This is a genomic window from Acinetobacter sp. YH12155 (assembly GCF_013418255.1).
Classification (GTDB): Bacteria; Pseudomonadota; Gammaproteobacteria; order Pseudomonadales; family Moraxellaceae; genus Acinetobacter; species Acinetobacter indicus.
Genome location: NZ_VPCK01000007.1, coordinates 1 through 57,671, shown reverse-complemented (window position 1 = coordinate 57,671; position 57,671 = coordinate 1). Strand labels below are relative to the sequence as shown.

General features: G+C 45.4%; 54 protein-coding genes and 1 pseudogene (1 of these 55 running past the window's edge). 18 read left to right on the top strand and 37 right to left on the bottom strand.

Features of this window, described 5'->3' with window-relative positions:
- From FTU86_RS06745 to FTU86_RS06730, 4 genes are all read left to right on the top strand, one after another.
- A protein-coding gene (locus FTU86_RS06745) for a ParA family protein (protein ID WP_180048354.1) crosses the window boundary here: on the top strand, positions 1–94 show its 3' end. The gene continues 551 nt to the left of window position 1, outside the view; 94 of the gene's 645 nt are visible here — the last part of the coding sequence; the start codon falls outside the window, past its left edge; the stop codon is at positions 92–94.
- A 136-nt stretch (positions 95–230) separates the two neighbouring features.
- Complete coding sequence (locus FTU86_RS06740; protein ID WP_162182848.1) at positions 231–1,358, top strand: AI-2E family transporter; 1,128 nt, start codon at positions 231–233, stop codon at positions 1,356–1,358.
- A gap of 105 nt (positions 1,359–1,463) precedes the next feature.
- Positions 1,464–2,009, top strand: a complete 546-nt coding sequence (gene sodC, locus FTU86_RS06735) for a superoxide dismutase family protein (RefSeq protein WP_104489504.1) — start codon at positions 1,464–1,466, stop codon at positions 2,007–2,009.
- Positions 2,010–2,295: 286 nt separating this feature from the next.
- Entirely contained in the window at positions 2,296–2,595 is a 300-nt protein-coding gene (locus FTU86_RS06730) for a DUF3817 domain-containing protein (protein ID WP_045795347.1), read from the top strand.
- 112 nt (positions 2,596–2,707) lie between these two features.
- Here FTU86_RS06730 and FTU86_RS06725 read toward each other — a convergent pair whose 3' ends face one another.
- The 3 genes from FTU86_RS06725 to FTU86_RS06715 all read right to left on the bottom strand — a co-directional run bounded on the left by FTU86_RS06725 (position 2,708) and on the right by FTU86_RS06715 (position 6,103).
- Complete coding sequence (locus tag FTU86_RS06725; RefSeq protein WP_180048355.1) at positions 2,708–3,937, bottom strand: MFS transporter; 1,230 nt, start codon at positions 3,935–3,937, stop codon at positions 2,708–2,710.
- A gap of 232 nt (positions 3,938–4,169) precedes the next feature.
- Entirely contained in the window at positions 4,170–4,541 is a 372-nt protein-coding gene (locus FTU86_RS06720; RefSeq protein WP_180048356.1) for a hypothetical protein, read from the bottom strand.
- 152 nt (positions 4,542–4,693) lie between these two features.
- The gene (locus FTU86_RS06715; RefSeq protein ID WP_045795292.1) at positions 4,694–6,103 is read right to left on the bottom strand and encodes an FAD-binding oxidoreductase; all 1,410 of its coding nucleotides are present in this window, start codon (positions 6,101–6,103) and stop codon (positions 4,694–4,696) included.
- 354 nt (positions 6,104–6,457) lie between these two features.
- On the opposite strand from FTU86_RS06715, the gene serA reads away from it, so the two are divergent.
- From serA to FTU86_RS06700, 3 genes are all read left to right on the top strand, one after another.
- Positions 6,458–7,690: a phosphoglycerate dehydrogenase gene (serA, locus tag FTU86_RS06710; RefSeq protein ID WP_005180397.1), complete on the top strand. Its 1,233-nt coding sequence runs from the start codon at positions 6,458–6,460 to the stop codon at positions 7,688–7,690.
- Between the two features lie 237 nt (positions 7,691–7,927).
- Positions 7,928–8,803 (top strand): DMT family transporter, encoded by an 876-nt coding sequence (locus FTU86_RS06705; protein ID WP_005180400.1) that lies wholly within the window; start codon positions 7,928–7,930, stop codon positions 8,801–8,803.
- 146 nt (positions 8,804–8,949) lie between these two features.
- Positions 8,950–9,822 (top strand): DMT family transporter, encoded by an 873-nt coding sequence (locus tag FTU86_RS06700; RefSeq protein WP_034598244.1) that lies wholly within the window; start codon positions 8,950–8,952, stop codon positions 9,820–9,822.
- Positions 9,823–9,891: 69 nt separating this feature from the next.
- Here the strand turns inward: FTU86_RS06700 and FTU86_RS06695 are convergent, their stop codons facing one another.
- The 3 genes from FTU86_RS06695 to truB form a co-directional block, all read right to left on the bottom strand.
- Complete coding sequence (locus FTU86_RS06695; protein ID WP_075168265.1) at positions 9,892–10,350, bottom strand: hemerythrin domain-containing protein; 459 nt, start codon at positions 10,348–10,350, stop codon at positions 9,892–9,894.
- 159 nt (positions 10,351–10,509) lie between these two features.
- Positions 10,510–11,277 carry a TSUP family transporter gene (locus FTU86_RS06690; protein ID WP_180048357.1) on the bottom strand — a complete coding sequence of 256 codons (768 nt, stop codon included), beginning with the start codon at positions 11,275–11,277 and terminating at the stop codon, positions 10,510–10,512.
- A gap of 36 nt (positions 11,278–11,313) precedes the next feature.
- Positions 11,314–12,219: a tRNA pseudouridine(55) synthase TruB gene (truB, locus tag FTU86_RS06685; RefSeq protein WP_180048358.1), complete on the bottom strand. Its 906-nt coding sequence runs from the start codon at positions 12,217–12,219 to the stop codon at positions 11,314–11,316.
- Between the two features lie 149 nt (positions 12,220–12,368).
- Between truB and FTU86_RS06680 the strand changes: the two genes are divergently transcribed.
- The 4 genes from FTU86_RS06680 (at position 12,369) to FTU86_RS06665 (ending at position 16,913) form a co-directional block, all read left to right on the top strand.
- Complete coding sequence (locus FTU86_RS06680; protein WP_180048359.1) at positions 12,369–13,397, top strand: lipase secretion chaperone; 1,029 nt, start codon at positions 12,369–12,371, stop codon at positions 13,395–13,397.
- Positions 13,398–13,809: 412 nt separating this feature from the next.
- A complete protein-coding gene (locus FTU86_RS06675; RefSeq protein WP_180048360.1) occupies positions 13,810–14,796 on the top strand; it encodes a triacylglycerol lipase in 987 nt (328 codons plus the stop codon).
- Between the two features lie 87 nt (positions 14,797–14,883).
- Complete coding sequence (locus FTU86_RS06670; RefSeq protein ID WP_104488271.1) at positions 14,884–15,858, top strand: triacylglycerol lipase; 975 nt, start codon at positions 14,884–14,886, stop codon at positions 15,856–15,858.
- 71 nt (positions 15,859–15,929) lie between these two features.
- On the top strand, positions 15,930–16,913 hold the full coding sequence (locus tag FTU86_RS06665) for a triacylglycerol lipase (protein ID WP_180048361.1): 984 nt from the start codon (positions 15,930–15,932) through the stop codon (positions 16,911–16,913).
- Between the two features lie 62 nt (positions 16,914–16,975).
- On the opposite strand, the gene rplS is transcribed toward FTU86_RS06665, so the two are convergent.
- The 12 genes from rplS to ispH form a co-directional block, all read right to left on the bottom strand.
- The gene (gene rplS, locus FTU86_RS06660; protein ID WP_168406100.1) at positions 16,976–17,350 is read right to left on the bottom strand and encodes a 50S ribosomal protein L19; all 375 of its coding nucleotides are present in this window, start codon (positions 17,348–17,350) and stop codon (positions 16,976–16,978) included.
- 173 nt (positions 17,351–17,523) lie between these two features.
- Complete coding sequence (trmD, locus tag FTU86_RS06655; protein WP_180048362.1) at positions 17,524–18,273, bottom strand: tRNA (guanosine(37)-N1)-methyltransferase TrmD; 750 nt, start codon at positions 18,271–18,273, stop codon at positions 17,524–17,526.
- 26 nt (positions 18,274–18,299) lie between these two features.
- Positions 18,300–18,848, bottom strand: coding sequence for a ribosome maturation factor RimM (gene rimM / locus FTU86_RS06650; protein ID WP_016658481.1), 549 nt, complete (start codon positions 18,846–18,848; stop codon positions 18,300–18,302).
- Positions 18,849–18,876: 28 nt separating this feature from the next.
- Positions 18,877–19,134 (bottom strand): 30S ribosomal protein S16, encoded by a 258-nt coding sequence (gene rpsP, locus FTU86_RS06645; RefSeq protein WP_004809941.1) that lies wholly within the window; start codon positions 19,132–19,134, stop codon positions 18,877–18,879.
- A gap of 142 nt (positions 19,135–19,276) precedes the next feature.
- The gene (locus FTU86_RS06640) at positions 19,277–19,759 is read right to left on the bottom strand and encodes a type IV pilin protein (RefSeq protein WP_180048363.1); all 483 of its coding nucleotides are present in this window, start codon (positions 19,757–19,759) and stop codon (positions 19,277–19,279) included.
- Complete coding sequence (locus FTU86_RS06635; RefSeq protein ID WP_180048364.1) at positions 19,747–20,211, bottom strand: type IV pilin protein; 465 nt, start codon at positions 20,209–20,211, stop codon at positions 19,747–19,749. Before FTU86_RS06635 ends, FTU86_RS06640 begins: the two co-directional genes overlap by 13 nt.
- Positions 20,212–20,220: 9 nt before the next feature.
- Complete coding sequence (locus FTU86_RS06630) at positions 20,221–23,964, bottom strand: PilC/PilY family type IV pilus protein (RefSeq protein ID WP_180048365.1); 3,744 nt, start codon at positions 23,962–23,964, stop codon at positions 20,221–20,223.
- A gap of 16 nt (positions 23,965–23,980) precedes the next feature.
- Positions 23,981–24,808, bottom strand: coding sequence for a pilus assembly protein PilX (locus tag FTU86_RS06625; protein WP_180048366.1), 828 nt, complete (start codon positions 24,806–24,808; stop codon positions 23,981–23,983).
- Positions 24,808–25,752 carry a PilW family protein gene (locus FTU86_RS06620; RefSeq protein ID WP_180048367.1) on the bottom strand — a complete coding sequence of 315 codons (945 nt, stop codon included), beginning with the start codon at positions 25,750–25,752 and terminating at the stop codon, positions 24,808–24,810. The genes FTU86_RS06625 and FTU86_RS06620 overlap by 1 nt, the downstream gene beginning before the upstream one ends.
- Entirely contained in the window at positions 25,752–26,273 is a 522-nt protein-coding gene (gene pilV / locus FTU86_RS06615; protein ID WP_180048368.1) for a type IV pilus modification protein PilV, read from the bottom strand. The genes FTU86_RS06620 and pilV overlap by 1 nt, the downstream gene beginning before the upstream one ends.
- Positions 26,270–26,704, bottom strand: coding sequence for a Tfp pilus assembly protein FimT/FimU (locus FTU86_RS06610; RefSeq protein WP_180048369.1), 435 nt, complete (start codon positions 26,702–26,704; stop codon positions 26,270–26,272). Before FTU86_RS06610 ends, pilV begins: the two co-directional genes overlap by 4 nt.
- A 163-nt stretch (positions 26,705–26,867) precedes the next feature.
- Positions 26,868–27,818 (bottom strand): 4-hydroxy-3-methylbut-2-enyl diphosphate reductase, encoded by a 951-nt coding sequence (ispH, locus tag FTU86_RS06605; protein WP_180048385.1) that lies wholly within the window; start codon positions 27,816–27,818, stop codon positions 26,868–26,870.
- Positions 27,819–27,953: 135 nt separating this feature from the next.
- On the opposite strand from ispH, the gene gmk reads away from it, so the two are divergent.
- The 6 genes from gmk (at position 27,954) to bfr (ending at position 32,753) form a co-directional block, all read left to right on the top strand.
- The gene (gene gmk / locus FTU86_RS06600) at positions 27,954–28,577 is read left to right on the top strand and encodes a guanylate kinase (RefSeq protein WP_045795273.1); all 624 of its coding nucleotides are present in this window, start codon (positions 27,954–27,956) and stop codon (positions 28,575–28,577) included.
- Between the two features lie 76 nt (positions 28,578–28,653).
- The gene (gene rpoZ / locus FTU86_RS06595; RefSeq protein ID WP_005013174.1) at positions 28,654–28,935 is read left to right on the top strand and encodes a DNA-directed RNA polymerase subunit omega; all 282 of its coding nucleotides are present in this window, start codon (positions 28,654–28,656) and stop codon (positions 28,933–28,935) included.
- 223 nt (positions 28,936–29,158) lie between these two features.
- Positions 29,159–31,258 carry a bifunctional (p)ppGpp synthetase/guanosine-3',5'-bis(diphosphate) 3'-pyrophosphohydrolase gene (locus FTU86_RS06590; RefSeq protein ID WP_104498093.1) on the top strand — a complete coding sequence of 700 codons (2,100 nt, stop codon included), beginning with the start codon at positions 29,159–29,161 and terminating at the stop codon, positions 31,256–31,258.
- 71 nt (positions 31,259–31,329) lie between these two features.
- On the top strand, positions 31,330–31,713 hold the full coding sequence (locus FTU86_RS06585; RefSeq protein ID WP_005180461.1) for a RidA family protein: 384 nt from the start codon (positions 31,330–31,332) through the stop codon (positions 31,711–31,713).
- Between the two features lie 154 nt (positions 31,714–31,867).
- Positions 31,868–32,062 carry a bacterioferritin-associated ferredoxin gene (locus FTU86_RS06580; RefSeq protein ID WP_034597991.1) on the top strand — a complete coding sequence of 65 codons (195 nt, stop codon included), beginning with the start codon at positions 31,868–31,870 and terminating at the stop codon, positions 32,060–32,062.
- Between the two features lie 226 nt (positions 32,063–32,288).
- Positions 32,289–32,753, top strand: a complete 465-nt coding sequence (gene bfr / locus FTU86_RS06575; protein ID WP_180048370.1) for a bacterioferritin — start codon at positions 32,289–32,291, stop codon at positions 32,751–32,753.
- Between the two features lie 55 nt (positions 32,754–32,808).
- Here bfr and FTU86_RS06570 read toward each other — a convergent pair whose 3' ends face one another.
- The 18 genes from FTU86_RS06570 to FTU86_RS06485 all read right to left on the bottom strand — a co-directional run bounded on the left by FTU86_RS06570 (position 32,809) and on the right by FTU86_RS06485 (position 54,681).
- A complete protein-coding gene (locus FTU86_RS06570; protein WP_180048371.1) occupies positions 32,809–34,446 on the bottom strand; it encodes a PglL family O-oligosaccharyltransferase in 1,638 nt (545 codons plus the stop codon).
- Positions 34,447–34,530: 84 nt separating this feature from the next.
- Positions 34,531–35,235 (bottom strand): TfpX/TfpZ family type IV pilin accessory protein, encoded by a 705-nt coding sequence (tfpZ, locus tag FTU86_RS06565; protein WP_180048372.1) that lies wholly within the window; start codon positions 35,233–35,235, stop codon positions 34,531–34,533.
- Between the two features lie 31 nt (positions 35,236–35,266).
- Positions 35,267–36,394, bottom strand: coding sequence for a serine hydrolase (locus FTU86_RS06560; RefSeq protein ID WP_180048373.1), 1,128 nt, complete (start codon positions 36,392–36,394; stop codon positions 35,267–35,269).
- Positions 36,395–36,458: 64 nt separating this feature from the next.
- Complete coding sequence (locus FTU86_RS06555) at positions 36,459–36,989, bottom strand: pilin (protein ID WP_180048374.1); 531 nt, start codon at positions 36,987–36,989, stop codon at positions 36,459–36,461.
- A 211-nt stretch (positions 36,990–37,200) separates the two neighbouring features.
- Complete coding sequence (locus tag FTU86_RS06550; protein ID WP_180048375.1) at positions 37,201–37,761, bottom strand: TPM domain-containing protein; 561 nt, start codon at positions 37,759–37,761, stop codon at positions 37,201–37,203.
- Positions 37,755–38,801, bottom strand: coding sequence for a YgcG family protein (locus tag FTU86_RS06545; RefSeq protein ID WP_180048376.1), 1,047 nt, complete (start codon positions 38,799–38,801; stop codon positions 37,755–37,757). The genes FTU86_RS06550 and FTU86_RS06545 overlap by 7 nt, the downstream gene beginning before the upstream one ends.
- 26 nt (positions 38,802–38,827) lie before the next feature.
- A complete protein-coding gene (locus FTU86_RS06540) occupies positions 38,828–39,418 on the bottom strand; it encodes a LemA family protein (RefSeq protein ID WP_005180484.1) in 591 nt (196 codons plus the stop codon).
- A gap of 165 nt (positions 39,419–39,583) precedes the next feature.
- Positions 39,584–40,483 carry a metal-dependent hydrolase gene (locus FTU86_RS06535; RefSeq protein ID WP_180048377.1) on the bottom strand — a complete coding sequence of 300 codons (900 nt, stop codon included), beginning with the start codon at positions 40,481–40,483 and terminating at the stop codon, positions 39,584–39,586.
- 240 nt (positions 40,484–40,723) lie between these two features.
- Positions 40,724–42,145, bottom strand: a complete 1,422-nt coding sequence (locus FTU86_RS06530) for an FAD-dependent oxidoreductase (protein WP_180048378.1) — start codon at positions 42,143–42,145, stop codon at positions 40,724–40,726.
- A 73-nt stretch (positions 42,146–42,218) separates the two neighbouring features.
- Positions 42,219–46,694 carry a glutamate synthase large subunit gene (gltB, locus tag FTU86_RS06525; RefSeq protein ID WP_104473465.1) on the bottom strand — a complete coding sequence of 1,492 codons (4,476 nt, stop codon included), beginning with the start codon at positions 46,692–46,694 and terminating at the stop codon, positions 42,219–42,221.
- Between the two features lie 438 nt (positions 46,695–47,132).
- Entirely contained in the window at positions 47,133–47,969 is an 837-nt protein-coding gene (locus FTU86_RS06520; protein WP_104495046.1) for a hypothetical protein, read from the bottom strand.
- Positions 47,970–47,981: 12 nt separating this feature from the next.
- Complete coding sequence (gene aroB, locus FTU86_RS06515; RefSeq protein WP_180048379.1) at positions 47,982–49,064, bottom strand: 3-dehydroquinate synthase; 1,083 nt, start codon at positions 49,062–49,064, stop codon at positions 47,982–47,984.
- A 22-nt stretch (positions 49,065–49,086) separates the two neighbouring features.
- A complete protein-coding gene (aroK, locus tag FTU86_RS06510; protein ID WP_180048380.1) occupies positions 49,087–49,629 on the bottom strand; it encodes a shikimate kinase AroK in 543 nt (180 codons plus the stop codon).
- Positions 49,630–49,665: 36 nt separating this feature from the next.
- Positions 49,666–51,729, bottom strand: coding sequence for a type IV pilus secretin PilQ (locus FTU86_RS06505; RefSeq protein WP_180048381.1), 2,064 nt, complete (start codon positions 51,727–51,729; stop codon positions 49,666–49,668).
- 15 nt (positions 51,730–51,744) lie between these two features.
- Complete coding sequence (locus tag FTU86_RS06500) at positions 51,745–52,272, bottom strand: pilus assembly protein PilP (protein ID WP_045795346.1); 528 nt, start codon at positions 52,270–52,272, stop codon at positions 51,745–51,747.
- Complete coding sequence (locus FTU86_RS06495; protein ID WP_168407514.1) at positions 52,272–52,991, bottom strand: type 4a pilus biogenesis protein PilO; 720 nt, start codon at positions 52,989–52,991, stop codon at positions 52,272–52,274. The genes FTU86_RS06500 and FTU86_RS06495 overlap by 1 nt, the downstream gene beginning before the upstream one ends.
- Complete coding sequence (locus FTU86_RS06490; RefSeq protein ID WP_005180516.1) at positions 52,988–53,623, bottom strand: PilN domain-containing protein; 636 nt, start codon at positions 53,621–53,623, stop codon at positions 52,988–52,990. Before FTU86_RS06490 ends, FTU86_RS06495 begins: the two co-directional genes overlap by 4 nt.
- The gene (locus tag FTU86_RS06485) at positions 53,623–54,681 is read right to left on the bottom strand and encodes a pilus assembly protein PilM (RefSeq protein WP_075174946.1); all 1,059 of its coding nucleotides are present in this window, start codon (positions 54,679–54,681) and stop codon (positions 53,623–53,625) included. The genes FTU86_RS06490 and FTU86_RS06485 overlap by 1 nt, the downstream gene beginning before the upstream one ends.
- Positions 54,682–54,852: 171 nt before the next feature.
- Here FTU86_RS06485 and ponA point away from each other — a divergent pair, with 171 nt between their 5' ends.
- On the top strand, positions 54,853–57,429 hold the full coding sequence (ponA, locus tag FTU86_RS06480; RefSeq protein ID WP_180048382.1) for a penicillin-binding protein PBP1a: 2,577 nt from the start codon (positions 54,853–54,855) through the stop codon (positions 57,427–57,429).
- Positions 57,430–57,469: 40 nt separating this feature from the next.
- Here the strand turns inward: ponA and FTU86_RS13735 are convergent.
- Positions 57,470–57,671: pseudogene (locus FTU86_RS13735) on the bottom strand (DDE transposase); the annotation flags it as partial.

Sequence of the window (57,671 nt, the reverse complement as noted above, 5' to 3'; positions counted from 1 at the left end):
GTTTGATAAAACCCAGAAAAATTACCTGACCATTCAAAATCAGTGGCAACCTGTCCTGAATGCGATTATTGATGATCCGGCCCAATGGTTCTAAGCGCCTAAGCGATTAAACGGCTTTTGCCTTTCCACTCCCGCTTCAATATTTAACAGAACTTACGCAGCGTTCATTTGCGAGCGCTGGGTTTTCAGTTAATATGCTTCAAGACCTTAGGAATGAGCCAGTGAACTCAGTGCAACAATACGCGCCCACTTTACAAAAAGTCTTGCTATTTGGACTATTTTTTGTCCTGATTTTTTTGAGCTTTCATGTCCTCAAATACTTTATTGTTCCTGTAGTTTGGGCCACTATTATTGCCTATATGACTTGGCCGCTGTATCAGTCGGTACAGCGCATGTGCGGTCCACGGCCGACCTTAAGTGCCACAATTATGATGATTCTGGTGACACTGGTAGTCGGTATTCCGTTGACCTTTGCGATTTTTATCTTGCAGCACGAAGGTCGTAACCTGTATTACGAATTACAGAAACAGGTCTTTTCCGGACATTTGAATGTGCCGGATTTTATCCGCGATCTGCCCTTTGTCGGTAAAGAAATTAGCCGTTCCTTACGTGAAATTAATGAAGATCCGAACAGCATCATTAATTCGATTTCAGTCTGGATTCAGGGCCATCTGAATTATGGCCGTTTCCTGCTCAGTGAAATTAGCCGCAATTTAATTAAACTCGGCTTTGCCATGCTGTCGCTGTTCTTCTTCTATCGTGATGGCCAGACCATTTTAAATCAGGTCAGTAAAGCGCTGGAAATGGTGATCGGACCACGTGTACACCATTATTTAGATACCATTTCTGAAACCACCCGTGCGGTGGTTTACGGGGTTGGCTTGACTGCAATTGCCCAGGCACTTTTGGCCGGGGTCAGCTACTTTGTGGCCGGGGTGCCAAACCCGATGGTATTGACCATTGTCACTTTCCTGTTTGCCCTGATTCCGTTTGGCCCACCGCTGGCCTATGGCTCGGTGGCACTGTGGCTGTTCTCGCAGGGGCAAACCATTGAAGCAATTGGGGTGATGGCCTGGGGCGTGTGTGTGGTTAGTACCGCAGATAACGTGATTCGCCCGCTGGTGATTTCTGGCGCCACCCAGATTCCATTCCTGCTGATCATGTTCGGGGTTCTAGGCGGCATTGCCAGCTTTGGCCTGATTGGCCTGTTTATTGGTCCGGTGATTCTGGCGGTCTTGCTGGCAATCTGGCGTGAATGGCTGCATGAAACCAATGAAGCCGAAGCTATGATGATGCCAAAAACCACCATGGCCTATGACCTGCCCGATGATCAGGGACCGGCTGCACCAAAAGGCTAAATTTCATTAAGAAACTTATACACGCCTGTACGCAAACTGCATTGTGTTGCCTCCTGAGCCTTGTTTGAATGAAGCCACATATTCGAATAAGACAGGATGCAAACCATGACCCCACTTTTTAAACTTGGTGCTTTATGTGCGTTTACCGCGCTGGTCGGAGTCGGCTGTACCACCACACCCGATACCGTGATTGGCGCCAGTAAAAACGTTGCCGTTAATGCGGTCTCTGCCCAAGGCATTGGCGCCCAGCTCGGTGAAGTCCAACTGACCGATAGTGCTGCAGGTCTGGTTATCCGTACCAATCTGACCCAGTTACCACCGGGTCCACATGGTTTCCATATTCATGAAAACGGCTCCTGCGCCCCAGCAGAAAAAGACGGTAAAATGCAGGCTGCACTGGCCGCAGGTGGCCACTTTAACCCGAATCAGGCACCTAACCATGGCAATCCATTAAGCGGCCATCTTGGTGATTTACCGGTCCTGAATGTGGCAGCCAATGGCACGGCACGTGTCACCCTACTGGCGCCGCGTTTGAAATTACAGGATGTACAAGGTCTGGCGCTCATGATTCATGCCGGTGGCGATAACTATGCCGATACGCCAAAACCGTTAGGCGGTGGCGGTGACCGGATCGCCTGTGGCGTGATCTAAACCCTGTGCGGATAAATCCCGACTTATCCACAGTTTTCTGATTTTTAAGGCACTTATCCATAGCGGTGAGTGCCTTTTTCTATGCCTAGATTAAACAGCAATCTAAAGTTTTAAAGTTAAATTTCTGGCTTTTATTTCAACATCAACAGCTTAGCAAAAACCAAGCACGATAGTCTGATTTATATTAAAAAACAAAAACTTAAAACCGGGCTGTGCACTAAAAAGCATGGCCCTCTGCGCCAATATTCGCTACACTGCAACTAGATCTATGGGGAAATTGCAGAGTATGAACATCCAAAGCTTGCGTGTGGTAGGTTTTTTAGAAGGTTTATCTTTTCTGGCCTTGCTGTTTATTGCCATGCCGCTGAAATATATATGGGGTAACCCGATTCTGGTGAAATACGTCGGCATGGGTCACGGCGTGCTGTTTATTGCCTTTCTGGTGGTGCTGTTTGTGGTCTGTGAAAAACAGAAATGGTCAATTCAGGTATTTTTAATGGGTGTGATTGCCTCGATTTTACCGTTTGGCCCGTTTATTTTTGATGCCAAACTGAAGAAAATGGCACAACCGCAGGTCGAAGTGTAACTTCTGACGGATCTGTGAATCAGGCATCCACCAGACCACTGTCTGCTGGATGCCTTTTATTTTGGCCTTTTAGCCACGTTATCTTATTTAAGATGCCAGATGATCAGCCCGCTTAAAACTGACCGCTTTCGGCACGTTCACGCATAATCTGTTTTAAGCCTAGCCGTGGATAAGCAAACCACAAGGCAATTAGGGCAAAACAGGACAGGCTATAAGCCCACAGTTCAAAATGACTGTAGAGCATGCGCACCAGTTCAATCACCACAAAAAAGCTCAGCATCATTAGCACAGAAGCAGTTGCGGCCACGGTCCCTTTCGATACCTCGGACGACATCAGGGCAAAACGGTAAATAATTGAAAAGCTGATGCCCTCGCCAAAGCTGATGAAAGTCATGCCCAGAATCAGACACCAGATTAAATAGTCCGGTATGAGCAGACCAAGAATTAACAGCAAGGTACCGACCAACATGAGTGGCAAGCCCATCAGCACAGTCTGTCCCAAAGCAAAACGGTCAATGATTTTCAGCAGCAATAGATTCCCGGCAATCAGCCCGCCCAACACCGGAAATTGGGCCAGACCATATTGCAGACTGCTCAGATTGAGCTGCTCCACCAGCATCACCGGCGACAAGGCAATCCATAACATCAGCGGCATACTTAAGAGCGGCAAGGCAAAGGTCATGGTCAGAAAACGGCGGTTTTTCAGTACCTGTTTAAAATCATCCCAGATATAGCCAATCGGCTGTTTTGGAATACTAAGCTGCTGCTCCGGCATTTTGGCTTTTAGTCCGAGCCAGCTTAAAGCCGCCAAAGCCGCAATCCCGATAAAGCCCCAATGCCAGGACACATGCTCAATCATAAAGGCACCCAACACCGGCCCGAGTAGCGGCGCCAGCAGCGATACATTGGCCATGAGTGCCATGACTTTAATTGCATCGCGTTCGGCAAAACTTTCCTGAATGGCGGCATAGCCCACTGCGGTAATCACCGACAGGCCAAAGCCCTGCAAAAAACGCAGCAATAAAAAGCTTTCGATGTTCTGGGTCAATAAAATCAGCAGGCAGGTCACCACAAAGAACAGTACCCCGCCCAGCAAGACTTTTTTACGGCCTAAACGGTCTGACAAAGGGCCTAAAATAGCCGCGACACAGGCACCGCCGAGCAGATAAAACGACATGGAAGATGCTGCCCAGGAACTGCTGACGCCAAAATCCTGGGTAATGGCGAGCATGGCCGGCTGTACCAGATCATTGCCGATATAGACTGAAAATTCGAACAGCACCAAAGCCAGCGGAAACATTAAGGTGGCGCGGGAGAGCGTTGTAGTTGGAGTGGTTTGCATAGCGCTCAAAAGCCTGCCAGATCAGCAGGCTGCAATCATAACAATGGGCGCAGTGTAGCAGAGTTTATTTTTAAAATCTGTGACTTTTCTGATGGGGAAATGCTGAACTTCCGGCAGCAACACTTAGCTAAAGCAGCTGAACGAAACCAGTATAAATCCCCGGTTTTAAAAACAGAAAAGCGTAGGGATTAGCTACGCTTTTCAATCACAATCATTAAAAGATTCAAGCGGATTAAGGACATACAGCCTTCTGGAAAGTCTTGGTATTTTTGCCGCGCAGACATTGATAGCTCTTTTCAGTTTTCACTTTTTCCCAGTCGCCATCGACCAGTTTAAAACTGTAAATGGTGCGAATCGAGCGTACCGAATCATCCATTAAACCGGTTTCAGTCACTTTAACCTGGGCCGCGGTCGGTGATTCGACATTATTAAAGAATTGACGCAGCTCGACTGTCGCCAGCTGTTTACGTAAATCTGGACGCTCTTTTAACACCTGTGCCAACGGTGTTTCGGCAGACGGTGTCACTTTAGACACAATATTCTGGGTGGTGGTACATCCTGTAACAGCAATCGCCAGTCCTGCCATTGCAGCGAAACGAAACATAACTCTATCCAAACTGATTCAACACTGTAAAAATGATGCCGGCTTTTTGCGCTTAACACTATGCACAGAATGTAATTTGAGCGAGAGTGCACATGATAAGTGCCATAAAAAAAGCGCATCCGGAGATGCGCTTTTTCATACTGTTGGCCTGATTACAGGTCGAATAATTTACCCGGGTTCATAATCCCATTCGGGTCAAAGACCTGTTTCAAGGCTTTCATATATTCGATTTCTTCAGCAGAACGCGAGTATTCCAGATATGGCTTTTTGGTCATGCCAACACCGTGCTCTGCAGAAATTGAACCGTCATATTTTTTCACGGTATCAAACACATACTTGTTCACCACCTGACATTTGGCAAAGAATTCATCTTTGCTTAAATCGGCAGGTTTCAGGATGTTCAGGTGCAGGTTACCGTCACCAATATGACCGAACCAGCAGATTTCAAAGTCCGGATAGTTCTCGGCCACAATCGCATCGATTTCTTTAATGAATGCCGGCACGTGGGTAATCAGCACTGAAATATCGTTTTTGTATGGAATAAACGGCGCAATCGATTCCGAAATATCTTCACGTAAACGCCATAAGCTTTCGACCTGATCCAGGCTTTGGCTGAGTACGCCGTCCAGCACCCAGCCCTGTTCCATACAGTGCTCAAAAATTTCCATTGCCTTGTCCATAATCGGTTCAAATGGCGCTTCAAATTCAAGCAATACATAGAATGGACATTCAGTTTCAAACGGACGCTGTACATGACCATTGGCCAGTACTTTCTGCATTGCCAGTTCACCAAAGAACTCAAATGCAGTTAAATCAATTTTGGCCTGGAAAGCGTGCAGCACAGGCATCACTGCATCAAAATCCGGTACACCCAGCACCATCACTTGCAGGTCTTGCGGTTGACGTTCCAGCTTGATTTCCGCTTCAGTGACGAGGCCTAAAGTCCCTTCACCACCAATGAATAAGTGTTGCAGTGCATAACCGGTGGCGTTTTTGATCATGCCTTTGTTTAAACGCAGCACATCCCCTTTACCGGTCACCACGGTTAAGCCCAGCACCCAGTTACGGGTCATGCCGTATTTAATGACTTTAATACCACCAGCGTTAGTACCAATGTTACCGCCAATTTGTGATGAACCGGCAGAGGCGAAATCGACCGGATAATACATCCCTTGCTCTTCGGCATAGTTTTGCAGCTGTTCAGTCACCACACCAGCCTGTACCCGTACCATGCGGTCTGCCGGGAAGAATTCCAGAATCTGGTTCATCTTGTCCATGCTGACCACGATTTCACCGTTGGCCGCTACCGCACCCGCAGAAAGACCGGTACGACCGCCCGATGGCGTGACTGCCACATTGAACTGATTGGCAAGTTTCACAATCGCTTGCACCTGCTCAGTGCTCGATGGAAAAACGATGACGGATGGGTTTGGATCAAAGTGCTTGGTATGATCTCGACCCCAATTCTGGAGGCTGTCCGCATCAGTTTTAATACGGTTTTCACCTACAATTGCAGTCAATTGGGTCAATAACTCTGGGGTTAAAGCGACTGGAGCATTCATCGTTTGCAGACCTGGCAAGAATTAAACAAGAAGAGATTTATCCGGACTGGCGCTGTACATTTTAAAGTCATGCCAAAGCACAGTAAAAGATAAAAAACGGGCAAGAAACCAACAGCCTGAGGCCGGTTTTTGCCGTCTGGGGCTATTATAAGCGATTTTTCTGTAAAACCTGAGAAAAACCATCATTTTGATAATATAGCTTTGAAAATACAGAGTTAATTCAACCAAAAATGAATCCTGCGTTTATATTTTCTACAGAAATAGCAGACCGATCAGCCATAAATGGAATGTATCTCCTGCCCGCTCCTATGATATGATACTGCCACTAAATTTGGCCTTTGTAGCGGAGCCGTAATGAGCCAACATCTTTCACTACCTAAAGATAAAATTCGTTTCCTGTTGTTAGAGGGCGTTCACCAAAATGCCATCGACACGTTAAATGCTGCCGGATATACCAACATCGACTACCGTAAAACTGCACTTGAGGGTGAAGCGCTGAAAGAAGCGGTCAAAGATGCACACTTCATTGGTATTCGTTCACGTACGCAATTAACTGAAGAAATCTTTGAAGCTGCGAACAAGCTGATCGCGGTTGGCTGTTTCTGTATCGGAACCAACCAAGTCGATTTAAATGCAGCCATGGTACGTGGTATTCCAGTATTTAACGCACCATATTCAAATACCCGTTCTGTTGCGGAACTGGTCCTTGCTGAACTGATTCTGCTGCTTCGTGGCGTACCAGCCAAATCGGCATCATGTCACCGCGGTGGCTGGGAAAAATCTGCAGCGGGTTCTTTTGAAACACGCGGTAAGACTTTAGGTATTGTGGGTTACGGTTCAATTGGTTCGCAACTGTCTGTGCTTGCTGAAAGCCTGGGTATGCATGTGATCTATTATGATGCAGTGACCAAACTGCCAATGGGTAATGCACGCCAGGTCGGTTCTTTGGCTGAATTGCTGGCCAATGCAGACGTGGTATCGCTACACGTGCCAGACGTTCCATCAACCCGTAACTTTATGGGCAAAGAACAGTTTGCACAAATGAAAGAAGGCGCGATCTTCCTGAATGCGGCACGTGGTACCTGTGTCATTATTGAAGATCTGGCAGATGCAATTAAATCAGGTCATCTGGCTGGTGCTGCGGTTGACGTATTCCCGAAAGAGCCGAAAGCCAATGGTGAAGAATTCGTTTCTCCACTGCGCGGTCTGGACAATGTGATCCTGACTCCACACGTGGGCGGTTCAACCATGGAAGCGCAAGCCAACATTGGTCTGGAAGTGGCTGAGAAATTTGTGGCTTATTCTGACAAGGGTATGACCCTGTCTGCAGTGAACTTCCCTGAAATTGCCTTACCATTGACTGAAGGTAAACACCGTTTACTGCACATTCATAAAAACATTCCAGGCGTATTGTCTAAAATCAACAACCTGTTTGCTGAGCAAGGCATCAACATTTCGGGGCAATCTTTAATGACCAAAGGTGATGTCGGTTATCTGGTGATGGATGTGGATGCAACTGCATCTCAAGAAGCACTGGATATGCTGCATGATGTTGAAGGCACTATCCGTGTACGTGTTCTGTTCTAATTTCAATTAGACAGTAACACCCAAAACCACAGCCCTTGCGCTGTGGTTTTTTATTTCCCGCTTCTAAAACAATACGCAATCCTTATTTCATGTTCTTTTGAAATCGTGAATGAGCCTTGTTTTATCTGCTGGCCACTTACGCAGCCACGACATGGAAGCGTCATCTGTTCATGCTATGCTAGCAGCTATTGATCTGTTGATGATCGCCCCTACTCTCCCAACCAGCCCATTCCAGTTATGTCGATACTTCAAAATGCGCCGCATCTCCGCGCTGTGCTGTTGTTGCTGATTGCCATGCTCAGCCTGCAAAGCAGCGGCTCGATGGCCAAACTGCTGTTTGATCAGTTCCCGATTCTGACCGTTTCTGCCATGCGGCTGCTGCTGAGCGCGCTGGTGCTGATGCTGATTTTTCAGCTCTGGAACATTCAGCCCAAAGCCATACGCTGGCCAGCGATTTTCAGCTACGGCGCAGCACTGGCCGGCATGAACATGCTGTTTTATCTGGCAATTGACCGCCTGCCACTGGGGATTGCGGTATCGTTTGAGTTTATCGGGCCATTAAGCGTGGCGCTGTTTTATGCCCGGCGCAAATTCGACTTTATTTGGGTCGGCCTCGCCATTGTTGGGCTGGTGCTGTTGTTTCCTTTTGATCAGACCGCGCAGCCGCTCGATGGTCTGGGCGTGTTGTTTGCCTTAGGCGCCGGTGCCTGCTGGGCCTTATATATTGTGGCCGGACAGAAACCATCGGGTGTATCCGGGAATCATACGGTCTGTCTGGGTATGCTAGTCGGTACCCTGATTTTATTACCCATTGCCTTATGGGATGGTCTGCCTGTTAGCGTATTTGAACCAGGCAATTTCATCTATTTTATTGCCTTGGCAGTTCTGGCCAGCGCCTTGCCCTTTAGTCTGGAAATGATTGCACTTCGCAACCTGACTGCACTCAGTTTCGGTACACTGATGAGCATGGAACCGGCCATTGCCGCGCTCTCCGGTTTTGTCTTTTTGGGCGAACAGTTACTCTGGAATCAATGGCTGGCCTTAAGCACCATTATTGCCGCCTCTATTGGCTGTACCTATACCGTACAGCAGCGTAAACAGCAGTCCAGTTAAGTAGAGTGGATCTGGCCAGACTGAGCCTCCTGCTGTGTAGTGCTGGAATTTATTTTGACCGGCTACTCATCAAAATTTAAGCAAATTGCTATAATCAGCAGCATCTCCCCAATATGCTGACACCTTCCGGTGTTGGTGGTGCGCTTATGCAAAATGCTCAACTGCTGTCGGTACTGTTCATGGTGCTGTCCATGACTTCGTACCAGATTAGTGCCTCCTTTGCCAAACAACTGTTTGAGGTGCTCGATCCGCTTACCGTGACCATTTTACGGTTGTGCTTTGCCGCCATTATTATCTGCCTGATGTTCCGTTCCTGGAAGATTATTTCCCGGCTGTCCTTTTTAAAATGGCGTGATCTGCTCTGCTATAGCGCGGCCCTGTGTCTGATGAATGTGCTGTTCTATATGTCGCTGGGCAAATTGCCGCAAGGGATTGCGGTTGGTCTGGAATTTATTGGCCCACTGGGACTGGCCCTGCTCTCGATTAAACAGCGTAGTGATTATATCTGGGTGCTTTTAGCCATTTTGGGAATTGCGCTGATGGTGCCCTGGGGACAGGCCAACAGTGACAATTTCTCAGTCTTTGGTGCCCTCTGTGCGCTGGGCGCCGGCTTTTGCTGGGCCCTCTATATTTATTTCGGGCAGCGCGTGGTACAGCAGAATATTGGCATGCATGCCCTCACCATTGCCATTAGTCTGGCTGCGCTGACCCTGTTACCCATTGGTCTGTATCACAATGCCGCGGCCCTGGTCGATACCCAATACTGGGGCAAAGCCATCGCCATTGCCATTTTGGCCACCGCCATTCCGTATGCACTGGACCTGAAAGCCTTACAGCATTTAAGCAAGCTCAGTTATGGCACCCTGTCCAGTTTATCGCCGGCACTGGCCGCGCTAACCGGTCTGGTGTTACTCGGTGAACAGATCAGCCTGTTGCAATGGGTCGCTTTATTCTGCGTGATGCTGGCCTCCGTGGGCGTGACTCTAAGAGCCAGCCGTAAGAAAGCTGTCAGCCCTTAAGCAAAAAGAGAGATCAAACAAGATGAATAAAAAGATGGCCAAGAGAGCCATCTTTTTTAAGTCCTGAATTTAGACCAGACTGTCTTTTTGAATGGCTTTATATTTGCCGTATTCATTTAAATACTGTTTGGCCAGCTCGGTTTTCTGGCGTTCTTCCAAAATTTTCCCAGCCTGCTGGAAAAAGCCATGTTCTTCTTCCTGCAAATGATGATGCACTTTTTCAGACAGCTGCTTGGCAATCGCCAGCCAGCCCGGATTGCTAAATTCGGTTTCGGTCAGTTTTTCCAGCAGCTCATCCATTTCATGATGTTCTGCCAGCGCATGCCGGGTAATGTTCAGCCCGGAATCGGTCATCATTAGTGGAATATAAAAATAACGGTCTTCGGCCACAGCATGGGCGAATAATTCATTTTTCAGTTGATCAAACAGCTCGCGGCGTTCTGGTGTATCCCCCGAGGTCTGGATTAAACGCTCGGCCAGATCACGCTGTATTTCATGGCTTTCACGTAGTGCTTCAAAAATATTCATGTTGTGATTACCCTTTCAAATGCCAAAATTTAAACACCCGACAACGGGTTGCATCATTATTGTTAAGCAGACAGGTTAGGCTAAGCATTCACTATACGCCAAGCTCGTGCGACGGTTCCTGCAGCAATTTGTATGGGAAATTTTAATAATGAGAATGATTTACAACCAGAACATCTGATAGGCCATACGTATAATCAGCACACTGACCAGGATCAGAAATACAATACGAATAAAGCCGCTGCCATATTTAAAGGCCAGACGCACCCCGACCAGAGAACCGGTAATATTGGCCAGCGCCATCATCGCCCCAACCATAAACAGCACATGACCAGTGGGAATAAAGAAACTTAATGCCGCCAGATTAGTCATAAAATTGGCAATTTTCGACAAGGCCGAGGCATGCAAAAAATCGACCTGTAAATAACGAATAAAATAGAAAATAAAAAAGCTGCCCGTGCCGGGGCCAAAAATACCATCATAAAAACCAATCAGCACACTGCCCAACGCCGCCAGGAGCAACATTTTGCGGTTTAAAGTCTGCTGCACATGCAGCTGGCCAAACTGCTTTTTCATGAAGGTGTAGATGGCAATCACGATCAGCATCAGCAGCACAAAGGGCCGCAAAATATCGGTCGGAATCATTGACACGCAGGCTGCGCCAACGAAAGAGCTGAGAAAGGCACATAGCCCGATCACGCCCAGCAATTTCCAGGACAGCTGCACTTTGCGTAAAAAAGAAAAGGCCGCCGAAGCAGTGCCACAAATGGAAGCCAGTTTGTTGGTGCCAAACACCGTGGCCGGCGCCAGTTGCGGCATTGCGCCCATAATCGCCGGAATCTGGATCAGGCCGCCACCACCAACCGCGGCATCAATTGCACCGGCACAGAAGGCAAAAATCACGAGGCTGATGACGATTTCAATATCCATATCGGGGCAATCCTGTGGCCTCAGTGCAAATGAAAATTAGAGATTCAGGACCCGTTTTGGTACCAGACGTTTTTTATCGGTAATTTCCGCCAGCCCTAAACATTTCTCGCCCTCAAATACCAATACCTGAGTTGCCGCCGCATGGTCAATATTACTTTCCATGCCGCGACAAAAATATTCGGCCCGGCCTTCTGGCACCTGTACCTGTGGAAAATGCTCAATCGGGGCATAAACCGGCAGCAACAGCGCTTCACGTTCGGCTTCGCTCAGGCTTTCCAGATAGTCCAGAGTGTAGCTTGGAATCAGATCAAAATGCCCGGTCTGAATACGGTGCAAATAGGTCAGATGCCCATAGCTGCCGAGCGCCTTGGCAATATCTTCACCGAGTACACGAATATAGGTGCCTTTGGAACAGGTCACATCCAAGGTGATACTATTGTCAGTAAACCCTAGCAGCTCCAGCGCATAAATGCTGATGGGGCGTGCATCCCGTTCAATTTCAATACCTTTACGGGCCAGCTCGTATAAGGGACGGCCTTCTTTTTTTAGCGCAGAATACATCGGTGGCACCTGCTGAATATCGCCAGTAAATTGCGCCAGGACGGTTAAAATGTTTTCTTCATTCAATGTCGGTACCGCAGCCTCTAACAGCACTTCACCTTCAACATCACCGGTGGTGGTGCTATGTCCCAATTGAATGGTGGTCTGGTAACGCTTGGTTGAATCCAGAAGAAAATGCGAAAACTTGGTCGCCTCGCCCAGACAGATTGGTAATAAACCAGAGGCCAACGGATCTAAAGCACCGGTATGTCCGGCTTTTTGCGCACGATACAGCCAGCGCACCTTTTGCAGTGCAGCATTCGAGCTGATACCCAGGGGTTTATTCAATAAAAATACGCCATGCACAGGACGACGCTGAATTTTAGGAGAAGATGCTTTCATGGCAAAAATCGGACAATTCTAAACTGCGCCATGGTAGCAATCTGAGCACAAGCTTTACAACTTTTCTATAAAACAATGTCATTTTTATGGCATATTGAGGCCGAACTGAAAACCTAAAATAAATACAATGGAAAAACAGGTGCATAGGAATGCAAAAACATAAATTATGGCTCTGGTTGGGCCTGATTACCGTGGCAGTGATGGGCATTATTTACTGGTTAATTCCCCATTCACCACCATCCCCCGGTCATGCACAGGCCGCCACAGCGCGTACATCTGCAACCTCGTCTCTACCCGTGAGCAGTCCAAACAGCTCTGCAACCCTGTCCTTTTTAAGTCCCAGTCAGCAGGATACTGAAATTAACTGCCAGTTACAGCTCGACTCAGGTAACCGGCTGATGGTCAATGAACAGACCCGCAACTGTTTTGAATATTTTATTACCCAATACGGCGAGAAAACCCTGGAGCAGATCCGTCAGGATTTTCAGCGTTATATCGCCCAGACTCATCAGGAACCGGCCTTGGGACAAATTCTGGATTTATGGCAGCGCTATCTGGATTATCGGGAGCGTTTGGGGGAATTGCAGCCGCCGCAACTGGATCCGGACAGTCCGCAATATTACCGCAGCATTTTTACTAGCATGAAAAACCTGCGTCAGCAGTTTTTCTCGGCCTATGAAATTGAGGGTCTGTTTGGGGTGGAAGATGTTTATCATGACTATACCCTGGAGCGCCTGAGTGTGATGGACAATAAACAGCTGTCCGAAGCAGAAAAAGCCCAGAAGTTAAAAGCCCTGTTTGAGCAGCTGCCGGAAGACTGGCAGGCCAATCTGGAACAGCTCAACAAGCTGGAAGATTTAAGAGTACTGACCGCAGAAATTAAAGCCCGTGGTGGCTCCAGTGCAGAACTGCGCCAGATGCGCCTGAATCTGGTCGGGCCTGAAGCCACGCAGCGTCTGGAACAGCTGGATGTCGAGCGCAGCCACTGGAAAACCCGTGTCACTCAATATTTAAATCAACGCGATCAGATTCTCAGTGCTGGCCTGAATGATGCCGCCAAACAGCAGGCGGTCGCAGAATTACGCCAGCAGTATTTTAACAATCCACAAGAACAGCTGCGGCTGGATACCTTTGAATCGGTGCACGATCAGGGCGGTAAACTGCCTTTTGCCGAATAACATCCTCTAAAGATGACTCATCCATCATTGCGGTAGATGGGTCTAGGTTTAACGTTCTGTTAAGCACCACCCCCCTCATTTTTTATCAATATCTCTGCCATTTCACGTGCACTTCATCGACCAGTTATCGGCAACTACAAAAAATAACCGAATGGCTAATGACGATTTCAAGAAAACTGTTTATTTATGCTAAACAATGGATTTTAAAATTACTAAGCCCTTATAAAAACAGTAATTTTTGATAAATTTTGGCCTGAAATGACATATTTGCAGGCAGGTTGCCTGGATGAGTAGTCATCATTCCATATAAATCGAAGACATCATCACATTTTTATGCAAAGCACGACAAAGGAGGAATTTTTGACAGGTGGTACTGCATCAATAAAACAAAAAATGAAATGAAGGATCAGTCATGCATCATTTAAAACAAAAAACCACATGGGGTTCAGCCCTGTTACTTGCGACAGCCCTGTTTGGCTTAAGCACACCCGTACAGGCCGAACCGGGCGTCTTGCAGGTTCAGGAACGCGCCATCAGCCATTATGCCCAAACCCGATATCCAATTGTCATGACCCACGGCTGGCTTGGCTGGTCGCGAATTGGCAATGAAACTTTCAATATGGATTACTGGTACCAGATTTTGCCCGATCTGGCGCGTCACGGCGCCACTGTGTTTGCCGCACAGCTATCTCCGGCACATCAGACCGAATTTCGTGGTGAACAGCTGATTCACCAGGTGGAAGATGTGCTGGCCATTACGGGCAAAAATAAGGTCAATCTGATTGGTCACTCGCATGGCGGCCCGACTGTACGTTATGTGGCGGCGGTCAAACCTGAATATGTGGCCTCGGTCACTGGTATTGGTGGTACGTTCCGTGGCTCTAAAGTGGCCGATGATATTCAAAACAGTACGGCACTGCGCACTGTCTTCAATCTGGTCGGTGACTATATGATCGCCCCGCTCATCAGTTATGCCCAGTTACAGCCGGATATGCCCATCAACTTTGATGCCTCGATGAAATCCCTGACCGAAACCGGTTCTGCTGATTTTAACCGCCGTTTCCCGACCACGGCACTGGCAGCAAACTGTTCTCAGGCCGGCGCTGAAGTTGATCGTGGCATCCGCTACTACTCCTGGACCGGCACTGCACAAGCCACCAATCTGCTGGATATCGACACCATTCTGATGCAACTCGGGCCGCTGTCGTATGGCAACAGGGACAATGACGGCATGGTGGCACGTTGCAGCTCGCATATTGGCAAGGTAATTCGTGACAACTACAACCTGAACCATACCGATCTGGCCAATATGATGTTCGGACTGACCGGCCGCTTTGCCCCGGATCCGGTGGCACTGTTCCGTCAGCATGCCAATCGCCTGAAACAGCAGCAGCTCTAGACTTTTAAATTGCCTTGGTGACAAGGCTGAACACCGTACAGATCGTGAGCGGTCTGTACTCACAAGAACAAGACTGAGGATTTAACAATGAAATATGGATATCTCATCGCCGGTCTGGCCGCTACCGTATTGAGCGGCACCACACAGCTGCACGCCTCAAACAGCACCCAGGTCAAAGCACCTTTTGTTAGCTCGCAGTATGCCAAAACCAAATATCCGATTGTATTTAGTCATGGTATGAGTGGCTTTATTACCCTGGGGACCGACAATTTTGGCCTGGATTACTGGTATCAGATTCTGCCAGATCTGGCGCGCCACGGCAGCAATGTCTGGGCCACCCGGGTATCGCCATTTAACTCCAGTGAGGTTCGTGGCGAGCAGCTGGCACAGCAAGTCGAGGAAATTCTCGCTGTGACCGGTGCGGGCAAAGTCAACCTGATTGGCCATTCGCATGGCGGACCAACCATTCGTTATGTGGCCGGGGTAATGCCAGACCAGGTAGCATCTTTAACTGCGGTGGGTGCACCGAATAAAGGCTCGCCGGTGGCCGACCTGATTTTAAAAGCCGAAGGCACACCGGTTGAAGGGCCATTGGTTGGTGCAGTCAATCTGGTGTCCAAAGCCATTACCTGGGCGCAAGGTTTGGACCCGAACAGCTTCCCGCATGATTCTCTTGCTGGCGGCAGCAGTCTGACCCTGGCCGGCTCGGCCAAGTTTAACCAGAAATTCCCGCTAGGGATGCCAACCACGGCCTGCGGTGAAGGTGCCTATAAACAGAATGGGGTTGTGAATTATTCCTTTACCGGTATTGGTACGGTCACCAATATTCTGGACCCCGACTCTGCCCTGAAAATCACCAGCTTGCTGATTGATGGCGGCAAAGAAAATGACGGTCTGGTCTCTCGCTGTAGTGCCAAGTTTGGGAAAACCATCCGCGATGACTATAACTGGAACCATTTAGATGAAGTCAATCAGTTTCTGGGTCTGAAAGCCGTATTCGCCCCCGATCCGGTCAGTGTCTACCGTCAACATGCCAACCGTTTAAAACAGCAAGGCTTGTAAACTTAAGGATGATCTGCCCTGCTCTTTTGAGCAGGGTTTTTATTTTTGATGATGAAGAAAAATGGAATTTTATGAAAATAAAAATTTTACTTACGCTTATGACAACTGTACTGTGCTGTGGAACGGCACTGGCACAAGACAGCCATGTGATTAAAGCCGAAAGCAAACGGGTGACCTCGACTTATGCCCAAACCCAATATCCGATTGTATTTGCCCATGGCATGGTCGGGTTTAACCGCATTGGTACCGATACCTTGGGCATGGACTATTGGTATCAGATTCTACCGGATTTAGCCCGTAACGGCAGCAATGCCTGGGCAGCACGGATGTCACCGTTTAACTCCAGTGAAGTCCGGGGTGAACAATATCTGGCCCAGCTCCAGGAGGTGATGGCCATCACCGGAGCGAAAAAAGTCAACCTGATTGGCCATAGTCATGGGGCACATGCGGTGCGTTATGCCGCAGGTGTAATTCCTGACCAGGTGGCCTCGGTGCTGACCGTCGGTGGTGCCAATCAGGGTACCGTGGTGGCTTCCGACGTGATGAAATTTGCTGATCAAACAGGAAGCTCTGACCTGTTAAATGTGCTGATCAGCAGTTTTGGTAAAGTGATCATGTGGGCACAAGGCCTGGACGCCAATACATTTCCGCATAATGCCTTAGCTGCAGGTCATAGCACCTCGATTGAAGGAACCGCGGAGTTTAATCAGCGTTTTCAGTTGGGCTTATCCTTAACGCCCTGTGGTGAAGGCAAATATCAGGATCAGGGTATTGCTTTATATTCAATGACCGGAAATACGCAAGTCACCAATCCACTGGATGTTGGTGATGCTGCTATGAAAGTCCTTAATTTAATCTCGGCCCATAAAGGCGGTGCCAATGATGGCATTGTCTCGGTCTGTAGCGCCAAATTTGGTAAAACCATTCGGGATGATTTTCCATGGAATCATCTCGATGAAGTGAATTTACTGTTCGGTTTAAAAGGTACTTTTGCTCCAGACCCGGTCGCGGTCTATCGCCAGCATGCCAACCGGCTCAAACTGCAAGGTCTATGAACCAGTCTACAGCCATAAAAAAATGCGCCATGGGGCGCATTTTTTCAACGAGATAAAACTGATTAAGCTTCAGTTTTACGCGCTGGTAACTTTTCACGAATACGTGCAGCTTTACCAGACAATTCACGTAGGTAGTAAAGTTTAGCACGACGAACGTCACCACGACGTTTCACTTCGATTTTAGCAACGATTGGTGAGTGAGTTTGGAATACACGCTCAACACCAACACCGCTAGAAATTTTACGTACTGTGAACGCAGAGTTCAAACCACGGTTTTTCTTAGCGATTACAACGCCTTCAAACGCTTGTAGACGTTCACGGTCGCCTTCTTTAACTTTTACAGAAACAACTACTGTGTCACCTGGTGCAAAAGCTGGGATGTCTTGTTTAAGCTGAGCATTTTCTACAGCTTGTACTAAAGGATGCTTACCGCTCATGGGGTATCTCCAATATGTGCGAGTTAGAAGAGGTCTAATCATCGCTGGGGCTAGAGGCTAAAGCGCATAGACCCGATTGACTTTCCCTTTATGCTTGACCGCTTCAATGCATAAAGAGCCTATTTAAGTACTTAATCCGAAGATCAAGCTTTTCATTGTGCGCAGAGCATAAATTAAGCTTTATGTTCTGGCAAATCTTTTAGCCATTTTTTTTGCTGTTTAGTCAGCTCGACTTGTTCAACCAATTCAGGTCGACGTTCAAGTGTACGCTGATAACGCTGCAAAAACCGCCATTTTTCAATATTTGCATGATGACCTGATTTCAATACCTCAGGCACATCCAAACCTTCAAAATAGTCAGGCTTTGTATATTGCGGGCAGTCTAACAGACCATCCACAAATGAATCTTGCACATGGGATTGTTCATCAGACATTGCACCCGGAAGTCTCCGGATAATACTGTCCAATAACACCATCGCAGGCAGTTCACCGCCCGATAACACGTAATCTCCAATCGACCATTCCTGATCGACATATTTCTGGATTAAACGTTCATCGACACCTTCATAACGGCCACACAGCACAATCAATCCGTCATATTGAACAAATTCTTGTACAGCGGGTTCATTTAAGGTTTGACCTTGTGGTGACATATACACCACGGGTACGTTGACCGCACCTGCTTCATGAGCAAGTTCTTTGGCACGGTGGATTGCTTTTGCCAGTGGCTCAGCCATCATTACCATACCGGGACCACCACCAAATGGACGTTCATCCACTCGTTTGTAGTTACCCTCAGCATAATCGCGAGGATTGATACAATGAATTTGCATCAACTCACGTTGTGCTGCGCGCCCGCTAATACCGAAACGTGTAATCGCTTCAAACATTTCAGGAAAAAGCGTAATGACTGCAAAAAACATCGCAGACTCCCGTATTTCCAAAAATATTAGTAATCTACGCCCCAATTGACATAAATACGACCTGTTTCGAGATCAACGCGTTGTACCACATCTTTATGCCATGGAATCATACGCTCTTCACCATCAATGCTGTCAGCAGTTGCGCGAACCACCATCACATCGTTAGCGCCTGTTTCAAACAGTTCGTGGATTTGACCGAGATTAACTTCCTGTTCCTCATCATCCAGACCTAACACGGTTAGACCTTTTAAATCAGACCAGTAATACTCATCCACACCTGCTTGCGGCAGTTGCGATTTTGAAATCCAGATATTTGCACCAACCAGACCGTCTGCTGCGGTGCGATCGCTCACACCTTTTAAGCTGACAACCAGGCCTTTGCCATGTGGTTTCCAACGTTTTACATCGACAGTTTGCCAACCTGCTTTGGTCTCAATGTACCAAGGCAGGTAGTCAAACATGTTGCTCATGGGTTCTGTATTGGAATAGACCCAGAGCCACCCATTTAATCCATATGCTGAACGTAACTGTCCAATCTGAATACGATCTTCGGGTACATTCTGTGTTGGTGTCATGGGCTACCTACTACTTAATTCTTTAAAATTATGCAGCAGCTGCAGCTTTCTTCGCTTGAGCAGCTAAAGAAGCAACACGTTCAGAAGGTTGAGCACCTTGTGCTACCCAGTGAGCAAAACGGTCAGCATCTAAACGAAGTTTTTCTGCTTTACCTTGCGCTGTAGGGTTGAAGAAACCGATACGTTCGATGAAACGACCGTCACGTGGATTGCGGCTATCAGTTACAACGATTTGATAGAATGGACGCTTTTTAGCACCACCGCGAGTAAGACGAATAACTACCATGATACAACCTTATAGTTTTTACGGATTATCCCTGTACCGACCATCGATACATTTCAAACCCCTTTCATAGAGGGCAGTATTTTACGCGAAGTTTGCCCTGAATGAAAGATCAAAAATTGCTTGGCTACAATTTTGGATTTAGTTAGCGGCCGTCCCAGTTTGAAGATGCTGTGAGCCCAGCCAAGCATGCTGCACTTGTAGCTGTGGTCTTAGACCAGAAACGTTGACCAGATTCATTTATACAATTCACTCCATTTCCAGCTTGAGTTCCTATTGGAACAGCTGACAGAGTCCACTTAGTTGGAAATTCACCTTTAGTTGTATCAAAGGTGGTAAAATTTAAACTCAGGGTATATAGACCATTTTGTGAAGTAGGGTTAATCGATGGAAAACCCACATCCGTTAAGGTAATCGCTGTTGTATCCGTTTTTTTATAATGGAAATTTGTAACCTTGTAACGCTGTAATCTAGAAGCGATTTCTATTAGTTCCGCTTGCACTTCAACACGTTTAGTTTTTTTTACATATTCTTGATAAGAAGGATATGCAATTGCTGCCAAAATTCCAATAATGGCAACTACGACCATCAATTCTATGAGGGTAAAACCATTTTTCAATCTGTCCATGCATCCCCCCCATTACAATCCAAATTAATTGTACTTCCCTGTTTTTTACATCTTTTTCCTAAATTATTCATTACAAAACTATTTAATTTAGGTTGAGTACTTGCAGCATTTGCAACAATGATCCACTTTCTACCGGTTACTCCAGTATCTGTTAGTTTTTTACTTGTAAGATCACCATCTACAACAGAGATAGTGTACTTTGCAGTTACTGCTGTTGCATTTTTAGGCCAGTAAGTTAAGTCTGCTGGCAAACTATAACCTACATAAGTAAATTGACGCGATTTATGTTTTTCTAAATCAGTTGCAATCTGCTGCATCATTTGGCTTACACCGGACTCGTCTGCTCTACGCGCATATTGTTGATAACTCGGTAAGGCAATTGCTGCTAATACTGACACGATAACCACTACCACCATAAGCTCGATCAGAGTAAAACCTTTTAAACTATTCATGCAAGTTCCTTAGTTTTTCTCATACCAGCTCAGTGGTGTTAGTTTAATCTCTGACTTATATAAGGCTGCCAATAATTTATTAGATGCAGGATTACGACTATTAATGGGAGCGACAATACTACGCGTGTTTGCACTACCATCCGTACCACCACCTAAAGTTATACCTAAAATACCTTTACCCAAATTTAAAGTATTTTGAGCAACTGTTTCTCCATTTGGACATTGGCCATACGGCATACAGAAGCGATGTGCCTCACTTCCTCCATAAATACCAGCACCACATGCTTCTGTAGTACCTACAGCTTCCGCGTCGAAAGTAGTTACGTATAAATCATTATCAACAACAATAATATCTCCCTGTACTTTCTCTACTGCTTTACGACCTGTAGATGAAGTAAATTCGTAATACCAACCTTTTTTACCCGTAAAATCGATTTTATTTGCAGGTTGTGGATTTGGATTAGATGTTGTTGCAGTAGGTTTAACACCTAATTCTCTATTCGTATCATTTACAATTGCTAATGCAGATGGAGTCGTATCTCGTAAAACATAAGTATATGTCGATGGAATATCCTTTTTCACGACATCTGTATCAAATAAATTATAAATTGCGTCATTAGGCAATGATGCATTTAATGCTGCAGTTTCACCACTCACAATATAATTATTATTGACGATTTTACCCAATAAAGGGTTACTTCGGTTCCCCGACCCAATACTGACTACAGCATAAATTCCATTGGTACCATTATAGACACTAAAGCCAGGTGCCTCATAAAAACGAGGACTTAAGCCATTAGCTTTATGGACATCTAGTATACGGATAATATTATTTGCAAAACTTGCTTTGGACGCTGCGATTGCACTTGCTTGTTGCGAAGGCGTAGCTGTAGAACTGATATTCAGCACCGGATGTGAACTGTTTAAATCAACCCTAAAGACTTGCCCACCTAAGTCACCAAAATATAAATGGTCAACATCACCGTCCCCATCACGGTCTATCGTTTTAATTTGACTGACAATACTATATTTTAGATCGTCACCATCCCCTTTTGTTGCAGACTCATACGTTGACCATAAAGGTTCACCAGTATTTGCATCAAACATAAAGACGCCTGCACCAACTCCACTAGTTTGATCATAATTAAATGTTTCGTATCCGGAGTCATAACCTCCGCCAACAAACATTACCAAGCGACGTTTGCCTTCCCATTGCACATTTGTAATGACAGGTTTTGACCAGCTTTGCCCCATTTTAGCTAAATGTGAATAAGAATAAGAAGTAATATTAGTTCCGTCTTCTTTTTTTGCTGACGTGTATACTTTTGAACTTGTTGGATCAATTCTAAATTTAATTGTTGGTGAACTTATGTCTGTGAGATCCAAAGCATAATAACTTCGACCTCCCATTCGCATCCCGCCATAAACCCATTGCTTTCCTAATCTGTCTCCATCTTTGACATAAAACTTATCATCTGTACTATTGTAAACATATTCAGTATGAGCAACCCATGGACCATCCACACCATAGTACAGTTGACTCATACCGTTCGTACCTGATTCTTTCTCGTTTAGCAAAGCAAGTGGTTGATTACTTAACGTTTCCTGTGGAACAAATACGAATTCCTCTTCACCACCAGTATAACTATTGCCTGTATCCGACTCTGCACCGGCTTTAACTACATGTAATGCACCTTGAGTTGTTCCAAAAAGTAAATAATCTTTTCGAGCTGTAGTATCAACATTGCTGCCTTGAGTGACTTTACCTTCTTGTGTCAACAATATAGGAGTCGAATGCATAATCGCCCCTATGTTTCTCAACGTTTTACTTGGGCTAAGCGTAGTTAAGGATGTGGTATTCGTTATAGCGTTTAACTCAGTTAAAGTTAGGTCATATCCTAGTAATCCGAGCAAATACTTACGATTCGTTAAGTTAGTCTTAATAAAGCTTTCAGTCACAGTATTTAAAGTAGTATCTGAATTTGTTAAAACCTTACGATTGAATCCATTTACCGTTGTGCCTTTTAACTTTAGTTTACTTAACATACCACCAAATGCTAATAATTCAGTCTCTGAAGAGGCGATATTTTTGACCCACAAATCTTTTGTAGCCGTATTTAACTGTCCATTCGTGTCGTTAAAAACTTTAAGCCCATCTTTATCTTCTAAAATTGAATTCACAACTTTGTATTTTTTTAGATTTCCGCTCCAGAGCTGGAAAGTTTCAGAAGGCTGTGGTTTAAATTGTGGAAAATAAGCATAAGGCTGCACTGCTATTGTATTAAGTGAATCTTGTGGAATTGTTGCTGTTCCTGTTGTAATTGCAGGAATTGCGACTGTTACACTATCCACGAAGTCTTTTACACTTTTTACAACGTCTGTGGTATTGGCTGCACTATACCAACCTCCCCCTCCAATAACCGATGCCTTAGCTGCCTCTAATGCATTACTTCCTGCACTAAATAAATTTCGTAAATCAGTTTGATCACCAGCTATCGGGCCACTACCTGAATATTTATAAGTGGTAGCAGGGTCATAAGTTGCCGCGCCAAAACTAAACTCATTACCAAAACCAACAACTGCCGTCTTAATTTCAATATTTTTGGTATTTTGCTTTAGTTTCAATTTTTCAGCTATTGTTGTTACACAAGGCCAAGAAGAACCACAATTAGTTGAAGTAGTAGATGTAGATAAATATCCATTAATTGCAGTTCGTGCAGATGATGTACTGTCACTCCATGGCTCACCATCCGTTAAGAAATATACCCCATAACCTGCACATGCAGCTTCTGAACCTGTTGGCATATTTGCCATTAAGCCAGCAGCACCTGTCGCATAAGCATGTGCAATAGGTGTACCAGATGAGTTTGAATAACCTGTAATTTCTTCTAATAAAGTTGTTCTGTTAGCTTTATTTAATACTAGAGGCGTTCGCGTAACACTAGGATTTGGAAAACGAGTAAATCCAATTGAAGCTGTGTCTCCTAATGGGGTGATCGACGTTGTTTGATCATCTACTTTCGAATTACCAGCAATTAGATCGTACAAACTTTTTTTCAACATCGTCACACGATCTGGACAACTATATTTTTTTCCTTCTTCAGTCGTTCTACTATTCCAAGTAATAGTTGTGATATCCCTTTTCCGTTCATTTACATAAGAATTCCAACCACCACTCGACTTCGCGTCATAATAACTTCCTTCACTTTCTGAAGTTTCAGAATCACTTAGATCAGTATTAATATCTGAAATGACACAAGATTTATCAATTTTTTTTTGTAAGGCATCACTTAAATTTGAATATATATTAACATCTGTAGTAGTCATTGAGTCAGTCAGTGTATCTCTTGATTTCTGTGAACGAGAAGCCTCATACCAAGCACTATTTGAATTTGAACTTCGTTTATAAACAACTGTTGTCACAGTTTTGACTTGATTTGTCTTATATTCTTTTGTTTGGCTTTCTTTAACCCAACAATAAGTGCCCGAGAAACTATGAGGTGACCCATTCCAAGAAGTTGAAACAGTTTTACTTTCTGAACTACAATTTCTCCCATTAAAGAAATCTGATTTCACTGGACTAGAACCTCGCATTGAAGTCGAAAAGTCCAAAACCATCATCAAATAAGCACCACCTTGTGTAGGAGCCTTATAAATTTCAATGTCACTTGCATAAACAGTTGCAGTATGACTAATTAAAGCAGCACTTAGCGCTGAGAGTGCAAAAACTGATGTTTGGTTAATTTTTTTCATTTTTCATACCTCAGTATTATTTAGCCAAGTTTTGTTGCAATGCATACGTAGAAACTTGAGTATGTACCGGAACAGCCAAACCATTTAAACATGCAGACACCGTCTTCTTTGCAAGTTCTAAATTTGAAATCGTAGTAGGGTTTTGCGCACCTGCCCCTGTTGTCGGTTTTGCTTTTTCAGTGACTAGATCAATATCAACTTCTGCAATTTTAGTGCTCGGAATACTGTTGAAGTGTTGTTTAAAACAGTTATCAATGCTTGTATTAGATACGCTAGAAGGCGCTAAAGCTGGAAATATTGTAGTTGCATACACTGTATATAACTGACCCGGATCAATTTTTGCACTATCAGGGTCTGTCCCTTTTTGCATGTAGGCAAAAGCGTCCAGATTGGTGACATCCGCTGCTTTAATCGCGATTTGTGTCATCACCGTTTTACGACTGGAGCTGAAGAAACCATCATTGATTTTACAAAAACCATTAACACCCAATCCTGTATTATCCACAGAATTTCCATTCCAATTAATTAAACTCGCACGGCTTAATTTAAAGAAATCAGATTCGGATGCCTTATAACAAAATACCAATTCCTTACCAATATTGTCTTCACCTTTGATATAACCAAACATGCCGTTAATCGCCATATTTTTCTGAATATTTTCCGGATTTTCAATTTGGAATAAAGCCGTATCTGAACTCTGCAGCATGAGTTGTTGAGCTTGGCTCATGGTGCTTACTTTTAAAGATGTAATACTAGAACGTATTGCCAAGCTACCAATAATCGTAATTGCGATAAGCAATAATAGTACGGTAATAAGCGTCACCCCCTGTTGATGATGTCTCATTAGCGATCTCCCAAAGCATTGCGTAGAGCTATCGTCTGCATGATTGGTGCTCTAATATATTTTCGTGGCTGAGCATCTTTTACTTTCACATCCAGATTAAAAACTTTGAATGTTTGATTATCAGGTATAACAGTATCAGTTGTAGGCTGAGTAGCACGTGAAATGACAGCCAACTGTACTGCTAAAATTCTTGGTTTTGTAGCAGTGAGCGCATCATATTGTTCTAATGTTAAGTATCTTCTTTGAATTGTTGTACCAGTCGTCATATCAACTAAAAACCGCACTTTAAATAAATCTACACGCTTTAAAATAATCTGCCCTGCGCTATATATGCCTGTATTTGCAGAAGCAAGCGCTGTATTAGCGGTTAAATTTGACGAGTAACGACTTGCTGCGCATACCAATGATTTTTTTAATTCATCAGTCGTTTCATGACTTTCGACATTACTATCCAATCGAACAAAATACCTTTCAACAATATAGATATCTGTTGTAGTGATCTCAGTCCCTCCACAGTCAAAACCACCAATTTCAGCAGGTTTATATTGAATGACTAATTGATCACTCCTCGCATCAGCAAAAGCATCACTTCCAATACGGGACTGCATATTACTAGAAACCATATTCGACTTAGTCGCAAATTTTGAGGCAAAATCCGCTGGTACTGTCACAAAGCTGCTTAAATTATCTTTATTAAAAACAATACCCGACTTAGCATTCGTTGTATTGATCTGTGCAGACGGACTATTCAAATTAGCCATCCGTATTTGACGTGCAATATAGGACAATCCAAAGTTTTGGTCTTCTTGGACAGTGGCAGCTGCATTTTGTAAACTTAGATTACGCTGACCACTTAAAAACAGCATCAAAGCTGTTGCAACTACGATTAGCCCTAAAGCAATACTGACCATTAATTCAATAAGTGTAAAACCTGTTTGTTTCATTAGTAGATCTCCATAATGAGACATGCAGATTTCACTTGATAAGCGGTACCTTTTGTACAGGCAGTTTCACTGTCAGTCGTGCTATTTCCTGCAATTGTATTATTCCATGCCACATACACACATTGACGATCATGATCACCGGTATTCGCTTTTTGGCATTGCTGAACTGAAATACTCATACCCAATTGACTTGCATAACTTTCGACTTCCCTCGCATCAAAATCTGCTAGCTCATCTGCTGTACACACATCCGTATTTGTTGCCGTAGCACAGCTTTTTGATCCATCTTTTTGTTTCGCAGTGGAAGCAAACTCTACTTTGTATTTTGCCCAACCATCGCGATTGGCACGAATACGCTCTGCTATATCCCGTGCAATATTTATAGCTTGAATTCGTTGTGCACTTTCACCAGTCGCTTCAATTGCACGTGCTTGTAAAATTACAAAGCCTAACACGCCAATAGCGAGTACAACCAAGGAAACTAAAACTTCAATTAAACCCACGCCTTTTTGATTCTTCATGAGGAACAGGCTCCTGCTTCCACTTTCTCAACTTTACCAAACTTATCCAATATTATTTTTATTGATGGACTGGGACGTGTTTTTTGGCACAGTTCAATTTCACTAAAATTAGCCACATAAAACCCTTTAGAGTTAAATTTTATTTGATTATTCGCACTTGTTTTTAATCGCACTGGTGAAGTAGCTTTCCAGTTTATAGTTGAACCAGAATCCATAGCATCTGAGTTCAAATTCAAGGTTACTTCCCTTACATCTACAATTGATTTTGCTCTGGCTTCTTTTAATACATTTATCAACTCTTCTGTATTTTTTTTTAACTTATATTGCTCAATCATGCTAGAAAATGAAGGAGCAGCCATTCCAGCAATAATTGCCAACACCGCAATCGTCACCATTAACTCAATTAAGGTAAACCCCTGACTTTTTCGCATGCTCTCCCCCTAGGCAAAAATGTTGGCCCAGTTAAAATCATACTTATTAAAGTTACAAAACCTACACAGAACAGATAAAAGGCATAAAAAAGCAGATGACTGTCATATCACAATCATCTGCTTATTTTTAAAAGAAAAATTAGACTGTTATCTACTTCTCAGTTTAAGCCTGAGTTACAGGAATACGTAACTCTTTCGGTAAACTAAAGGTAATGTTCTCTTCACGACCAGCAAGCTCGGCAGGTGCCGTTGCCCCCCAGTCCTGCAAACGCTGAATCACCTGTTTAATTAAAATTTCCGGAGCAGACGCACCGGCAGTCACACCAATTTTCGTTTCAGGATTAAACCAGGCCTGATCCAGCTGATCGGCATTATCGACCAGATACGCCTGTTTGCCCATGCGTTCGGCCAGTTCACGTAAACGGTTCGAATTCGACGAGTTTGGCGATCCTACCACCAGCACCACATCACACTGACTGGCCAAATCACGCACCGCATCCTGACGGTTCTGGGTGGCATAACAGATATCATCTTTACGCGGTCCCTGAATCTGCGGGAATTTCTGGCGCAAGGCATCAATCACTTTGGCGGTATCATCAATCGACAGCGTGGTCTGCGTAACAAACGCGACTTTTTCAGGATGACGCACGCTTAAAGCCGCGACATCTTCTTCATCTTCCACCAGATAAATTTCACCACCATTTATCTTATCATATTGCCCCATGGTGCCCTCCACTTCAGGATGGCCTTCATGTCCAATTAAAATCGCTTCAACCCCTTCGCGGGCATATTTGGTCACTTCAATATGTACCTTGGTCACCAGCGGACAGGTGGCATCAAACACTTTCAGGCCACGGCGCTCAGCTTCCTGCTGGACTGCTTTTGATACGCCATGGGCACTAAAAATCACGATATTGTCGTCTGGCACTTCATCCAGCTCATCTACAAAAATCGCACCACGCTGACGTAAATCATCCACCACAAACTTGTTATGCACCACTTCATGACGCACATAAATTGGTGGATTAAAGCATTCAAGGGCACGATTCACAATCGCAATTGCACGGTCCACACCCGCACAAAAACCACGTGGATTAGCCAATACAATTTCCATAGAACCCTCGATATTCATTTCAACTTTTGCAGACAGATGCGAAATTAATGCAAACAAATAGATGCTTAACTATTTTGTTTAAGCCAGCTCTGCTCTAAAATAGAGAAGATATTTTATCATATCAGGAAAAATATCATGTCGGGTCTCTTGTTTGTCGTTTCTGCAGCTTCAGGAACAGGCAAAACATCCCTTGTTAAAGCCCTGCTTGAACGTGTCAACAATCTGCACGTTTCTGTTTCCCACACGACCCGTGGTCAACGTCCTGGCGAACTGGACGGCGTTCATTACCATTTCACCCAGAAACAGGATTTTATCGACCTGGTGCAACAAGGCGGTTTTATTGAATATGCCGAAGTCTTTGGCAATTATTATGGAACAGCCCAAGCCACAGTCAAAGAACAACTGGCCAAAGGTCACGATGTCCTGCTGGAAATTGACTGGCAAGGTGCGCAGCAGGTGCGCAAACTTTTTCCTGAATCGAAACAGATTTTTATTTTACCGCCAAGCCAGTTTGACTTGCGTCAGCGCCTGTCCAATCGCGGCACCGATGCTGTCGATGTGATTGAACATCGCTTAAGCTGTGCAGTAGAAGATATGCAGCAATATGTCAACTTTGACTATGTGATTATCAATGATGACTTTAATAAAGCCCTGCATGACCTGGAAGCCGTGATTATTGCCAACCGTCTGGTGTTAAGCCAGCAGGCCAACCGTCATCAGGAGCTGATCCAGAAGCTGATTACCCCTACAGCACCCTGATTAAAACTTGAGTCTTCAGGCAAAGCACCTTATACTGCACAGTCTGTTTAAATTTACCATTCAAACGAGAACTCTTATGGCACGCGTCACCGTTGAAGATTGTTTAGACCATGTAGACAACCGCTTTGAGCTTGTACTAGTGGCAAGCAAACGCGCGCGTCAATTGGCACGTCAAGGAATTGAACCTACCGTTGAGTGGGACAACGATAAACCTACCGTTGTTGCTTTACGTGAAATTGCAGAAGGCCACGTTTCTAAAGACATTTTGAAACAACGCGATCAGGACTACCAAGCCTCTAGCCTTGACCTCGCACTTTCAGCAAATAACTTGAATTTAGATGGTTTTTCTTTCCAATAAGAAAATACATCCTGAAAAAGCCTAGTTTTTTACTAGGCTTTTTTATTATTTGAACTTTAATATTTGCGCAATAACCGTTATAACATAAGCATCGGAACTCGTAATTACAACGAGCTTTTATTTCGATATTTTCGGTGAAAAAAATTGACAAGTCATGCAATATGTTTTTCATTAGAAGATCAGTTTTTGTGATTGTTACGAGCATTGTAGTTAAAGGTGGTATATGCCAGGCGCAGAGGTCAGCCAAGCCAAACAGCAACTAAATATGATTATCGACGCTTACTTGAGTGAAAGCGATAGCGAGCGCGTGCTTGCGGCCTGTGACTATGCCGATCTGGCGCATGATGGCGTGACCCGTAAAAGCGGCGAGCCTTATATTCTGCATCCGATTGCGGTCAGCTGCATTCTGGCACATATGCGTCTGGATGCCGAAACCCTAATGGCGGCGCTGCTGCATGATGTGATTGAAGATACCGAATTTAGCAAAGAAGATATTACCGAAAAATTTGGCCGTACCGTGGCCGAACTGGTCGATGGCGTGACCAAACTCAGCCATTCCAGCGATAAAGAATACAATAAAGCCGCGTCCTTCCGTAAAATTCTGCAAGCGACCCTGCAAGACCCGCGTGTGATCATTATTAAACTGGCTGACCGCTATCACAATATGACCACTCTGGATGCCTTGCGCCCAGATAAACGCGCCCGCATTGCCCAGGAAACTTTTGATATTTTTGTGCCGATGGCGCGTATTGTCGGTATGAATGAAATGGCCGACAACCTGGAACATCTGTGCTACCAGAATCTTGATCTGGATATGTTCAATAATGTTCAGGCTGCCCTGCTAGAAACCAAGCCGAAACGCTGTGAATATCAGGCCAAATGGGAAAAGAACCTGGCCGAGCTGCTGCAATATCATCAAATTAGCGGCCGGATTAAAAAGAAAAATAACAATATCGAACTGCTCCGTTATTTCGTCAAAAACGACATCGACCTGCAAGAGCTGACTCACAGCCACGCCTTTGAAATTATTCTGCAAAGCATTGCCGACTGTGACCGCTTAGCCGATATTTTACGTGAACATTTTCAGGTGCTGCATTTTGCCGATCATATTCGCCGTCCGTTACCGGGTGGCAACCAGTCGCTGATGCTGCGCCTGAAAGGTGAAGAAACCACCTTATCCTTAACCATTCAAACCGAGCTGATGCGTAAAGCAGCCCGTTTTGGCGTGGTTCTCGGTGAGAATGCACCGCAAGCCTGCCGCTCGGCGATTCAGGCGTCCATGCAAAACCTGAACGTACTGATTGATGGCGCCTGTGCCAAAACCACCTTTAGCGAACTGCTGGATTATCTGCATCAGGAAAAAATCTGGGTTTATACTCCGCATGGCCATCTGCATGAATTACCGCAAGGCGCTACCGCAGTTGATTTTGCCTATTCGGCCAGCCTGTTCCTCGGTAACCATGCGGTCGGTGCGAAAATTAATGGAGAAATCAAACCGCTCTCTACTCCGCTGACCAGCGGCCAGGTGGTGGAAGTGATTACCGATGTACTGGCCACCCCAAACCCAGATTGGCTCAGCTTTATTAACACCCAGAAAGCACGCCGTGCCCTGCAAAACATTCTGCGTGATCAGGATATTGACGAGCAGCGTCTGGTCGGTGAGCAGGCCCTTAACCGTGCCTTAAAACTGTTTAACTGTTCGATTAAAGATTTAAGCGAAGACGACTGGATTAACCTGTTGCAATGGCGTCATATCGACAGTAAAGAACGCCTGTTCGAACAGATTGCAGTCGGTGACCTGTTACCACAACTGGTGGCCAACCATCTTTATTCACAGGACAGCAGCTCGGAAGTTTCGGATCGTCTGATTCAGGGCACCGAAGGCATTGATGTTAAATATGCGCATTGCTGTAATCCGGTACTTGGTGATCCGATTCAGGGCCATTTATCCCGCCGTGGTTTAATTGTGCATCGCGCGCGTTGCCATAACCTGCTGCATGAACAGCATCTGCATCCGGAAAATATCATGCCGCTACAGTGGAACTCGGATGACGTCGATGACGTCAGTTTCACCGCCTATTTATGCATTGATATTGAAATGAATGATGAGCAGATTTCCGACCTGATCTATCAATGCCGTAAGGCCAAGACCGGGGTGGAAATGGTCCGTAGCCACGATGCCAAAACCTATGTCAATATTGTGGTGAATAACCGTAAGCAGATTGCCCAGATTATTCGCGACCTGCGTATGCATTTTGGCTTCCCGCGGATTATTCGTCTGGAACTGCCGCCCAATATTGCCGAAACATCCAAAGCCTGTTAATCATGATACGATAGTCCCGGGCCTGCCCGGCTAATCGTTTATGCTGTCCATACTTATAAAAGGAGAAATCGATGTCCCGCCAAGTGATCCATACTGAAAATGCGCCTGCTGCCATTGGTACATACTCTCAAGCCATTTTAGTTGGCAATACCGTGTACCTGTCAGGACAGATTGGCCTTGATCCTTACAGCATGGAACTGGTTGAAGGCATTGAAGCGCAAATCCGCCGTGTTTTTGACAACCTGAAAGCCGTCTGTGAAGCCGCAGGTGGCACGCTGGCTGATATTGCCAAACTGAACATCTACCTGACCGATTTATCCAATTTCCAGTTGGTGAACCAGATTATGGGTGAATATTTTGCCCAGCCATATCCTGCACGTGCCGCTTTAGGTGTGGCCAGCCTACCCAAAGGTGCACTGGTTGAAATGGATGGCGTAGTAATTATTAATCAATAACTTAGCTGTACAAAAAAGATACCATCGATAAGATGGTATTTTTTTATTCAAAAACCCAATCACAACAAATGAATTTTCAAATGATTTTTATTGACAAACGATAATAATTATCAATAATAACACTTATCTTATTTAATTCTTCATGGTTGTATCAATGTACGTTTGCTTGTGCCGTGGTATTACAGATCAAGATATTAAAGACGCCGTAGCGAATGGTGCTGAAAGCTATCGCGAAATTCGTGACCTGCTGGATCTGGGAACCTGCTGTGGCCGCTGTGCCCCTGAAGCACGTGCCATTATTAGCGATGAAGTGGCCGAACTTGCTGGCCGTCTCGCAGTTGCTGCCTAATTCCAATAAGAATAAATCCTTCGGTCCGTGGGCCGACTCTCCTCCCCCGCTTCTGACTCAGGCGGGTTTTTATTGCCCGACTGGGCCTTGCTGCCGAATCGCATTGATGACGATTTTCATTTGCTGTTCAATAAATTACTCGCCATCCTCCATCATCTTGTTTAAGATAAAGCTCTAGATTGCCTTAAAACTGTTTAGGGCAGAAATTGTGAGATGGAGTAGTGCAATGAAAGGCAATCGTGAGGTGATTAATCAACTGAATCAGGTGCTGTATCATCATTTAACGGCGATTAACCAGTATTTTTTACATTCGCGTATGTTTAATGACTGGGGCATTGAGCAACTCGGTTCGGCGGAATATAAAGAATCAATTCGTCAAATGAAACATGCCGATAAAATTATCGAGCGGATTTTATTTCTAGAAGGTCTACCAAATTTACAACATTTAGGTAAGTTATATATTGGTCAACACACCCAAGAAGTCCTGCAATGCGATGTGCGCAAGGTTAAAGAAAATCTTGAAGCGCTGCAAGCAGCGGTCGCTTTGGCTGAAAAAGAAATGGACTATGTAACGCGTGATCTGGTACAAGAAATTTTAGAAAAAGAAGAAGAATATCTGGACTGGGCGACCACGCAACTGGATTTAACTGAATCTGTCGGTATTGAAAACTATATTCAGAGCCAGCTTTGATTTCTTAAAGACATAAAAAAGCCATCATGATGATGGCTTTTTTATTGAGCTGAAACTATTTCGGCATATCTTTAATAACTTCATCATAGTTCAGTTCAGTTTTTTGAATGGTATTTAAACGCCAAAGCTGGTGATGTGCCTCCTCAACATAACCGTTGTAAGCCAATAAACGAATATATTTTAATAAGTTGTATTTGGTTGGATAACTCACCACCAATTTTTCATGTTGATGGATTTCATCCTGACTCATCTTGGTATAAGGATCTACCCGGATCCAGTCAATACGATGATTAAATTCAGTTAGCAAGAAGATCGGGTTTTCATTGGTAATTTTTTCCGGCTGCTGTTCATAGCGAATGCTCTGACCTAGTTTTGGTACAGCGGTATCATAATCCCGGTAAATGACTGCAATTAAAATAACACCAACTGCAAAGATGGCTTTTATCAGCCACGATGGCATAACAAGCTGCTTAACCATATCAGCTCGTTGTGCCAGCACTGTACCGATAATAAAACCTACTGGTAACAGGAAATAGGCATAATGCTGTGGAAACTCAAACATGGCATGCGTAACAAAAGCACCAATCATTAATATACCAACGACCGACTCCGGAGTTTTCACCCATCGCTGCATTTGATAGCCCAGGTAGCCGAAATAAGCCAAGAAAGGCACACCAATCACTGCCCCGTTCCAGATCAGGAAATCGATAATAAAATTATGTGCGCTACGAATCCAGACGGGACCCTGAACCGTATCAGTGATCGAGACAAAAGCAACACTGGTTTGATACCAGCCATAACCAAACCATGGTTGAGCCTGAATCGCGGCCAGCATTTGCTGCCAGATGGCGAGTCGTGACATATCCCCCGTGGCACGAGATACTACATCACGGCTTTGCACCACTTGGGCATCCATGACCTGAGTCGCCAATTGACTTAACAATGGAAAAGCGACAATACAGGAAATAAAAAAGATGAACCATGCTGTGCTGTAATACCATTTCAGGCGAATAATCCCTTTATATTGATAGAACGCTAGATACAATATGATCGCGATCCCAGCGACCCATGCTGTACGTGACTGACTTAAAGCAACTCCAATGACAATAATTGCAGCACATACAAATAACCATTTAGTCTGGATTTTTTTCTTTTCATAAAGGTATAAACAGCTCATCAATGCCATGACCAAAAAAGTCGCCATATTATTCGGCTGGGCAAAGTTGGCATAGGGACGTTGAGTACCACTGATATTCACCATGCCTGGCAGTATTGAATCCAGATTCGTCCACTGACATACAGCAATTAAGCCTGTAATCGTTCCTGAAGCTAAAAACACATAGTTAAGATTGGTAAAAGTTTCTTCCCAGTTATAGTTTCCGGTTGAAAGGTTATAACCCAACACACTTGCGAGCCAAAAGCTAAAAACAAAAATAAAGCCCATCATGGCAGTACTAAAGAAAAACACCTGCCCTGCTAGAAAATGTACAAGCGGCACACCAGCAAGTAGCAATATAGGTAAGCTAATAGCTGGAATTTTGAGTTTTTCTTTTAGACAGATGGCAGCAAGCGCGAATAAAGCGAAGAAGGCATAGAGTTCACCGGTATAGGTAACCCATGGTCGGTAATGCACTGGCATGAGCCATGCAAGGGAGATAAGAATTGCTGCGATCAGGGCGAGCGTGAATTTCATGTGGAGAATGCGCGGTGGAGGTTGGGCATATGATAATCAAAAAGCAGATTTGAGGTAATCTGCTTTTTATAGAGAGAAAAAATATTAGTTCCAAGGTCGGAGGTCGACGATTTTGATCACCTCGCCTTTATTAGTGTCTATAAGTACAACCTTATCTTGGTCAGCTGCACGCAATGGTAACCAGCCACTGGCTGAAGGATATTTATCTATAATCTGTATTACATCATTAAGCTGATTAAAATTTTGCAGTTGATCGATAGATTTTGCACGAGTACTGATTCGTACGATTGCAGCCTTCATATTAGTATAAGTTTCAGGCATTATTGTCGGCTCTGCAAATAATCTTGCATTTGCAATCTTTTCATTAACAGCCACCCATTGAGGTTTAAGTAAAGAATGTTCCTGATACACCGCCTCAGCACGCTCTTGGCTATCAACATCAATCATATTTAAACGCACAACTTGAAAAATTGAACCTGCCTGTACAATCCATATAGGACGAGATTGTGCAATATTATATACTCCGTAACTTAATGCTGTAATTTGCAATATAATTATCACACCTAAATCTATTTTTAATGTTTTTTTATTTTCTTTATAAACTAAGAAACCAAGAGCAGGTCCAATAATGACATCAATAATAATCAACATTAAAATGATATAAGTTACACCTTCCGCAGATGCTAAAGCGCCAGGATACCAGAGCAAAAATATTACACTAATAATGCAACATGCTATTAGAGCAGAAATAGTTAAATGACTAATAAAAAACTTTACACGTTTGGACATTCTTAGTACCTATGCAATTTTTAAAGGATAATCAGTTAATATTAGACAAAATTACTTCCATCAGATCCTCTGTTCCCAGGTTTGGATCAGCAGGTACACCGCTTCCCAACCATACAATAATATCTCCATTCTCTCGTATCATAAGTAGACTTCTAGCAGCTGGTAATGCTCCTGTATGATAAAAAACACTTTCTCCAGTTTTCATTTTCTTTTGTCTTAATGCTGCAGTTATCGTTATTAACCTGCCTTTGGTATCTTGATTCTGCGCAATTATTTCCAGAAAAGGTAAATTTCGTTGATATAAGAAAAAATGTATGAGTCTTGCATAATCAAATGCTGATCCGGATAATCCCGCAACCGGCCGCATTGCATAAAAATCAAATTTTTTTGTATAACTTGGGAAATAATGTTCTTCATGGCGGAAATCATATCTAGCTTCATCTTTTAAAAATGGGCCTTCTAATAGACGAATATTTTCAAAATTATATTTAAATAAATACTCTGATAATAATTGTTCATACTTTTTATTTGTTGCCTTTTCTAAAGCAACGGCTAATAAACAGTAATTCCTATTATCGTAACTATATATTTCCCCCGGATTATGGTCCAATCTTATAGTGCTTAATTTAGATAAATTATACGGACACCATGATTTCCCACCCTCTTGCATGAGGGGGTCTTGACTACGTAAACGGTCAAAGCCCGAGGTATGAGTTAAAAGTTGATGTAACGTGATGGTATTAATTCTTAAGTCAGTAGATGATGAAATACCTAAAGCTTGGCTCATTAACATCGTTCTATGAACCTGCCCTTGTGCTTCATGTTCTAAAAACAATGCTGCAGTAATAGGCTTTGTTAAACTTGCAAATCTGAATCTCGTATCTTCTTGGGTTTTTGCACCTGTGGTGCAAGATAAAATTCGGCCATCTTGCTTCTTAAGTACAAACTGATTCGACAAACTGCCATAGTCTTGCATTATTGTTTTTAAAATATGAATCATGGCATCTGTTGCTTGCCCATTGCAATGAATGGTTGTAGCTCCCCACCATGCTTCAAAAGTATAGCTTTTTTTTAGAAAAGGAGTTATACCATAGGTATGATAAATACCCCAACAAAAAATGGCGCAAAGATAGCTGAAAAACAGCATTTTTTTTAGCATATTCTTATGGATTATAAAAAGTCCCTTTACAGGGACTTTTTATAATATATCAATTAATCAGATACTACTCGGTTACTGCAGTACCATGAGTCATTGTTTCAGTATAAGTACAGCCAGTTGGAACAAATTTTTCTGCTACATTAGTATTACACTGCCATGCACCATTAACTGGACGAGTCCAAGTTAATATACTTTCTTTAAGTGTTGCTGCTGCAGAACTACCAAACTTACCTGAAACGTAACCTAGATCAGCACTAGCAACTGGTAAACCAACGAGTAAGCCGTCAAATCCGTTTTCCTCAGATAATTGTACTGTTTCACCTAACAGGTTAGATGTTGATGCACCTAAAACACAGGTAATTGGTGCTTCATTTGCCGCTATATCATCTTCAACATTAACAATTTTTGTCTTACCCTCAAGAATACATGTTTCAAGTGTTGTCTTAATTGAGCTTAACTCACCCATCACACGTGTTACTTGAGACTTCGCAATATAGTTTTGATACTGAGGAATCGCAATTGCAGCCAAAATACCGATAATTGCTACAACAATCATTAATTCAATCAGGGTAAAACCCTTTTGCATCGTTTTCATAACATTCTCCACAAATGTTTTTTGTTTATTTATAAGCCTAAAGAAAAAGCTCATTTAGCTTAATTTTATATTTAGCACTAAGCGTGCCAAGTTTTATTATAATAATTTTCGCAGAAAAAACAGCACTTTAAAAAAATATTTTTATTTTTGTAACTACTGTGTTTTATTTTGTGTAACTAACTGACAAAAATTGTCAGTTAGTTGACTAAAATCACCCCAGAATGATTGGTTTATTCCCTAATTCATTCTTTAAGTCATTTATTTTACGATCGTAGTACTGATCTAGCACTTTTCCAATCTGCTTAATCCCTTCAATTACACCTTCTTTAAACTTCTGCTGAGCGAGATGTTGAATAATATTTTGGCAGATTTCATCCCAAACTTGCTGGGTCGTTGCATCTTTAATTCCTCGATCAATCACAATCTCAACCTTATGCTCGCAGAGGTTCAAATAGAGCAGTACCCCGCTGTTATATTCCGTATCCCAAACACCTAATTCAGCAAACAACTGTCGTGCGCGGGTACGCGTATCCTGATAATAAGCCAAACGCGAAGGCAGACAGCCCTCAATTACCACCTGAATTTCGCCAATATGACCATGCTCGGCTTCTGTGACCGCATGCGCAATCGCGTACTGGTCCTGCTGGTTAAAAAAGCGCTTGGTGGCCGGCATGTAGAAAAAGTGCTTAAACCAGCGTTTTAAACTGGGCTGGCTCAGCTCCTGAGTTTTCGGCTGGGTAATAATTTCGGTTGTATCTGTTGTGGTTACCATGATCCTGATGCTCCTCCCCCGCCGAAGCCGCCGCCTCCGCCGCTATATCCGCCGCCTCCACCGCCACGACCGGCTGAGACCAGAAAAATATGAAAAATGGCTTGTGCCAGTGCGGTAATGAGTAAAAAGAAAATCCCAAGGCCCATCAACAGACTGGTAAATATGCCCACACCATTGACCAGCCCCGCCACCGTAGCCGCCACCGCAGCGGTTGAAGCGCTGAGCCGTTTACCAACAATATAAGAGCCAATCACCCCGGCAATTAAAATAAAAATTACTGTATTAAAAGTTTTTTCCCGAGCCTGCTGTTCACGCAGTGCCTGTTGCTGACGTTCTTGCAGCTCTTTAGCTGCATTGGCCGCCACTTCCGGATCCAGATTCAAAATACGTTCAATTTCGGCCAGACCGGCTTCAATGCCGCTGGCATATTGCGCCTGCTTAAAATATGGCGTGATCTGGTTATTAATAATCCGGCCCAGCACAATATCGGGCAATACCCCTTCCAGACCATAACCGGTCAGAATTTGAATACGGCGGTCATTCACCGCAATTGCCATTAGCAAGCCATTGTCATATTTGGCCGAGCCCAATTGCCAGCGTTCTGCAACGCGCATGGCGAAATCAAAAATATCTTCCTGACCGGTGGTCGGCACAATCACCACCCCAATTTGTGCTTTGCCCTGCTGATGCAGCGCTAAAATCCGCTGGCTTATCGCCTGTTTCTGCGCTGCACTCAGCAAATTGGCCTGATCAATTACCGGTTCATTTAAAGTCGGCAAGTCACGGATGGACTCGCCTTCTGCCATATCATTGGCAATCACCGGTTGTTCAACACTTACCTCAGATGCAGCGACTGTCTGACTCTGATGACGAGCATTGGCCGCACGTTGCTGTTCCTGAATGATACGCGCCGCCGCCAGGTCATCTGCTGAGCCGGTAACAGCGGTATCTGCCAGACTGAGTGAACTGAGCAATAGTGCACAGCACAACAGCAGGCTGTGCAGTATCCACCGGATGAGAGCAGTAATTGAATCAGGCATGATCCGCGGCTCCTTGGGGCGTGAGATTATTCAAACGACACGGTTGGTGCAGTTTGTGCGTTTTGATCGGCACTAAAGTTTGGCTTGGTGTCCATACCAATCACTTTTGCAGTCATCACCTGCGGGAACTGGCGTGAATAGGCATTAAAGTCCTGCACCGTGGTGATATAACGGTTACGCGCCACCGCAATACGGTTTTCGGTACCTTCAAGCTGTACCTGCAAATCCCGGAACTGCTGATTGGCTTTTAAATCCGGATAATTTTCTGATACCGCAATTAAACGCGACAACGCGCCAGTCATTTGCGCTTGCGCTTCCTGATAGCGCTGGAACAGGGCTGGGTCTTCCAACACCGCCTGATCGACTTTTAAGCCGGCCACATTGGCACGTGCCTGAGTCACTTCAGTCAGTACCTGCTCTTCATGTGCAGCGTAGCCTTTCACTACATTGACCAGGTTCGGTACCAGATCGGCACGGCGCTGATACTGGTTTTGTACTTCCGACCAGGCAGCGGTCACAGCTTCATCTTTGACCTGTAAGGTGTTATAGCCACAGCCACTCAGGGTCAAGCTGCTGCTGAGTGCCAGCATCAGCAGTGTTTTTTTCATCAAGTTCATGCCTTATCCTCTAATTATTTATTTGTATTTGTTCAATAATTTGATTCTAACGGTATTTTAGCCCAGTTTTGTTAATTTTATTTATCACTTGGAAAACATACACGCATGAAAAAACCAGACACATAATCGGCCTGGTTTCGATTAGTTATCCAACATCTGTTTGAATTAACTGAGTAATTGTGGTGGCTGTTCCTGCTGGAAACCTTCAACCTGATACTGCGTTGCCATGCACTGCTTCCAGTATCTAAGACTGCGACTGTAATTGATTTTGGCCGGATGAAAATCTTTCCGGTAATAGGACAGATATTCCGGCAATAACTGCAGCAGCATTTTCACCAGCAAATACAAACCAAACAGATTACCGCCGATTTTCGGCATACTGTTTTTCTTGTCCTGTAAAAATAGCTGTGAGGCGCTATAAAAAGTCAGACTGGCAAAACCGGCAGTCACACGGCGCATGATCATACTGCGCATGATCATACGGCGCAGGCGATGATCGGCATACACATGCTGATATACCTCAAACGCCACCGCCCGATGCTCAATTTCTTCAATCGCATGCCAGATCCACAGTTTGGCCGCATCATCATCCAGCGTACTCAGCACTTCCGGATGACGCAGAATATAGCCGCCCAGTAGCGCAGTAAAATGTTCAAAGGCACAGGTAATTGCCAACTGTACTTTGGGTGGCAGACTTTTGACATGATGATCTTTACGCGCCAGCCAGGCCTGAAAACGATCCAGCTGATAATCATCACGGCGCCAGGCGTTGTTAAATTCACGATGCGCCTTGGAATGCATCGCCTCTTGCCCGATAAACGCAGCAATTTGTGCCTGTAACTGCGGATCCTGAACCTGATCGCGTACATTGCGCACGCTATGCACAAAAAACTGCTCACCAATGGGAAAAGTGGAAGATAAGGCGGTAAGCAGATGCGACATCACCGGCGAATTGGCAAAATAATGCCGGCGGATAGCATGAGGATTAAATTTGAGCCGGCGAACCGTGATCCCAATGGCTTTCGGACGATGCAGATAGGATTTTTCTGCCGTCACTTGCGTCATGGTTACTGACCTTTTTTATTTTGGAGAAGCTCAGTATGTGAACAAAATCACTTTTCCCCTATGGCAAAAAGACCGATTCAATTTGCAAAAAACTTCAAAATGACCTGTTGCATAAAGTGTGTTTACAGCGAATTTGCTAGCAGCCCTTGTCTCTTTTTCATCTTCACCTACCGATTCTAAAACCAAAGTGATTAAAAAACCCGCTCTAAAAGCGGGCTTCTTGAATGAATTCAGCGTGAATCAGACATCCAGATAATCCAGAATGCCTTCTGCTGCCTGACGACCTTCCCAGATTGCAGTCACGACTAAATCAGAGCCACGTACCATATCACCACCGGCGAAAATTTTCGGGTTTGAAGTCTGGAACTTGAATTGCTGCTGTTCTGCAGCCACGACACGACCTGAACCATCAAGATTAATGTTCACATCGGCAAACCAGTTGGCTGGGCTGGTACGGAAACCAAAGGCCAACAGCACCGCATCTGCCGGCAGAATTTCTTCTGAACCCGGAATTGGCTCTGGACTACGACGGCCACGGCTGTCTGGTTCACCCAGTTGCGTGGTCACCACTTTTACTCCAGTAACTTTGCCATTTTCACCCACAATTTCAATTGGCTGACGGTTAAACTGGAATTCCACGCCTTCTTCACGCGCATTGGTTACTTCACGACGTGAACCCGGCATATTGGCTTCATCACGGCGATAGGCACAGGTCACTGACGCGGCACCCTGACGGATTGAGGTGCGGTTACAGTCCATCGCGGTATCACCACCACCCAGGACAATCACTTTTTTGCCTTCCACAGAGATGTATTCAGATGGATCTTTTTCCCAGCCCTGACAACGATTCACGTTGGCAATCAGGAAGTCCAGCGCATCATACACACCATCTAAGTCTTCACCGGCAAAACCACCTTTCATGTAGGTATAAGTACCCATGCCCATGAAGACAGCATCATAATCAGCCAGTAACTGGTCAATGGTGACATCTGTACCAATTTCGGTATTTAAACGGAATTCTACGCCCATACCGGTGAAAATTTCACGGCGGCGTTTCATCACATCTTTTTCCATCTTGAATTCTGGAATACCAAAAGTCAGCAGACCACCAATTTCCGGACGCTTGTCAAATACGACTGGTTTTACACCATTACGCACCAGAATATCGGCACAACCCAGACCTGCCGGGCCCGCACCAATAATCGCGACTTTTTTATCGGTCCATTTGACATGTGACATGTCTGGACGCCAGCCCAGCGCAAATGCAGTATCATTGATGTATTTTTCTGCATTACCGATGGTCACGGCACCAAAGCCATCATTTAAGGTACAGGCGCCTTCACAGAGACGGTCTTGTGGACAAACGCGGCCACAAACTTCTGGCAAAGTATTGGTCTGATGGCACAGTTCTGCCGCCTGAAAAATACGGCCTTCTGAAACCAGTTTTAACCAGTTTGGAATGTAGTTATGTACCGGACACTTCCATTCACAATACGGGTTACCACAGCCTAAACAGCGATGAGTCTGGTTGGTCGCCACTTCTGCGGTAAATGGCTTATAAATTTCCACAAACTCAGATTTGCGGACGTCAATCTCTTTTTTCTCTGGGTCTTGGCGTGCAACATCCAGGAATTGAAAGTCATTACTTAGGCGTTCTGCCATGTCTTTACTCCGTGGCTAGATGCAAGGGATTCACAGTTGCCTTGCATCTGGCTTCATTTCTGCAGTCGTGGAATTATTGAGGATCAGCTTGAGTTGTCTTTAACAAAGTCAGCAAGTTGGCTGCTTTTGGTTTTACCAGCCAGAACTTGCGGCTGTAGTAATCAAACTCATGGCGGATCTTGTACGCCCAGGCACTACCCGTTTCTTGAATATGCTCATCTAAGATACGTGACAAGAACTCTTTGTGTTCTTCCATCGACTCTGTAGAAATACGGTTTAACTCGATCAGCTCATGGTTGTAATGGTCAACGAAGTCGTTGTCCAAATCAAGTACATAAGCAAAACCACCTGTCATCCCGGCACCAAAGTTGTGTCCGACTTTACCCAGTACCGTTACGATACCACCGGTCATATATTCACAGCAGTGATCGCCCGCACCTTCAATCACGGCAAAGGCACCCGAGTTACGCACCGCAAAGCGCTCGCCCGCAGTTCCCGCTGCAAACAGTTTACCGCCAGTGGCACCGTACAGACAGGTGTTCCCAATAATCGCGGTATTCTGGGTCTGGAATGGCGAACCTTTTGGCGGGAAGATCGACAGACGACCACCAGCCATCCCTTTACCGACGTAATCGTTGGCATCGCCTTCCAGCTTGATGTGTAAACCACCGGCATTCCAGACACCCAGGGACTGACCTGCAGTACCGGTCAGGTTCATTTTCACCGGATGGGCTTCCATACCGAGGTTGCCATAACGGCGGGCAATTTCACCAGAAATACGCGCACCGATTGAACGGTCACAGTTGCCAATGGTGTAATTAAATTCACCACCGGTACCGGCTTCAATGGCTGGCAGCATCTCGCTAACCATCTGCTCGGCCAATACACCTTTATCGAACGGCTCATTGCCCTGTACTTCACAGTACTGCGCCTTACCTTCCGCGGCAGGATGCGATTCCAGCAAGGCACTTAAATCCAGATGTGCATGCTTGTCGGTTTCACCCGGCAGGATTTCCAGCAAGTCTGTACGACCAATCAGGTCTTTCAGACTGGATACACCCAGCGCCGCCAGCCATTCACGGGTTTCTTCAGCAATAAAGGTGAAGAAGTTGATCAGCATTTGCGGCTCACCAATATAGTGTTCCTGACGCAAGTGATCCTGCTGCGTCGCTACACCGGTCGCACAGTTGTTCAGGTGACAGATGCGCAGGTATTTACAACCTAAAGCAATCATTGGGGTAGAACCAAAACCGAAGCTTTCTGCACCAAGGATGGCCGCTTTCACCACGTCCAGACCGGTTTTTAAACCCCCATCGGTTTGTACGCGAACTTTACCACGCAGGTCGTTCACACGCAGCGCCTGATGCGCTTCAGACAGACCCAGCTCCCACGGAGAACCGGCATGGTGAATAGAAGAAAGTGGCGAAGCCGCTGTACCGCCATCATAACCAGAAATGGTAATGAAATCGGCATAAGCTTTCGCAACACCGGCCGCAATCGTACCAACACCTGGCTCAGAAACAAGTTTCACCGACACCATCGCCTGTGGGTTCACCTGTTTTAAATCGAAGATCAACTGTGATAAATCTTCAATCGAGTAAATGTCGTGATGCGGTGGTGGCGAAATTAAGGTTACGCCCGGTACAGAGTAACGTAAACGGGCAATGAGACCGTTTACTTTACCGCCCGGCAACTGGCCACCTTCACCTGGTTTTGCACCTTGCGCGACTTTAATCTGGAGGACTTCTGCAGAGGTTAAATACGCAGGCGTCACACCAAAACGGCCCGATGCAATTTGTTTGATTTTCGAGTTACGGATGGTGCCGTAACGCGCTGGATCTTCACCGCCCTCACCCGAGTTCGAACGACCACCAATGGTATTCATGGCAATCGCAATTGCTTCGTGCGCTTCAGGTGATAACGCCCCTAAAGACATCCCGGCAGAGTCGAAGCGCGGTAAAATCTCTTCAACCGATTCCACCTGTTCCAGTGGAATCGAATTGTCTGTTTTCAGTTTGAATAAATCACGAATGGTCGCGATTGGACGGTTATTCACAATCTCGGCGTATTCTTTGAAATCGGCATAATTGCCTGAACGCACCGCCTTGTGTAAGGAATTGATCACATCCGGGTTAAAAGCATGATATTCCTTGCCGAAAACGAATTTCAGTAAACCGCCCTGATCAATTGGCTTACGCGCTTTCCACGCAGTATCGGCCAGTTTTTTCTGGTCATTTTCCAGATCGACGAAGGTCGCGCCCTGAATACGGCTTGGTACACCGCTAAAGCAGGTATTCACCACTTCGGCAGATAAACCAACTGCTTCAAACAGCTGACCGCCACGATACGAAGCAACGGTTGAAATACCCATTTTTGACAGGACTTTCAGCAGGCCTTTTTCAATCCCTTTACGGAAGTTCGATTGTGCATAGACCGGATCACCGAGCAATTCACCTTTAGCGACCAAATCATTGATCACATCATAAGCCAGATATGGATAGATGGCGGTGGCACCAAAACCGAGTAACACTGCAAATTGATGCGGATCGCGGGCAAAACCGGTTTCCACAATCAGGTTGGCATCGGTACGTAAACCGGTATTGATCAGGTGGTGATGCACCGCACCAGTCACCATCACCGCATTGGCCGGCAGATAGCCTTCACGGATTTTCTTGTCGGAAAGCACCAGCAAGGTTTTGCCATCACGAATCGCTTGCGCAGACTGCTCGCAAATACGCGTGATTGCTGCCTCCAGACCTTCTGTTTCAGCATAGTTCAGGTCGATATCGGCAATTTCATAGCCTTTACGTCCTAAAGTACGAATCTGGTGCATTTTCGAGTTTGACAGCACCGGGCTGGAAATGATCAGACGATCAGCATGTTCCGGCCCCTGTTCAAATACGTTTTGCTCACGGCCCAGACAGGTTTCCAGTGACATCACAATCGATTCACGTAACGGGTCGATTGGTGGGTTGGTGACCTGCGCAAACTGCTGACGGAAATAATCCGATACATGGCGCACCTGACGTGACAAGACGGCCATTGGGGTATCATCGCCCATCGAGCCGACCGCTTCCTGACCGCTTTCTGCAATTGGACGCAGCAACTGGTCACGCTCTTCAAAAGTGACCATAAACATTTTCTGTGCCGCTTTCAGGCCATCGCCTTTTAAGCCCTGATCACATAAATATTCTTCTAATTCCGGGCTGCCTTGAACGCGAATTGAATTTTCACGTAACCATTCACGGTAAGGACGCATTTTTTTCAGGTGCTGGTTTACATCACTGGTGTCCAGCACTTTGCCGGTCATGGTATCGACCACCAGAATCTGGCCCGGACCGACACGGCCTTTCGACACCACATCTTCCGGTTCATAACCCCAGACGCCAATTTCAGAAGCCAGGGTGATATAACCATTTTTGGTGATGACCCAGCGTGCTGGACGTAAACCGTTACGGTCTAACATACAGATGGCATGACGGCCATCCTGAATCACCAGACCTGCCGGACCATCCCAGGCTTCCATGTGTTTCGAGTTAAATTCATAGAAGGCACGCAGGTCTGCATCCAGGGTTTCCACGTTTTGCCAGGCTGGTGGTACCAGCATACGTAGCGCACGGAACAGGTCCATACCACCACCCACGAGGATTTCCAGCATATTGTCCAGGCTGGATGAATCCGAACCGGTACGGTTCACAATTGGATTCAGCTCGGTTAAGCCCGGCAACAACGGGTTTTCAAATTTAGGGGTACGTGCCAGCGCCCAGTTACGGTTTGCAGTAATGGTGTTGATTTCACCATTGTGCGCCAGATAACGGAACGGCTGCGCCAGCGGCCAGCGTGGCAAGGTATTGGTCGAGAAACGCTGGTGGAACACCACGATATGAGACGCTAAACGCTCATCAGCCAGGTCGGTATAGAAGTCAGCAATCGCAGCTGGCATCATCAGACCTTTATAGCTGATCACAGTTGAACATAAAGTGGTCACATAGAAATACGGATCATTGCTGAGTTGCTGCTCGGCACGGCGACGCGCCAAAAATAATTTACGGTTAAATTCAACTTCAGTCACGCCAATCGGGCAGTTCACGATGACCTGTTCAAAGGCAGGCAAAGACTGCATGGCAATTGAGCCTAAGGCATCATTATTGGTTGGCACTACACGCCAGGCAATGACTTTACAGCCTTCTGCTTCAATTTCTTTGGTCAATGTCTGTTTGGCATGCGCAGCTAAGGCCGGATCGAGGCTCAGGAAAATGGTGCCCACAGCAAACACTTCACTTAAGGTAATGTCACTTAAGCGTTTGGCTTCTTCACGGAAGAACTGCTTTGGCATGGCAAGCAATAGACCGCAACCATCGCCCGTCTTGCCATCTGCGGCAATACCACCACGGTGGGTCATACAACTCAAACTATGAATGGCGGTCTTGACGAGATCATGGCTTGCATCACCCTGCATATGGGCGATTAAACCGAAACCACAGTTATCTTTAAACTCATCCGGTTGGTATAAACCTTGAGCGGGAGCTACAGTATTAGGCGATGGCATGTGCATAGCGTACCCTTCTTTCAACGCGCCCTTGCTGGGCATTAACAATCTACTTTCTTTTGCGACCTGGTCCGACTGACTTAGCTTAAGATCCATGTTGAGCAAGTTCATTTCTCCTAGCTCTGATCTTGAGTGATCAAGATGACAAGCTGAGGAAAACCGTGACTGCCTTTACGCACTTAAATCAAGCATAAACATTTGACGATTTCGCACAATCATTGAATCTTTCTTGCTCCAAAATAGGGACATTAACTCAATTGATGCACCAATAATGCAAAAATGATGCCAACTTTATTGTGCTATTTTTAAATGACTTAATTTGGGCAAGTTTCAGTGAGAGCGGTGCGCTTTCAGGGAAGTTTCGCTTATTTTATACGCACTGTTTTTGTGCATATCTTTATTTTTATACACCAGCCTGCGCTATTTTAGAACGGCAGTTTAATTGAAAGGATCGCTAATTTCTTGTTCTGTGGTGGTGTTATTCGATGCTGGTGCAGGTGGAGCAACACCACTTTGTGATTTTTGCACATCCACCACGTTTCCGTCCTGATCACGGCGGGTTACGGTGGTGGTTGTGGTGGAGCGTTGCGGACTGGTTGCGCTCTGTTTTGGTGCAGCCAGCAGACTTTCATCAATTTTCGGCAGCGCGGCCGGCTTTAAAGCCACTTCATAAAGTTTATTGTTCAGGCTCACTTCCTCTGCACCCAGGTCATTCACAAACGGCAGATAGTCCATAAAGCTGGTCACCACCGGTTTGACCGATGCGGGCAATTGCAGCGCTAGCTGTTCTAAAGCGCTTTGTGCCTGACTGGTATTTTTATAATTGCCATACAGTAATACATATTGCTCGGCGCGGTTTTCACCACTCAAGCGAATATAAAGAAAATTCTGGCGATCGGCCTGTTTTTTCAGAAAGCCCTTGATAATGTCTTCTTCGCTCACACGAAACAGTTCAATGGTCTGGTGCTTTCGCTGCTCGGAGATAAATTTGGTGCCGCGAAATTCAGGCTCATGCAGCCCCGAAGCGGTTAAACGCTTGGTTTGTTCCAGCGGTTTGACTTCGTCGATCAAGGCACCCAAATGCGTGGTTGCGGCGACTTTTGCCGGCTGAATCTGCAATTCAACTTCTGATTCCGGGGCTTTTTCGACTTCAATCAGCTCATCACGATCGGTAATAGCCCAGAAGATGATCGCCAGCAGCAGACACAGCGCACCACACACCAACCAGATGGAATTCTGAACACGTTGTTTGACGCTTTGTGATGCTGCTGCCATGGGATCCCTTATTTATGCTGCCTGATGCGCAAGAATAGACTGTTTCATCAATTCCGAGTCAAATTCCCGGGTAATGATGGCCTGTCCCAGACGCTGCATTAATACCAGTCGCAACTGGCCATTCAACACTTTTTTGTCATGGGCCATAAAACCGAGAAAATCATCCAACGGAATTTTAGGACATACTATCGGCAATTGGGCACGAGAAATGATTCTTTTTGTACGCTCAACATCGTCTGCAGAAATCCAGCCCATCCGATACGATAAATCGGCGGCCATCACCATGCCGGTCGCAACCGCTTCGCCATGCAGCCATTCGCCATAGCCGAGATAAGACTCGATGGCATGACCAAAGGTATGGCCTAAATTCAGCAATGCGCGTTCGCCCTGCTCTTTTTCATCATTGGCGACAATACGGGCTTTGTGCGCACAAGAACGGTATACCGCTTCTGCTAGTAAAACCGGATCACGCGCCACCAAGGCATCCATATGCTGTTCTAACCAGTCCAGAAACTCAATATCACCCAGCAGCGCATATTTAATCACTTCGGCCAGACCGGCAGACAGCTCACGATCGGGCAAGGTCTTGAGCTGCGACATGTCGGCCAGCACCACTTGCGGTTGCTGGAAGGCACCAATCATGTTTTTACCTAGCGGATGGTTAATTCCAGTTTTCCCACCCACACTGGAGTCGACCTGAGACAGCAAGGTGGTCGGCACCTGAATAAAATACACGCCGCGCTGGAAACAGGCCGAGGCAAACCCGGCCATATCACCAATCACACCGCCGCCGAGTGCCAGCACGGTACAATCGCGGTTAAACCCGGCCTCCAGCAGGGCATCAAAAATCAGATTGAGATGCTGAATATCCTTGTATTTTTCACCATCGGGCAAAATACATGTTGCCACCTGTTTACCCAGTGCTTCTATGGCAGTTTGATAGTGCTTTAAATACAAAGGCGCCACGGTACTGTTGCTCACAATCATGACCTGCTTGCCTTGAATATAAGGTTCCAGTAAGGTCTGCGGATTTAAATCACTGCCAATAAAAATCGGGTAACGGCGATCGCCGAGTTCAACATATAAGGTTTGCATGGTTTTAAAACACTGTACTCAATTAAATTGATTTTTTCGCCACGATCACATTCAGGATTTTTTGTGCCAGATCACGGGCTGCACCCTGATTGGTTTCAATAATATGATGCGCCACCTCACGATATAATGGATCGCGTACTGCAAGCAAATCTTTCAGTTTCTGTTCAGGATTTTCAACTTGAAGGAGAGGACGGTTTTTATCGCGGTAGGTACGTTGCAGCTGGATTTCCACCGGGGTATACAGATACACCACAATACCACGCCGTTTGAGGAATTCACGGTTTGGGGCCTGGGTGACCGCACCACCGCCGGTGGCAAGAACCAGTTGAGTGCGAGAGGTCAGCTCGTCAATAACGGTGGTTTCACGGCTACGGAAACCGCTTTCCCCTTCTTTTTCAAAAATCCAGGGAATGGTGGCCCCGGTACGGCGCTCGATTTCATGATCACTGTCCAGGAACTCGCGTCCGAGCAGCTCTGCCAAATGTCGCCCTACCGTGGTTTTTCCGGCCCCCATCGGCCCCACCAAATAGATATTTGGCAGGGCGTTAAACTCTTTGCTTGGCAAGGAGTCACCTATTTATTTTGTTAAATTGAAAATATATTAATGATTTCTTGAAACACTGTCATTAACAATTCGTGGTGTCACAAAAATCAGCAACTCAGTTTGAGTATTGGTTTTCACATTATTTCTAAACAAGTTACCCACCACTGGCAATTCCCCTAAAAATGGAACCCGCTCATTCTGGTTCTGCTGAATATCATCAAAAATACCACCGAGCACGACAGTTTCACCATCATTGACTAACACATTGGTTTCCAATTCATTGGTATTGATGAGATAACCTGCTTGAGTCAACTGCCCTACTGTATCTTTTTCAATTTTTAATTCCATTTGGACTTTTCCATCTGGAGTAATGCTTGGGGTCACTTCAAGTTTTAAGTTGGCGTCAACAAAACTTGTGGTTGTTCCTGATTCTGCACTCCAAGTCTGATATGGAATTTGATCACCTCGTAGAATATAGGCTTTCTGTTTATCGCCTGTCAGGACTTTAGGTGCAGACAATACTTCCCCATGCCCATCCGCCTGTAAAGCAGTTAACTCCAGATTCAGCATATAATCTGAAATTTTCAATAACCCAAAGTTAAATGTCCCCGCAGAGCCTGTACCTAAATCTACCCCCAAGTCAAAGCTTGGTTGGAAGTCTCCTCCCCATACCGGGCGATTATTTAATTTATTGGCACTCCAGCGAATCCCCAACTCACGGGAAAAGTCAGTTTGAGCGGTAACAATACGAGCCTCTACCATGACTTGCTTGACCTGAACATCTAGCAAATCCACCATATTTCGAATTTTATCAATAAAGTCTTGAGTATCATTCACAATTAAGGTATTGGTACGGGCATCAATCGAAACTGACCCTCGAGAACTCAATAAACTTTCTCGCCCATCATTACTGCCTGATCCGCTAGAGTTTGAGGCGCCTTTATTCTGAGTAATCAGTTTCTCGATATCAGCAGCCTTGGCATAATTTAACTGGATATATTCGGTTTGCAGCGGCGCCAGCTTGACGCTTTGAGCAATCGCTTTGGCTTCTTCTTCTTCGGCCTTGATCAGCTCTGCGACGGGTGCAATCCAGATCACATTGCCATTACGGCGTTTATCCAGATTTTTGGTTTTTAAAATAATATCCAGCGCCTGATCCCACGGCACATCTTTGAGACGTAAGGTGATATTGCCTTGTACCGTATCGGCGGCAACCATGTTAATTCCAGTAAAATCCGCCAGTAACTGCAGCACACGACGCACTTCAATATCCTGGAAATCTAAAGAAATCTTTTTGCCAGTATAGCTTTGTGCTGCACGTGGTTTAAACGGGTTCTTATCTACCGGGCGTTTCAGGCTAATGCTCAGTTTATTTTCCGCCTGATACGCCATATATTCATAGCTTCCGGCAGACTGAATAGTAATTACCCCATTACCACCATCATTTTGCGCATCAATGGTAGATACCGGCGTGGCAAAATCATTGACATTTAAACGGCGTGCCAGATGCGCAGGAATTTTATTGCCCAAAGTACGGACAATAATTTTACTGCCTTGCTGTTGCACATCGACCGGGGTATTGCTGCCTGCCAGGTCAATTACTACCTGACCTTCCCCTTCTGCACCACGCTGGAAGCCGATATTCGATACGCCTTGAGCCGTCTGCTGTACAGCTACTGGTGTTGCGGCTGGCTGAGTGCTGTTAATTTTAAGAATAAAAGTATTGCCTTCGACACGGGTAGTAAAAGCACCCGCTTCAGCCAGATTGACCGTTAAACGTGCACGCTGGGCATCGGAACTGACATCCACCGAGCTGGCTTCCCGGGTTGCAACCGGAATGCTGGCCTGTTTTAAGGTTTGCTGGGCTTTATCAAAATCCAGCACCAAACGTGATGGCTGCTCAAGCTGATAGGCTGCAGGCTGAGATGGCAAGCCATTGAACATGACACGAATTTCAGTACCTTGTCCTGGAATTTGCATTGGTACAATATTGGTAATGCTGACCTGCGCATTGGCCACTTGCATGACGGCCATCGCAACAGCGCCCATTGAAAACTGACGGAACAAATTGTTCATTGTAATGCCATCCCCAAAAATAAAATCTTTCACAGTATTATTCATTTTTATTCCTTTAATTTATGGCGCCGGCCCAATCAGTACTAGACTTCTTGGACGTTCAACATACCCTTCGCGACCATCTGGAATAATCTCAATTAAGTCAATTTGTGTCGGCGTAATATTGATGACCCGACCATGATTCAAGCCCATATAGCTGCCGCGCTGAATCCGTTCAATTTCACCATCTGGAGTTTGAATCAGGGCCAGAATCTCGCCGCGTTGCCCGCGCATACTGCCTTTCATACTTAAGGTTTCCAGTGCATAGCTTTCTAAAGGCTGCAACTGGCGCGACAGGTTTGGATAAACCCGTTTACCCGCCATAATTTTCAGCTCGGCCGCCAGAGAACTTGGCATAAACGGGCTTTTCAGCTGATGTGCTGCATAGTTAAATACAGGTGCCGGCTCAAAAGTCGGTGCCGGTTCAATCGGTAACGGCGGCTGATTACGGATTTCTGCCATTTGTGCATTCACGGCATCAATACGTGAATCACAGCCTGCAGCCAGTAGGCCCAACACCAGAACCAACGAAAGTTTTTCAAATTTCATCATTGTGCTGCTCCTGTGGCTGGAGTCGTACTATTACCGGCCTGTGCATCGGTATTCCCGACATAGCGATAGGTCTTGGCTTTCGCGACATAGGTAATTTGTGGAATATCGGTTTTCTTTTCCTTGTTTTCACCGGCAGTAATAGTGAAATCATGCATGGTCACAATTCGCGGTAAAGCGGCTGTACCGCTCACAAAAGAACCAAAAGCATGATAATCACCGGTGGCTTCAATCGAAATTGGCTGCTCGATAAAGAACTCTTGCTTGATTTCATTTTCCAGACGGATATTTTTAAATCTTAAGCCTGAATTCACGCCCGTAACGTTGACATCTTCAACCAGACCTGGAATTTCGGTTTCTTTTGGCAACTGTTGTAGCTGCTGGTTAAAGTTGGCTTCCATTTCCTGTAACTGCGCCTGATATTGCTGCAAGTTACGCAGTTTGGAATCTTTTTCACGAAATTCATTCAGCAGGTTCTGCTCTTGTGCACGCGCATTGGAAATTGCATCCAGCTTCGGCTTGATGGCCAGGAAATAGCCCAGGATGGCAATTAAAATAATAATAAAGATCCAGATGGTCAGCTTGACGGAAAACGGCCAGCTGCCATAGTTATTCGGATCTAAGGTATTCCATTGCTGCAGGAATTTATCCAGCGTCATTTTTTTCTTTGGTGCAGCAACAGTATCCTGATTCATTTCTTCATATTGATCGAGACTCATTGTACTGCCCCCGCTGTTGCTTGAGTACCAGACGCAGGTGCTGTGCCTGGAAGTGCAATTTCATCCAAATCTGCCGTTACCACGAAGCTGCCATAGCTTTCTTCTACCCGTGGAACAACCGAACTTGGTGCCTTGTTTTTATTTTCTTCAACGGCCAAGAAAGAATTCATGAAGGCGTTACGATACCATGGCGATGCTTCCAGATTACGCAGGAACTCTGCTACCGTGTTTGGACTTTCGGCCTTGCCTTCAAAGGTAAATTTATTGCCAATACGGGCCACTTTGGTCAAATACATGCTACTTGGGGTAACGCGGACCAGCTCATCGACCAAACGTACCGCGACCGGACGCTGACTTTGCAGACCCTGAATCAGCTTCATGCGCTCGACAATGGCATTACGCTGCTCTTGCAGGCCTTCCAGCGACTTTAACTGTACATCCAGATTCTGGTTGGTACTGATCACCAGCTGATTGGCCTGTTCCTGATCTTGAAGTTTATGATTGTAATAGAACCATGCCAGCGTGACGGCCAGCACCCCAATTAATGCAGCCCCAATACAAACCGCAATAAATTCTTTTTTTCGTTTTTCTCTTAGCTCATCACGCCAAGGGAGTAAGTTAATTTTTGCCATTAATCAAAACTCCTCAATGCCAAGCCACATGCCACCATCAATGAAGAGGCATCGCTTTCAATTCTTTTAATATCAATTTTGGAGGAGAAACCCATCTGTAAAAACGGATTGGCAATGGTGACGCGGTAACCCAGTTTTTGCTGTAGTAGCTTGGCCAGGCCTGGAATATTGGCATTCCCACCGGCCAGCAGAATATGGTCAATTTCATTAAACTGCGATGAGGAGAAGAAGAACTGCAGCGAACGTGCCGCCTGCTGCACCACCGCCTCAAGGAATGGCTCCAACACTTCAACATCATAATCATCTGGCAAGGTACGGCTTTTCTTGGCGCGGCCGGCTTCTTCAAAGGACAGACCATAACGGTTCTGGATTTCCTGGGTCAGCTGCTTGCCACCAAAGACCTGCTCGCGGGTATAGATAATTTTATTGTCTTTGAGTACCGACAGCGTGGTCATAGTATGACCAATGTCTAACACACCAATGGTATTTACCCCCATCGGCAAGGTATCGGCGAAGACTTTAAAGGCATTTTCAATGGCAAAGCTTTCGACATCTGCCACTTTTGGGGTTAAACCGGCCAGTTCAATCGCTTCACAGCGACTCTCGACATTTTCCAGTCGTGTCGCCACCAGCAAAACATTGACCCGGTTTGGATTGGCCAGACGATCAGGCAGCACCTCAAAGTCCAGGCTAACTTCATCTAATGGGAAAGGAATATATTGCTCTGCATCCATCCGGATTTGAACTTCACGTTCGTCATCCGTCATATCGGCATCCATCTCAATGGTCTTGCTAATTACCATTGAGGTTGGAATCGCTAAAGCGGCAGCTGTTGTCGGTGTATTGGCCAAATTAAAGGCACGCTCGAGCGCATCCCCTACAGCTTCAGGATTCAGAATATTTTTCTCAACCACACTGCCCTCTGAGAGCGGTACCAAGGCGTAACTTTCCACCCAGTAACGATCATTCTTTACAGAGAGCTCCAATAACTTAACAGAAGTAGAACTAATATCTACACCTATTAACCCCTTACTCGGTTTACGATATAACCTGCGCACAATAAGTTTTTCCTATTATTTTTTTATCCCCAAAAAAAATGCCATTCACTAAGTTGCTTTGTGGTCTATATTTTTGTACGGATACAATAACTCATCTAACAATCCGTATGGGTAAAGGCTATACTGACCAGCAATTAGTTTGCCATTAGCTCTTATTAAAACTTACTTGTTATGAAAAAGCTATCTTGTTCGGGCCGTGTTCATCCATTTTTTTTGCTCATAATTATTGTGTTAGTTTCCATTCCGATGGGTTTTTATGGCATGTATCTCTATATTGCCCCATCTTTGCCGGAAATGACCACTCTAAAAAAAGCGCCTCTTTTGAAGCCTTTACAAGTTTATAGCACGGATAATCAGTTAATTGCAGAGTATGGTGGCAAACTTTCTGTACCTGTCGAGTACAACCAGATTCCCGAAAAGTTTATCTATGCCTTTTTAGCGGCTGAAGATTCGGCCTTTTTCGAACATAGCGGCATCAGCTTTAAAGGCCTAGGCCGTGCGGTGAGTGAAGCGGTGACCGGTTCTAATGTGCAAACCGGTGGCTCGACCATTACCATGCAGGTGGCCAAGAACTATTATTTAAGCCCGGAACGCACTTTAAGACGCAAACTGACTGAAATTTTTCTAGCCCGAAAAATTGAACAGAACCTGTCCAAAGAAGAAATTCTGACCCTGTATGTCAATAAAATCTTTCTCGGTAAAAATGCTTACGGGATCGCGGCAGCAGCCAAAATTTACTATAATAAAAGCTTGGAAGAACTGAGTATTGCGCAAATGGCGATGATTGCGGGTCTGCCAAAAGCGCCATCACGTTACAATCCAGTGGTCAATCCGGAACGTGCCTTAGAACGTCGCAACTGGATTCTGGGCCGGATGCTGCAACTCGGTTATATCAACCAGAATGAATATCAGGGTGGGATTGCCGAGCCAATTAACCTGGATATGCCGGATCGCAGTATCAGTAATATTCACCCCTATGTTGGGGAAATGGTCCGAGCTGAACTGGTCAAAAAATTCGGCAAGCAGGCGGTTGATTCTGGTTATAAGGTTTACACCACCATTGACAGTAAACGTCAGGCTTATGCCGAGCAGGCGGTGCAAAATGGTCTAGAAGCATATGACCGCCGTCATGGCTGGCGCGGTGCCGAAGCGCATGACCAGCCACTGAGTAACTTTCGTGCCTTTGCCAACACCTATCCCGCACAAGTCACCAAAGTCCTGAACAATTCTTTTGAAGCCCTGATGCAGGATGGTTCTACCGTCACTGTCCCGTGGTCTGGCATGTCCTGGGCGCGTCCCTATCGCAATGCCAATAGTGTTGGCGCAGCACCAAACCGGGCAGCTCAAATTGTCAAAGTTAACGATATTGTCCGTTTACGCCCCAACCAGAACAAAAGTTCCTGGTCACTGGTGCAAGTTCCCAAAGTTCAGGGGCAGCTGATTGCAATTAACCCAAACAATGGCGCGATTGAAGCCATTGTCGGCGGTTATAACTTTTATCAATCGACCTTTAACCGTGCCTTGCAAGGCTGGCGCCAGCCAGGCTCAATTATCAAACCCTTTGTTTATGCGATGGCGCTGGAACGCGGCATGACACCGCATACCATGGTGAATGATGCGCCAATTACCATTGGCAAATGGTCACCACGTAACTCGGATGGCCGTTATCTGGGCATGATTCCTTTACGCCGTGCGCTGTATTTATCTCGAAATACCGTTTCAGTCCGCTTACTTCAAACCGTCGGTCTGGACCGTACCCGCCAACTATTTATGGATTTTGGCTTGCAGGAAGACCAGATTCCGCGTAACTACACCATCGCCTTAGGTACGCCACAGGTGCTGCCGGTGCAAATGGCCACCGGCTATGCCACCTTTGCCAATGGCGGTTATCGGGTACAACCGCATTTTATTCAGCGTATTGAAGATGCGTATGGCAAAACCATCTATCAGGCCAATCCTGAATATGCCTGCATTGCCTGTATCAGTGAAGATGAAAAAAATCCTGAAACAGCTGAAGTAAAAACGCCAGATGATGAAGTGATTGAAGTCACCAATCAGTCAATCCAAACTGCAGATGCAGCGCCAGCCAACAAGATTGAACGCAGCCAGTATCGTCAGGCACAGCGTATTTTAAAATCCAGCTCGGCCTATGATATGGCCAATATTCTACGTGATGTGATTCAGTACGGTACCGGACGCGCTGCCCTGCGTATTGGCCGTAATGATATTGGTGGAAAAACCGGAACCACCAACGATGCCAAAGATGCCTGGTTCGCCGGCTTTAATGGTAAACTGGTGACCATTTCCTGGGTCGGTTTTGACCAGCCAACGACTTTGGGTCGTCGTGAATATGGCGGTGTCGCAGCCCTGCCGATCTGGACCGAGTTTATGGGTAAAGCCCTGCAAGGTACACCGGAAGCCTGGGTCAGTCTGGACCGTAAAGGCAACCAGCTAAGCCGCGATAGTGCCAGCAATGACAGCATGGACCAGGAGTTGCAGCAGCGCTATCGTTCATCACCGCCATTGGCCCGTCCGCTGTATCGTCCTGCGCCTGCACCGGTCGCGCCTGCACCGCAGCATGATTTTGATGATTTGCCGGGTGAGGAAATCCTGATTCCGGATGAGGCGACTCCACCACCAATGCAGCCTCAGCCACAGCAACCGGCACAGCCGCAACAACCAGCGCAAAATCAGCAGCAGAATTCTCGCCCTGATGCGATTGAAAACCTGATTGATGAAGTCTTATAAACGCACAACAAAAAGCCCTCAACTGAGTAATGCCAGTCAGTTAAGAGATTGACTGGCTTTTTCTTGGGTATTTTTGAGGTTTTCCTTTTACAACCCTTGGATAACTCCTCACTCTTCTCTCAGGTATAACATACCGATTAGATTTCTCCATTAAACTTTCCAGATGTTTGGGTAGATTACCTGCAGAAGCCAAAGAGTCGAATCTGAGTAAATTAAGAAGGGCAATAGATGCAATATGAAAA

What these genes read in the sequence shown, in the direction of transcription:
- sodC (WP_104489504.1), top strand. Translation starts at nt 1,464, where the DNA reads ATGACCCCACTTTTTAAACTTGGTGCTTTATGTGCGTTTACCGCGCTG.
- FTU86_RS06730 (WP_045795347.1), top strand. Translation starts at nt 2,296, where the DNA reads ATGAACATCCAAAGCTTGCGTGTGGTAGGTTTTTTAGAAGGTTTATCT.
- FTU86_RS06725 (WP_180048355.1), bottom strand. Translation starts at nt 3,937, where the DNA reads ATGCAAACCACTCCAACTACAACGCTCTCCCGCGCCACCTTAATGTTT.
- FTU86_RS06720 (WP_180048356.1), bottom strand. Translation starts at nt 4,541, where the DNA reads ATGTTTCGTTTCGCTGCAATGGCAGGACTGGCGATTGCTGTTACAGGA.
- FTU86_RS06715 (WP_045795292.1), bottom strand. Translation starts at nt 6,103, where the DNA reads ATGAATGCTCCAGTCGCTTTAACCCCAGAGTTATTGACCCAATTGACT.
- serA (WP_005180397.1), top strand. Translation starts at nt 6,458, where the DNA reads ATGAGCCAACATCTTTCACTACCTAAAGATAAAATTCGTTTCCTGTTG.
- FTU86_RS06705 (WP_005180400.1), top strand. Translation starts at nt 7,928, where the DNA reads ATGTCGATACTTCAAAATGCGCCGCATCTCCGCGCTGTGCTGTTGTTG.
- FTU86_RS06700 (WP_034598244.1), top strand. Translation starts at nt 8,950, where the DNA reads ATGCAAAATGCTCAACTGCTGTCGGTACTGTTCATGGTGCTGTCCATG.
- FTU86_RS06695 (WP_075168265.1), bottom strand. Translation starts at nt 10,350, where the DNA reads ATGAATATTTTTGAAGCACTACGTGAAAGCCATGAAATACAGCGTGAT.
- FTU86_RS06690 (WP_180048357.1), bottom strand. Translation starts at nt 11,277, where the DNA reads ATGGATATTGAAATCGTCATCAGCCTCGTGATTTTTGCCTTCTGTGCC.
- truB (WP_180048358.1), bottom strand. Translation starts at nt 12,219, where the DNA reads ATGAAAGCATCTTCTCCTAAAATTCAGCGTCGTCCTGTGCATGGCGTA.
- FTU86_RS06680 (WP_180048359.1), top strand. Translation starts at nt 12,369, where the DNA reads ATGCAAAAACATAAATTATGGCTCTGGTTGGGCCTGATTACCGTGGCA.
- FTU86_RS06675 (WP_180048360.1), top strand. Translation starts at nt 13,810, where the DNA reads ATGCATCATTTAAAACAAAAAACCACATGGGGTTCAGCCCTGTTACTT.
- FTU86_RS06670 (WP_104488271.1), top strand. Translation starts at nt 14,884, where the DNA reads ATGAAATATGGATATCTCATCGCCGGTCTGGCCGCTACCGTATTGAGC.
- FTU86_RS06665 (WP_180048361.1), top strand. Translation starts at nt 15,930, where the DNA reads ATGAAAATAAAAATTTTACTTACGCTTATGACAACTGTACTGTGCTGT.
- rplS (WP_168406100.1), bottom strand. Translation starts at nt 17,350, where the DNA reads ATGAGCGGTAAGCATCCTTTAGTACAAGCTGTAGAAAATGCTCAGCTT.
- trmD (WP_180048362.1), bottom strand. Translation starts at nt 18,273, where the DNA reads ATGTTTTTTGCAGTCATTACGCTTTTTCCTGAAATGTTTGAAGCGATT.
- rimM (WP_016658481.1), bottom strand. Translation starts at nt 18,848, where the DNA reads ATGACACCAACACAGAATGTACCCGAAGATCGTATTCAGATTGGACAG.
- rpsP (WP_004809941.1), bottom strand. Translation starts at nt 19,134, where the DNA reads ATGGTAGTTATTCGTCTTACTCGCGGTGGTGCTAAAAAGCGTCCATTC.
- FTU86_RS06640 (WP_180048363.1), bottom strand. Translation starts at nt 19,759, where the DNA reads ATGGACAGATTGAAAAATGGTTTTACCCTCATAGAATTGATGGTCGTA.
- FTU86_RS06635 (WP_180048364.1), bottom strand. Translation starts at nt 20,211, where the DNA reads ATGAATAGTTTAAAAGGTTTTACTCTGATCGAGCTTATGGTGGTAGTG.
- FTU86_RS06630 (WP_180048365.1), bottom strand. Translation starts at nt 23,964, where the DNA reads ATGAAAAAAATTAACCAAACATCAGTTTTTGCACTCTCAGCGCTAAGT.
- FTU86_RS06625 (WP_180048366.1), bottom strand. Translation starts at nt 24,808, where the DNA reads ATGAGACATCATCAACAGGGGGTGACGCTTATTACCGTACTATTATTG.
- FTU86_RS06620 (WP_180048367.1), bottom strand. Translation starts at nt 25,752, where the DNA reads ATGAAACAAACAGGTTTTACACTTATTGAATTAATGGTCAGTATTGCT.
- pilV (WP_180048368.1), bottom strand. Translation starts at nt 26,273, where the DNA reads ATGAAGAATCAAAAAGGCGTGGGTTTAATTGAAGTTTTAGTTTCCTTG.
- FTU86_RS06610 (WP_180048369.1), bottom strand. Translation starts at nt 26,704, where the DNA reads ATGCGAAAAAGTCAGGGGTTTACCTTAATTGAGTTAATGGTGACGATT.
- ispH (WP_180048385.1), bottom strand. Translation starts at nt 27,818, where the DNA reads ATGGAAATTGTATTGGCTAATCCACGTGGTTTTTGTGCGGGTGTGGAC.
- gmk (WP_045795273.1), top strand. Translation starts at nt 27,954, where the DNA reads ATGTCGGGTCTCTTGTTTGTCGTTTCTGCAGCTTCAGGAACAGGCAAA.
- rpoZ (WP_005013174.1), top strand. Translation starts at nt 28,654, where the DNA reads ATGGCACGCGTCACCGTTGAAGATTGTTTAGACCATGTAGACAACCGC.
- FTU86_RS06590 (WP_104498093.1), top strand. Translation starts at nt 29,159, where the DNA reads ATGCCAGGCGCAGAGGTCAGCCAAGCCAAACAGCAACTAAATATGATT.
- FTU86_RS06585 (WP_005180461.1), top strand. Translation starts at nt 31,330, where the DNA reads ATGTCCCGCCAAGTGATCCATACTGAAAATGCGCCTGCTGCCATTGGT.
- FTU86_RS06580 (WP_034597991.1), top strand. Translation starts at nt 31,868, where the DNA reads ATGTACGTTTGCTTGTGCCGTGGTATTACAGATCAAGATATTAAAGAC.
- bfr (WP_180048370.1), top strand. Translation starts at nt 32,289, where the DNA reads ATGAAAGGCAATCGTGAGGTGATTAATCAACTGAATCAGGTGCTGTAT.
- FTU86_RS06570 (WP_180048371.1), bottom strand. Translation starts at nt 34,446, where the DNA reads ATGAAATTCACGCTCGCCCTGATCGCAGCAATTCTTATCTCCCTTGCA.
- tfpZ (WP_180048372.1), bottom strand. Translation starts at nt 35,235, where the DNA reads ATGTCCAAACGTGTAAAGTTTTTTATTAGTCATTTAACTATTTCTGCT.
- FTU86_RS06560 (WP_180048373.1), bottom strand. Translation starts at nt 36,394, where the DNA reads ATGCTAAAAAAAATGCTGTTTTTCAGCTATCTTTGCGCCATTTTTTGT.
- FTU86_RS06555 (WP_180048374.1), bottom strand. Translation starts at nt 36,989, where the DNA reads ATGAAAACGATGCAAAAGGGTTTTACCCTGATTGAATTAATGATTGTT.
- FTU86_RS06550 (WP_180048375.1), bottom strand. Translation starts at nt 37,761, where the DNA reads ATGGTAACCACAACAGATACAACCGAAATTATTACCCAGCCGAAAACT.
- FTU86_RS06545 (WP_180048376.1), bottom strand. Translation starts at nt 38,801, where the DNA reads ATGCCTGATTCAATTACTGCTCTCATCCGGTGGATACTGCACAGCCTG.
- FTU86_RS06540 (WP_005180484.1), bottom strand. Translation starts at nt 39,418, where the DNA reads ATGAACTTGATGAAAAAAACACTGCTGATGCTGGCACTCAGCAGCAGC.
- FTU86_RS06535 (WP_180048377.1), bottom strand. Translation starts at nt 40,483, where the DNA reads ATGACGCAAGTGACGGCAGAAAAATCCTATCTGCATCGTCCGAAAGCC.
- FTU86_RS06530 (WP_180048378.1), bottom strand. Translation starts at nt 42,145, where the DNA reads ATGGCAGAACGCCTAAGTAATGACTTTCAATTCCTGGATGTTGCACGC.
- gltB (WP_104473465.1), bottom strand. Translation starts at nt 46,694, where the DNA reads ATGCCATCGCCTAATACTGTAGCTCCCGCTCAAGGTTTATACCAACCG.
- FTU86_RS06520 (WP_104495046.1), bottom strand. Translation starts at nt 47,969, where the DNA reads ATGGCAGCAGCATCACAAAGCGTCAAACAACGTGTTCAGAATTCCATC.
- aroB (WP_180048379.1), bottom strand. Translation starts at nt 49,064, where the DNA reads ATGCAAACCTTATATGTTGAACTCGGCGATCGCCGTTACCCGATTTTT.
- FTU86_RS06505 (WP_180048381.1), bottom strand. Translation starts at nt 51,729, where the DNA reads ATGAATAATACTGTGAAAGATTTTATTTTTGGGGATGGCATTACAATG.
- FTU86_RS06500 (WP_045795346.1), bottom strand. Translation starts at nt 52,272, where the DNA reads ATGAAATTTGAAAAACTTTCGTTGGTTCTGGTGTTGGGCCTACTGGCT.
- FTU86_RS06495 (WP_168407514.1), bottom strand. Translation starts at nt 52,991, where the DNA reads ATGAGTCTCGATCAATATGAAGAAATGAATCAGGATACTGTTGCTGCA.
- FTU86_RS06490 (WP_005180516.1), bottom strand. Translation starts at nt 53,623, where the DNA reads ATGGCAAAAATTAACTTACTCCCTTGGCGTGATGAGCTAAGAGAAAAA.
- ponA (WP_180048382.1), top strand. Translation starts at nt 54,853, where the DNA reads ATGAAAAAGCTATCTTGTTCGGGCCGTGTTCATCCATTTTTTTTGCTC.